The sequence below is a fragment of the Pseudomonas abieticivorans genome, assembly GCF_023509015.1.
Lineage (GTDB): Bacteria > Pseudomonadota > Gammaproteobacteria > Pseudomonadales > Pseudomonadaceae > Aquipseudomonas > Aquipseudomonas abieticivorans.
This window is the reverse complement of sequence record NZ_CP094975.1, coordinates 6,663,088-6,715,763: the sequence shown is the minus strand read 5'-3', so window position 1 is coordinate 6,715,763 and position 52,676 is coordinate 6,663,088. Positions and strand designations below refer to the sequence as shown.

43 protein-coding genes and 3 pseudogenes (1 of these 46 running past the window's edge) are annotated in these 52,676 nt (G+C 62.7%); 29 read left to right on the top strand and 17 right to left on the bottom strand.

Annotated features, from left to right (window positions below; all coding sequences use genetic code 11):
* Positions 1-138 precede the first annotated feature (138 nt).
* The gene (queD, locus tag L9B60_RS30435) at positions 139-495 is read right to left on the bottom strand and encodes a 6-carboxytetrahydropterin synthase QueD (protein WP_249674910.1); all 357 of its coding nucleotides are present in this window, start codon (positions 493-495) and stop codon (positions 139-141) included.
* A gap of 48 nt (positions 496-543) precedes the next feature.
* Entirely contained in the window at positions 544-1,626 is a 1,083-nt protein-coding gene (locus L9B60_RS30430; RefSeq protein WP_249674908.1) for a patatin-like phospholipase family protein, read from the bottom strand.
* Positions 1,627-1,823: 197 nt separating this feature from the next.
* Here L9B60_RS30430 and L9B60_RS30425 point away from each other — a divergent pair, with 197 nt between their 5' ends.
* The 4 genes from L9B60_RS30425 to L9B60_RS30410 are packed head-to-tail and all read left to right on the top strand — an operon-like array spanning position 1,824 to position 4,430.
* Complete coding sequence (locus L9B60_RS30425; RefSeq protein WP_249674906.1) at positions 1,824-2,132, top strand: PepSY domain-containing protein; 309 nt, start codon at positions 1,824-1,826, stop codon at positions 2,130-2,132.
* Positions 2,132-2,443 (top strand): PepSY domain-containing protein, encoded by a 312-nt coding sequence (locus L9B60_RS30420; protein WP_249674904.1) that lies wholly within the window; start codon positions 2,132-2,134, stop codon positions 2,441-2,443. Before L9B60_RS30425 ends, L9B60_RS30420 begins: the two co-directional genes overlap by 1 nt.
* A complete protein-coding gene (locus L9B60_RS30415; RefSeq protein WP_249674902.1) occupies positions 2,443-3,111 on the top strand; it encodes a response regulator transcription factor in 669 nt (222 codons plus the stop codon). The genes L9B60_RS30420 and L9B60_RS30415 overlap by 1 nt, the downstream gene beginning before the upstream one ends.
* Positions 3,108-4,430, top strand: coding sequence for a sensor histidine kinase (locus tag L9B60_RS30410; RefSeq protein WP_249674900.1), 1,323 nt, complete (start codon positions 3,108-3,110; stop codon positions 4,428-4,430). Before L9B60_RS30415 ends, L9B60_RS30410 begins: the two co-directional genes overlap by 4 nt.
* Here L9B60_RS30410 and L9B60_RS30775 read toward each other — a convergent pair.
* Both L9B60_RS30775 and L9B60_RS30770 read right to left on the bottom strand, forming a co-directional pair.
* Positions 4,415-5,011: pseudogene (locus L9B60_RS30775) on the bottom strand (methyl-accepting chemotaxis protein); the annotation flags it as partial. The gene L9B60_RS30410 and the pseudogene L9B60_RS30775 overlap by 16 nt on opposite strands.
* 261 nt (positions 5,012-5,272) lie before the next feature.
* Positions 5,273-6,055: pseudogene (locus tag L9B60_RS30770) on the bottom strand (methyl-accepting chemotaxis protein); the annotation flags it as partial.
* 646 nt (positions 6,056-6,701) lie between these two features.
* On the opposite strand from L9B60_RS30770, the gene L9B60_RS30400 reads away from it, so the two are divergent.
* Positions 6,702-7,787 (top strand): AI-2E family transporter, encoded by a 1,086-nt coding sequence (locus tag L9B60_RS30400; protein ID WP_249674898.1) that lies wholly within the window; start codon positions 6,702-6,704, stop codon positions 7,785-7,787.
* A gap of 220 nt (positions 7,788-8,007) precedes the next feature.
* Complete coding sequence (gene mrdA, locus L9B60_RS30395) at positions 8,008-9,900, top strand: penicillin-binding protein 2 (RefSeq protein ID WP_249674897.1); 1,893 nt, start codon at positions 8,008-8,010, stop codon at positions 9,898-9,900.
* 155 nt (positions 9,901-10,055) lie between these two features.
* On the opposite strand, the gene L9B60_RS30390 is transcribed toward mrdA, so the two are convergent.
* Entirely contained in the window at positions 10,056-11,204 is a 1,149-nt protein-coding gene (locus tag L9B60_RS30390) for an aldose epimerase family protein (protein WP_249674896.1), read from the bottom strand.
* 276 nt (positions 11,205-11,480) lie between these two features.
* Between L9B60_RS30390 and L9B60_RS30385 the strand changes: the two genes are divergently transcribed.
* The 6 genes from L9B60_RS30385 (at position 11,481) to L9B60_RS30360 (ending at position 21,501) form a co-directional block, all read left to right on the top strand.
* A complete protein-coding gene (locus L9B60_RS30385; protein WP_249674895.1) occupies positions 11,481-12,176 on the top strand; it encodes a FadR/GntR family transcriptional regulator in 696 nt (231 codons plus the stop codon).
* Positions 12,177-12,206: 30 nt separating this feature from the next.
* Entirely contained in the window at positions 12,207-13,079 is an 873-nt protein-coding gene (locus L9B60_RS30380; protein ID WP_249674894.1) for an SMP-30/gluconolactonase/LRE family protein, read from the top strand.
* Between the two features lie 92 nt (positions 13,080-13,171).
* A complete protein-coding gene (locus L9B60_RS30375; RefSeq protein WP_249674892.1) occupies positions 13,172-14,173 on the top strand; it encodes a substrate-binding domain-containing protein in 1,002 nt (333 codons plus the stop codon).
* A 78-nt stretch (positions 14,174-14,251) separates the two neighbouring features.
* Positions 14,252-15,766 carry an L-arabinose ABC transporter ATP-binding protein AraG gene (araG, locus tag L9B60_RS30370; protein ID WP_249674891.1) on the top strand — a complete coding sequence of 505 codons (1,515 nt, stop codon included), beginning with the start codon at positions 14,252-14,254 and terminating at the stop codon, positions 15,764-15,766.
* Between the two features lie 18 nt (positions 15,767-15,784).
* Positions 15,785-16,750, top strand: coding sequence for an L-arabinose ABC transporter permease AraH (gene araH / locus L9B60_RS30365; RefSeq protein ID WP_249674890.1), 966 nt, complete (start codon positions 15,785-15,787; stop codon positions 16,748-16,750).
* A 92-nt stretch (positions 16,751-16,842) separates the two neighbouring features.
* Entirely contained in the window at positions 16,843-21,501 is a 4,659-nt protein-coding gene (locus L9B60_RS30360) for a hypothetical protein (RefSeq protein WP_249674889.1), read from the top strand.
* A 44-nt stretch (positions 21,502-21,545) separates the two neighbouring features.
* Here the strand turns inward: L9B60_RS30360 and L9B60_RS30355 are convergent, their stop codons facing one another.
* Positions 21,546-21,719: a DUF6026 family protein gene (locus L9B60_RS30355; RefSeq protein ID WP_249674888.1), complete on the bottom strand. Its 174-nt coding sequence runs from the start codon at positions 21,717-21,719 to the stop codon at positions 21,546-21,548.
* Positions 21,720-22,064: 345 nt separating this feature from the next.
* On the opposite strand from L9B60_RS30355, the gene gnd reads away from it, so the two are divergent.
* The 6 genes from gnd to nudC all read left to right on the top strand — a co-directional run bounded on the left by gnd (position 22,065) and on the right by nudC (position 29,036).
* The gene (gene gnd, locus L9B60_RS30350) at positions 22,065-23,042 is read left to right on the top strand and encodes a phosphogluconate dehydrogenase (NAD(+)-dependent, decarboxylating) (RefSeq protein WP_249674887.1); all 978 of its coding nucleotides are present in this window, start codon (positions 22,065-22,067) and stop codon (positions 23,040-23,042) included.
* The gene (zwf, locus tag L9B60_RS30345; RefSeq protein WP_249674886.1) at positions 23,039-24,547 is read left to right on the top strand and encodes a glucose-6-phosphate dehydrogenase; all 1,509 of its coding nucleotides are present in this window, start codon (positions 23,039-23,041) and stop codon (positions 24,545-24,547) included. Before gnd ends, zwf begins: the two co-directional genes overlap by 4 nt.
* A complete protein-coding gene (locus L9B60_RS30340) occupies positions 24,544-25,362 on the top strand; it encodes a Cof-type HAD-IIB family hydrolase (protein ID WP_249674885.1) in 819 nt (272 codons plus the stop codon). Before zwf ends, L9B60_RS30340 begins: the two co-directional genes overlap by 4 nt.
* A gap of 28 nt (positions 25,363-25,390) precedes the next feature.
* Complete coding sequence (locus tag L9B60_RS30335; protein WP_249674883.1) at positions 25,391-27,190, top strand: glycoside hydrolase family 15 protein; 1,800 nt, start codon at positions 25,391-25,393, stop codon at positions 27,188-27,190.
* 175 nt (positions 27,191-27,365) lie between these two features.
* Positions 27,366-28,178: a crotonase/enoyl-CoA hydratase family protein gene (locus tag L9B60_RS30330; protein WP_249674882.1), complete on the top strand. Its 813-nt coding sequence runs from the start codon at positions 27,366-27,368 to the stop codon at positions 28,176-28,178.
* Between the two features lie 27 nt (positions 28,179-28,205).
* The gene (gene nudC / locus L9B60_RS30325; RefSeq protein ID WP_249674881.1) at positions 28,206-29,036 is read left to right on the top strand and encodes an NAD(+) diphosphatase; all 831 of its coding nucleotides are present in this window, start codon (positions 28,206-28,208) and stop codon (positions 29,034-29,036) included.
* On the opposite strand, the gene L9B60_RS30320 is transcribed toward nudC, so the two are convergent.
* Positions 29,004-29,783 carry a sulfite exporter TauE/SafE family protein gene (locus L9B60_RS30320; RefSeq protein WP_249680231.1) on the bottom strand — a complete coding sequence of 260 codons (780 nt, stop codon included), beginning with the start codon at positions 29,781-29,783 and terminating at the stop codon, positions 29,004-29,006. The two genes, nudC and L9B60_RS30320, sit on opposite strands and share 33 nt — an antisense overlap.
* A 311-nt stretch (positions 29,784-30,094) precedes the next feature.
* Here L9B60_RS30320 and hppD point away from each other — a divergent pair, with 311 nt between their 5' ends.
* Positions 30,095-31,171 carry a 4-hydroxyphenylpyruvate dioxygenase gene (hppD, locus tag L9B60_RS30315; RefSeq protein ID WP_249674880.1) on the top strand — a complete coding sequence of 359 codons (1,077 nt, stop codon included), beginning with the start codon at positions 30,095-30,097 and terminating at the stop codon, positions 31,169-31,171.
* On the opposite strand, the gene L9B60_RS30310 is transcribed toward hppD, so the two are convergent.
* Both L9B60_RS30310 and L9B60_RS30305 read right to left on the bottom strand, forming a co-directional pair.
* Positions 31,168-31,872, bottom strand: coding sequence for a CSS-motif domain-containing protein (locus tag L9B60_RS30310; protein ID WP_249674879.1), 705 nt, complete (start codon positions 31,870-31,872; stop codon positions 31,168-31,170). The two genes, hppD and L9B60_RS30310, sit on opposite strands and share 4 nt — an antisense overlap.
* 222 nt (positions 31,873-32,094) lie before the next feature.
* Positions 32,095-32,985, bottom strand: a complete 891-nt coding sequence (locus tag L9B60_RS30305; RefSeq protein WP_249674878.1) for an AraC family transcriptional regulator — start codon at positions 32,983-32,985, stop codon at positions 32,095-32,097.
* A gap of 181 nt (positions 32,986-33,166) precedes the next feature.
* Here L9B60_RS30305 and L9B60_RS30300 point away from each other — a divergent pair, with 181 nt between their 5' ends.
* Positions 33,167-34,219 (top strand): NAD(P)-dependent alcohol dehydrogenase, encoded by a 1,053-nt coding sequence (locus L9B60_RS30300; RefSeq protein ID WP_249674877.1) that lies wholly within the window; start codon positions 33,167-33,169, stop codon positions 34,217-34,219.
* Between the two features lie 1,144 nt (positions 34,220-35,363).
* On the opposite strand, the gene L9B60_RS30295 is transcribed toward L9B60_RS30300, so the two are convergent.
* From L9B60_RS30295 to proP, 5 genes are all read right to left on the bottom strand, one after another.
* Positions 35,364-36,320, bottom strand: a complete 957-nt coding sequence (locus tag L9B60_RS30295) for a lysylphosphatidylglycerol synthase domain-containing protein (protein WP_249674876.1) — start codon at positions 36,318-36,320, stop codon at positions 35,364-35,366.
* Positions 36,317-37,543 (bottom strand): cardiolipin synthase ClsB, encoded by a 1,227-nt coding sequence (gene clsB / locus L9B60_RS30290; protein WP_249674874.1) that lies wholly within the window; start codon positions 37,541-37,543, stop codon positions 36,317-36,319. Before clsB ends, L9B60_RS30295 begins: the two co-directional genes overlap by 4 nt.
* Positions 37,540-38,316, bottom strand: a complete 777-nt coding sequence (locus L9B60_RS30285) for an endonuclease/exonuclease/phosphatase family protein (protein WP_249674873.1) — start codon at positions 38,314-38,316, stop codon at positions 37,540-37,542. The genes clsB and L9B60_RS30285 overlap by 4 nt, the downstream gene beginning before the upstream one ends.
* 140 nt (positions 38,317-38,456) lie before the next feature.
* Complete coding sequence (locus L9B60_RS30280) at positions 38,457-38,612, bottom strand: DUF2986 domain-containing protein (RefSeq protein ID WP_249674870.1); 156 nt, start codon at positions 38,610-38,612, stop codon at positions 38,457-38,459.
* Between the two features lie 97 nt (positions 38,613-38,709).
* Entirely contained in the window at positions 38,710-40,212 is a 1,503-nt protein-coding gene (gene proP / locus L9B60_RS30275; protein ID WP_249674869.1) for a glycine betaine/L-proline transporter ProP, read from the bottom strand.
* A 334-nt stretch (positions 40,213-40,546) separates the two neighbouring features.
* On the opposite strand from proP, the gene L9B60_RS30270 reads away from it, so the two are divergent.
* A complete protein-coding gene (locus L9B60_RS30270; RefSeq protein WP_249674866.1) occupies positions 40,547-41,242 on the top strand; it encodes a tRNA (adenine(22)-N(1))-methyltransferase in 696 nt (231 codons plus the stop codon).
* Between the two features lies 1 nt (position 41,243).
* Here the strand turns inward: L9B60_RS30270 and L9B60_RS30265 are convergent, their stop codons facing one another.
* Both L9B60_RS30265 and L9B60_RS30260 read right to left on the bottom strand, forming a co-directional pair.
* Positions 41,244-43,307: an FUSC family protein gene (locus L9B60_RS30265; RefSeq protein ID WP_438866042.1), complete on the bottom strand. Its 2,064-nt coding sequence runs from the start codon at positions 43,305-43,307 to the stop codon at positions 41,244-41,246.
* A 51-nt stretch (positions 43,308-43,358) separates the two neighbouring features.
* Positions 43,359-43,961, bottom strand: coding sequence for a TetR family transcriptional regulator (locus L9B60_RS30260; RefSeq protein ID WP_249674861.1), 603 nt, complete (start codon positions 43,959-43,961; stop codon positions 43,359-43,361).
* Positions 43,962-44,081: 120 nt separating this feature from the next.
* Between L9B60_RS30260 and L9B60_RS30255 the strand changes: the two genes are divergently transcribed.
* The 4 genes from L9B60_RS30255 to L9B60_RS30240 all read left to right on the top strand — a co-directional run bounded on the left by L9B60_RS30255 (position 44,082) and on the right by L9B60_RS30240 (position 48,268).
* Positions 44,082-45,068, top strand: coding sequence for an aldo/keto reductase (locus L9B60_RS30255; protein WP_349631959.1), 987 nt, complete (start codon positions 44,082-44,084; stop codon positions 45,066-45,068).
* Entirely contained in the window at positions 45,053-45,565 is a 513-nt protein-coding gene (locus tag L9B60_RS30250; RefSeq protein WP_249674858.1) for a hypothetical protein, read from the top strand. The genes L9B60_RS30255 and L9B60_RS30250 overlap by 16 nt, the downstream gene beginning before the upstream one ends.
* Before the next feature lie 305 nt (positions 45,566-45,870).
* A complete protein-coding gene (locus L9B60_RS30245) occupies positions 45,871-46,893 on the top strand; it encodes a class I fructose-bisphosphate aldolase (protein ID WP_249674856.1) in 1,023 nt (340 codons plus the stop codon).
* Between the two features lie 160 nt (positions 46,894-47,053).
* Complete coding sequence (locus L9B60_RS30240; RefSeq protein WP_249674854.1) at positions 47,054-48,268, top strand: MFS transporter; 1,215 nt, start codon at positions 47,054-47,056, stop codon at positions 48,266-48,268.
* Positions 48,269-48,279: 11 nt separating this feature from the next.
* On the opposite strand, the gene L9B60_RS30235 is transcribed toward L9B60_RS30240, so the two are convergent.
* A complete protein-coding gene (locus tag L9B60_RS30235; RefSeq protein WP_249674853.1) occupies positions 48,280-48,753 on the bottom strand; it encodes an Lrp/AsnC family transcriptional regulator in 474 nt (157 codons plus the stop codon).
* 132 nt (positions 48,754-48,885) lie between these two features.
* Here L9B60_RS30235 and kynB point away from each other — a divergent pair, with 132 nt between their 5' ends.
* From kynB to L9B60_RS30215, 4 genes and pseudogenes are all read left to right on the top strand, one after another.
* Complete coding sequence (gene kynB / locus L9B60_RS30230) at positions 48,886-49,554, top strand: arylformamidase (RefSeq protein ID WP_249674851.1); 669 nt, start codon at positions 48,886-48,888, stop codon at positions 49,552-49,554.
* Positions 49,551-50,802 (top strand): annotated as a pseudogene (gene kynU / locus L9B60_RS30225) (kynureninase). The gene kynB and the pseudogene kynU overlap by 4 nt, the downstream one beginning before the upstream one ends.
* Before the next feature lie 93 nt (positions 50,803-50,895).
* On the top strand, positions 50,896-52,218 hold the full coding sequence (locus L9B60_RS30220) for an OprD family porin (RefSeq protein ID WP_249674850.1): 1,323 nt from the start codon (positions 50,896-50,898) through the stop codon (positions 52,216-52,218).
* 53 nt (positions 52,219-52,271) lie between these two features.
* Positions 52,272-52,676, top strand: the beginning of a protein-coding gene (locus L9B60_RS30215; protein ID WP_249674848.1) for an amino acid permease. It continues 1,002 nt past the right edge of the window; the window shows 405 of its 1,407 coding nt (coding positions 1-405); it begins with the start codon at positions 52,272-52,274; its stop codon lies beyond the right edge, outside the window.

Sequence of the window (52,676 nt, the reverse complement as noted above, 5' to 3'; positions counted from 1 at the left end):
AGGCCTGATGGATATGTGGTGGCTTTTTCGCGGATGAATCCGCTCCTACAAGAGCGGATTGATCCGCGAACCACACGCCAGTAAACCCAAGGCACAAAAAAACCACCGCAAGGGTGGTTTCTTGAGTACCTCGATACCTCAGTCGCCGTAATACTCACAGCCGCTGGTGCACGTCTCATGGATGCGGATCTTCGACAACTCCGGCAGTAGCGGCTTGAGCTGCTCCCAGATCCACTTGGCCAGCACTTCGCTGGTGGGGTTTTCAAGCCCCGGGATGTCGTTCAGGTAGTTGTGGTCCAGGCGCTCGTAGAGCGGCTTGAAAATCGCCTTGATCTCGGAGAAATCGCGGATCCAGCCGGTGTGCGGGTCAACCGGGCCGCTCAAGTGGATGGCCACCTTGAACGAGTGCCCGTGCAGGCGGCCGCATTTATGGCCTTCGGGCACGTGGGGCAGGCGGTGGGCGGATTCGAACGTAAACTCTTTGAAAATTTCCACAGTACTGAGCTCTAAAAACCGATGCAGTTGCGAAGTTTATCAGCAACCCTACAGCAAGGGTTGCAGATGTTCGCCCAGGCGATTTTTTTCCGTAAGCTCCAGAAAATCATCCCCCAGGCGCTGGCTTTCACTCATTGCGGTTTGCCAGTAGCGTTGGCGAGCGGTGTCATTGCCCATGAAGCGCTTGAAGTCGCTGCGGTCAGGCAGCTTGCCGTGCGGCAGGCGGGCCAGGTATTCACGCGAGGGGGCCAGCAGCAGCACGTTCTGCAAGCGTTGGCTGTTGCCCCGTCGCCAGGGCAGGGCCTTGTCGAACCAGCCGGGGATGACTTTGTCGGTGAAGTGCGGGTACAGCACGATGTCGTCGCCGCAGTAAGGCAGGTCCAGATGGTAGTCCAGCAAGCCGCCATCGCGGAAGGTGCCACTGCCGGCCCCAGGCAGGTCGCGTACGCCCTGCATCACCATGGGGATGGAGCCGGAGGCCAGCAGGGCCTGGCGCAGGTTGCCCGTGTTAAGTGCGAGCAGGCGCGAGGGAAAGTCGGTCAGTGGGTGCAAGGGCGGCGCCAGGCGCTCGTCGTGTACGATCAGCCGCTCGAAATGCCGCGACAGGCGCGGCCGGCCGATCAAGTTGTTGGCGATTACCGAAGACAGGCCTAGGCCCAGGCGGCCGCGGTGGTCGTCGGCCAACAGGCCTCGGCTTTTCACCACCATAATGTTCAAGCGGTAATGCGCATTGCTCAGCACCTGGGCGTCGCGGCCCGCCAAAAGCTCATCAAGCATGCGATGGCAGCTCTGGCTGACTTCGGCCATGGTCACGCCCTTGGCAAAACATTGTTCGTTGTACAGGCGGCCGAGCAGGCGCAGGCCTTCGACCGGGTCGGGCAGGCAGGCACTGGCGAACCGCCAGGAGCCGATCGATGCGCCGATCAATGAGCGCTCGCGGGGTGCGCGTGCCAGCCAGTCACCAAACAGCGCCAGGTCCAGCCCTTGGATGCCCAAGGCTTTTGGCCCCCCGGCAGCGCCTGGCAAGGTGCCGACGTCGGCGGGGCTCAAGCCGTCCTTGCGGATCAGTGCCATTGCCCGCGGGCCTGCCTTGAGGCTCAGGGCGGGGTACTTGATCTGGATCGCACTCATCAATCGTCCTCTTCTGACCGCTAGATTATAAAGTGCGTACGTATTGGGTACAAAGGTCCCACACGATTCACAGCACGCCCCTGCAAGCCAGGCCGGGCCGGGATCGGCTATCATCGTCGTCCGTTTATTTCAGTTTCAATTAAGTTGGGTTCGCTACAGTGGGCTCCGTAAGCACTTATCAATAACGGAGAAACACCATGAAAACTTTGACTGCCTTGTTTACCGTCGCCGCCCTTGGCCTGTCGGCTGGTATTGCCCAAGCCCGTGACCTGGGCCCGGACGAAGCGCTCAGGCTGCGTGATGCCGGTACCATCCAGTCGTTCGAGAAACTCAACGCGGCAGCGCTGGCCAAACACCCAGGCGCGAAAATCCATGAAACCGAGCTTGAAGAACAATTTGGCAAGTACATCTACCAGGTCGAGTTGCGCGACGCCAACAACGTGGAGTGGGACATCGAGCTGGATGCCGTCAGCGGCGCCATTCTCAAGGACCATCAGGACACCTGATGCGCACTGAGGCGCGGTCCCTGGTACTGCTGCTGGCCTTGCTCGCTGCCTGCCCTGTCGCGGTAGCCCGCGACCTGGACCAGGACGAAGCCTTGCGCCTGCGCCAGCAGGGGGTGATCCTGCCTCTGGAACAATTGCTCAAGCAGGCCCTGGATCGTTACCCGGGGTCCAAGCTGCTGGAGGCGGAACTGGAAGTCAAACACGGTTCGTACCATTACGAGGTGGAGCTGATCACCGCGCAAGGGGTTGTGCGTGAGATCAAGTTCGAAGCCAGTACCGGCCAACTGCTCAAGGACGAGGAAGACGACTGATGCGCCTGTTGCTGGTGGAAGACAACGTGCCCCTGGCCGATGAGTTGCTGCGTGACCTCAAGGGGCAGGGGTATGCAGTGGACTGGCTGGCCGATGGTCGCGACGCGGTGTACCAGGGCTGTACCGAGCCGTACGACCTGATCATCCTGGACGTGGGCCTGCCGGGCCTGTCCGGGCTTGAAGTGCTGCAGCAATGGCGCTCCGGGGGGCTGGCCACGCCGGTCCTCATGCTCACTGCGCGAAGCTCCTGGGCCGAGCGAATCGAGGGCCTCAAGGCCGGCGCCGACGATTACCTGGCCAAACCTTTCCACCCTGAAGAGCTGCAGTTGCGTATCCAGTCGTTGCTGCGCCGGGCGCGGGGGCTGGCGAACCAGCCGCAGTTGCAGGCCGCTGGCTTGCAGTTGGACGAAGGGCGCCAGTGCGTGACGCTGGGCGACAATGACATCCAGCTCACGGCGGCCGAGTTTCGCCTGCTGCGTTATTTCATGCACCACCCCGGGCAAATCCTTTCCAAAAGCCACTTGGCCGAACACTTGTATGACGGCGAAACCGAGCGCGATTCCAACGTGCTGGAAGTGCACGTCAACCACCTGCGCCGCAAGCTGGGCCGAAGCGTGATCGAGACCCGCCGTGGCCAGGGCTATCGGTTTGGCGGGGCAGGGGCATGAAATCGATCCAGGCCAAGCTCAGCCTCGGGCTGATCAGCGTCCTGGTCGTGGTCGGCCTGGTGGCCGCGCAACTGAGCCTGTGGCTATTCGAGGTGGGCCTGCAGCGCTACCTGGAGGCCGGCCTGCGCAACGAGAGCGAGAACATCCTGGTCGCCCTGGTGCGGGGCCCCAACGGGCTGCAGTTGGATGAGCGCAGGTTGTCCCCGGCCTATGAGCGGCCTTTTTCCGGTCACTATTTCCGCGTCGATTTTCCCGATGGCCACTGGCGCTCGCGCTCGCTGTGGGACCAGGAGTTGCCACAGCCGACCACCGCTGGCCTGCACGCAGGCTTGAGCCTGGGCCCCGAGGGCCAGTTGCTGCTGGTGTTGCGTGGCGACTATCGGCGCCTGGGCCAACCCCTGTCGATCAGCGTGGCGCAAGACTACACCCCGGTGCGCGAGAGCTTTCAGCGCTTGCGCCAGATCGGCATCGGCATCGGCCTGGCCGCGCTGGCACTGATCCTTATACTGCAACGGCTCACCGTGAAGCGCTCGCTGCGCCCCCTGGAAAAAGCCCGCGAGCAGATCGCCCAGTTGCAACAAGGGCAGCGCAGCCAGCTGGACGGTGACGTGCCGCTTGAGCTTGAGCCACTGGTGGCCCAGATCAACCACCTGCTGGCCCACACCGAGGACAGCCTGGCGCGCTCGCGCAATGCCTTGGGTAACCTGGGCCACGCCCTGAAAACGCCCTTGGCGGTGCTGGTCAGCCTGGCGGCCAGCGAACGCTTGGCGCAGCAACCCCAGGTACGCCAATTGATCGAAGAGCAACTGGCGCAGATCCAACAACGCCTGGGCCGCGAGCTCAACCGAGCGCGGCTGGCTGGCGATGCGTTGCCGGGCGCGCAGTTCGACTGTGACCTGGAATTGCCGGGCCTGTTCGCGACCTTGAGCATGATCCACGGCAGTGAGCTGGCCATGACCCGGCAGGTGCCTGACGGGCTGAAGATCCCCTGGGATCGTGAAGACCTGCTCGAAGTGCTCGGCAACCTGCTGGACAACGCCTGCAAGTGGGCCGACAGCGAAGTGCGCCTGTGCATACTGGGCGGCGAGGCGACGGTGCAGATCTGGGTAGAGGACGACGGCCCGGGTATCCCCCAAGCCCGTCATGCGCAAGTGCTCGACCGCGGTTCACGCCTGGACGAGCAAGTCATCGGCCATGGCCTGGGCCTGGGTATCGTGCGCGATATCGTCGAGGCCAGGGGCGCAAGCCTGGCCTTGTCCGCAAGCCCACTGGGTGGGCTGCGGGTAACGATTGCGTTGGCGCTTCACACGCGAAACTGATCCATCAGGCCCTGTTGCTGGTTGGCCAGGCTGTTGAGGCTCTGGCTGACCCGTGCCGATTCGTTGGCCTGGCCCGACAACGACTCGGTGACGTCGCGAATGGTCGAGACGTTGCTGGTGATTTCCTCGGCCACCGCGCTCTGCTCTTCGGCGGCGCTGGCGATTTGCAGGTTCATGTCGTTGATCACCGTCACCGCATCGCCGATCTGGCGCAGGGCATTGACGGCCTGGCCCACTTGCTCGACGCTGCCCTGTGCCTGGCGATGGCTGTTGTTCATGGCGCCAACCACGTCTTGGGTACCACTTTGCAGGTGTTCGATCACCTGGCGGGTTTCCTCCACCGACTCCTGAGTGCGCCGTGCCAGGTTGCGCACTTCGTCGGCCACCACCGCGAAACCGCGCCCGGCTTCACCGGCGCGCGCCGCTTCGATAGCGGCGTTCAACGCCAGCAGGTTGGTCTGCTCGGCGATGGAGCGGATCACCTCCAGCACCGTGCCGATCTTCTCGCTGCTGGCCGCCAGGCCTTCCACCTGGCCCATGGCCGAACTCATGTCGCTGGCCAGTTGATCAATGCTGCGGGTGGTCTGGTCGATTACCTTCAAGCCTTGCTGGGTCGCCTGGTCGGCGTCGCGGGCGGCCTGCGCGGCCAGGGCTGCGCTGCGGGCCACGTCTTGGGCGGTGGCGGTCATTTCGTGCGAGGCGGTGGCCACCTGGTCTACCTGGCGGTATTGCTGCTCCATGCCGGCGCTGGTCTGGCTGGCGATGGCCGCCGACTGATCGGCGGTGGCGCGCGCATCCTGCACCGATCGCTTCACCTGAGCGATGATCGGCTGCAATTTATCCAGGAAACGGTTGAACCAACCGGCCAGTTCGCCAAGCTCGTCGCGCTTGTCGTAGGCCAGGCGCCGGGTCAGGTCGCCTTCACCGCTGGCAATGTCCTTGAGCATCGCGGCCACCCCCAGGATCGGCCGGGTCACGCTGCGGGCCATCAGCCACACCAGCAACAGGCCAATGACCGCTGCCAGCAGGCCCAGGCTCAGTTCAATCAGGCTGCCTTGGCGATTTTCGCTGTCCAGTTGGGTCCTCAAGGCTTCGGCAGGGGCGACCAGCACCTGGCTCGGCACGTCCAGCAGTACCCCCCAGGGTTTTGCGCCGGGGATGGGGGCGAAAGGGGCGATGATCTTCAGCCGATCGCCTTGGCGCACGCTCATGGCATGCTGGCTGGCGGCAAGCAGGCGGATCAGTTCGCTGCCGTTTTTCGGATCGACCTGGTCCAGGCGTTTGGCTAATTGGCTGGCGTCCGGGCTGTAGCCGGCCAGCAGGCCCGCGGGGCTGAGGATGCTGACCAGGGTCTGGCCTTGGTAGAGTTTTTGGCTGGCTTGTTGGCTGACGGCCTGCAAGCTTTCCAGGTTGATGTCCACCGACAGCGAGGCGATCACTTTGCCATCGAGTATCAGCGGGAAGGCGATGCTGGTCATCAGCACGTCCTTGCCATCGATCTTGTAGAAATAGGGCTCCATCACGCAGGTGTCGAGCTTGGCGCGCGGGCAGCTGAACCAGGTGTTGTTGGCCTCGCCGCTGGGGCCTGCGCTGGTGTCGGCGATGTCGGCCTCAGGGATGGTCATGGAAGTTAGCTGGCCGGCCACCGGCTGCGACCAGTACAGCGAGAACCGGCCCTTGTCGTTGCTGCCCAGGTCTTTCTGGTCGGCGAACAGCTCATCCTTGCCGTCCAGGCCGTTCAATTCAAACACCAGCGAAATGCCCAACAGGCTCGGGTTGGCCTGCAGCGCCGATTTGACCTGGCGGGTCAGGTCTTCGCGCAGGTCATAGGCATCCAGAAAGCGCTTCTGCGCCTGGTCGCGCAAGAACAGCACCTGGCGCGAGAAACCCTTGCCATATTGGAAGCTGTCCATGAATTGCTGGCGGATGGCCAGTGCCTGCACTTCGCCTTGGGATTCGATACGCGCTTGGGCAGCCTCGTTGAGCATGTCCATGCTACGGCCCTGCACCAGTTCCGAGCTGCGCTCCATGCGGTACAGCGACAGGCCCACCAGCAGGGTGACGATGCCGATCAGGCACAGCCCGGCGAGGGAGGTGATTTTCCACTGGATGGAGAGTTGTTTGAGCGACATCGTGGGCCCCTTGGGCGGTTACGGCAAAGTCCGCCTTTTATATCGGCCACCCAGGCAATTTATTGAGCAGTAAAACTTGGCGCGCCAGGTGATGACTAATGAACAGGACCGCTGTGCGTCTTGCTGACATGGATCGAACATGAACCAAACCAACCTGCAACATAAGTCATTGCTGTGCCTGTTGATTCTGATAACCCTGGCGTTCCTGTGGATCCTGTTGCCGTTTTATGGTGCCGTGTTCTGGGCGGTGATCCTGGGCATTGTGTTTGCCCCGCTGCAGCGCCGCCTGGCGCTCAAGTTTGGCCGCCGGCGCAACCTGGCGTCGATCTCCACGCTGTTGATTTGCCTGGTGATCGCCATTTTGCCGGTGATCGTGGTCAGTGCGTTGCTGGTGCAAGAGGGCGCGGCGCTGTACGCCAATGTCGAAAGCGGCAAGTTGGACATCGCCGGCTATATCGCCCAGTTCAAACACGCCTTGCCGCCGTACTTCCAGCATTTGCTGGACCGCATGGGCATGGGCAACCTGGAGGGGTTGCGCGACAAAATCGCCAAGGGCGCCATGCAGGGCAGCCAATACTTTGCCAGCCAAGCGTTCAGCTTTGGCCAAGGCACGTTCGACTTCATCATCAGTTTCGGCATCATGCTCTACCTGTTGTTCTTCTTTTTGCGTGACGGGCCGGAGCTGGTGCGCAAGATCCGCACTGCCGTGCCCTTGGCTGAACACCAGAAGCGTCGCCTGCAACTGAAGTTCAACCGCGTGGTACGGGCCACCGTCAAAGGCAACCTGGTCATGGCCGTGACCCAGGGCGCGCTCGGCGGCTTTATCTTCTGGGTGCTCGACATCCCCAGTGCGTTGCTCTGGGCCGTGGTCATGGCTTTCCTGTCGTTGCTGCCAGCGGTGGGCGCCGGGGTGGTCTGGGCGCCGGTGGCGGCTTATTTCCTGTTGAGCGGCGAAACCTGGCAGGGCGTGGTGCTGACGGCCTATGGTATTTGCGTGATCGGCCTGGTCGACAACGTGCTGCGCCCCATCCTGGTGGGCAAGGACACGCGCATGCCCGATTACCTCGTGCTGCTCTCCACGGTCGGCGGCCTGGCGGTGTTCGGCCTCAACGGTTTCGTGATCGGGCCGTTGATCGCCGCATTATTCATGTCGGCCTGGGGAATCTTCACCAGCGAGAAAAAACAGGTCCGGCTCCCGCAGGACCGGGCTCCAAGCGACCAATAACCTGCCTCAGACACAGGTCGCTACGTCGGCGTAGCGACCTTCAGCCTTGAGGCCGATGGCCTGCATTCGTTACCATCGCGCACGCCGTGCTTTTCACCTACGGCTGTTACCTCATTTTCCTACGCCAGGATGGCGTTTTTGCCCTGAACCCCGTGCCCGGAGCCTTGGCCCCGGCGTGGCTGCGTTCATTTCATCGTTATGTATTTTTTGAGCGGTACCGATGCCTCAACCCATTCCACTGAAAGATCACGAAATCGAGAAACGCCTGGTCAATCGGCGCCTGATTGCCTGCGCCGTATTCGTGCTCGCCTTGAGTTTTGCCCTGGTCGGGCGCTTGTACTTCCTGCAAGTGATCGAGTTTGCCTACCATTCGACGATTTCCGAGAACAACCGCGTCCACGTGCTGCCCATTGCGCCGGAGCGCGGGCTGATCTACGACCGCAACGGCGTGTTGCTGGCCACCAACCGGCCCAGCTTCAACATGACCCTGACCCGCGAGCGCGCCGGTGACTACAACAAGGTGCTCGATGAAGTGACCCAGGTACTGGGCCTGAGCGAGGACGACCGCAAGCAGTTCGACAAGGACCTCAAGCGCGTACGCCATCCGTTCGAGCCGGTTACGCTGATGTACGAGCTCAGCGAGGAGCAGATCGCCAAGATCGCGGTCAACCAGTACCTGTTGCCCGGCATCGACGTAGAAGCGCAGTTCGTGCGCGAATACCCCCAGGGTGAGCATTTTGCCCACTCGGTGGGTTTTGTCGGGCGCATCAACGAGAAAGAGTCCAAGCAGCTCGACAACACCGAATACCGTGGCACCCAGTCGATCGGCAAGACCGGCATCGAACGCTTTTACGAAAACGAGCTGCACGGCCACGTGGGCTACGAAGAGGTCGAGACCAACGCCCAAGGCCGCGTGATGCGGGTGCTGAACCACACCGACCCGGTGCCGGGCAAAAACATCGTGCTGAGCCTGGACATCAAGCTGCAGGAGGCGGCCGAGCACGCCTTGGGCGACCGTCGTGGCTCGGTGGTGTGCATCGACCCGGACACCGGCGAAGTCTTGGCCATGGTCAGCAAGCCCAGCTTCGACCCCAACCTGTTCGTCACCGGTATCAGCTTCAAGCAATACGCGGCGCTACGCGATTCCATCGACCGACCGCTGTTCAACCGTACCCTGCGCGGCCTGTACGCGCCGGGGTCGACCATCAAGCCGGAAGTGGCCATCGCAGGCCTGGATAGTGGCGTGACCACGCCCCAGGCGCGGGTGTTTGACCCTGGTTACTACCAACTGCCCAACTACGACCATAAATACCGCAACTGGAACCGCTCCGGTGATGGCTGGGTGGACATGGACGCGGCGATCATGCGCTCCAACGACGTGTATTTCTATGACCTGGCGCACAAGCTGGGCATCGATCGCCTGCACGACTACATGACCAAGTTCGGCCTGGGCCAGAAGGTCTCGCTGGACATGTTCGAAGAGGCGCCGGGCCTGATGCCGTCCCAGCAATGGAAGCGCGCCACGCGCCGCCAGGCGTGGTTCCCGGGTGAAACGCTGATCTTGGGCATTGGCCAGGGCTACATGCAGGTCACGCCGCTGCAACTGGCGCAGGCCACCTCGTTGATTGCCGCCAAGGGCGTGTGGCACCGCCCGCACCTGGCCGAGACGGTGGGTGGGGTCGCGCCGGTGGACGAGAACCCGATGCCGAACATCGTGCTGCGTGACCCGCGCTACTGGGATCAGGTGAACCACGGCATGCAGTTGGTGATGCACGACCCGCGCGGTATCGCACGGGCGGCGGCGCAAGGCGCCCAGTACCGCATTGCCGGCAAGAGTGGTACCGCGCAGGTGGTGGCGATTAAGCAGGGCGAGCGCTATAACCGCCTCAAGACCCTGGAGCGCAACCGCGACAACGCCTTGTTCGTCGGCTTCGCGCCAGCCGATCACCCCAAGATCGTGGTGGCCGTGATGATCGAGAACGGCGAGGCGGGTGGCCGTGTGGCAGGCCCGGTGGTGCGCGAGATCATGGACGCCTGGTTGCTGGACCAGGATGGCAAGCTCAAGCCGCAATACGCCGCACCGGCCAAGCCACCGGGTGATCCGCACGTCTGACCGCTGCGGCCGCGAAAAGGCCGCCATGGTGTATCAGGTTATACAAGGCGCTCTTTTCGCGGATAAATCCGCTCCTACAAGGGGTCGCGCTCATCTGTAGGAGCGAAGCCAGCGCCGCGGTGTATCCAACACCCCGGCGCCAGCGTGTGCGAATGTCAGTGCGTGCTAAACCTGAAAATCGTCGTTTGGGTGTACGCCTTGCCCGGGTCCAACCGCGTGCTCGGGAAGTTCGGCTGGTTGGGGGCATCCGGGTAGTGCTGGGTTTCCAAGGTAAAGGCGCCCCAGTGCGGGTAAGTCTTGCCCCCCTTGCCGTGAATGCTGCCATCCAGGAAGTTGCTGGTGTACAGCTGCACCCCAGGCTCGGTGGTGTAGAGCTGCAACAGGCGGCCTGAAGCCGGGTCGTGCACCTGGGCTGCCAGTTTGCCGACATCCCCTTTGGTGTCCAGCACCCAGTTGAAGTCAAAGCCGCCTTGCTTGGGTTCGGCGTATTTCAATTGCGGGTGGTCGGCCTTGATGTCCTTGCCCAGCGCCTTGGGCGTGAGGAAGTCCATGGGCGTACCCGCCACCTTCGGCAACTCGCCGGTGGGGATCAGTTTCTCGGTGACCGGGGTGTACTCGGAGGCGTGCAGCGTGGCCACCTGCTTGAGGATATCGCCATTGCCAGCGCCGGCCAGGTTGAAATAGCTGTGGTTGGTCAGGTTCAGCACGGTCGGCTTGTCGGTGGTGGCGTGGTACTGGATCTTCAGCTCGTTTTTCTCATTCAGGCTGTAGGTGACCACGGTGGTCAGCGTACCCGGGAAGCCCATCTCGCCATCTGGCGACACATACGTAAGCTTCACGCCCACCGAGTCCTTGCCATTGCTGGGCTCGGCTTTCCACACGTGTTTGTCGAACCCTTGGGTACCGCCGTGCAGGGCGTTGGTCTTGTCGTTGGTGGGCACCTGGTACTGCTTGCCGTCCAGGCTGAACTGGCCACCGGCCAGGCGGTTGCCGAAGCGCCCGATGGTCGCGCCGAAGTACACGGTGGGGTTGGCCTGGTAGCCCTTGATGTCATCGAAGCCCAGTACCACGTCTTCGCCCTTGCCATGCTTGTCGGGTACTACCAGCGATTGCAGCACGCCGCCATAGGTGATGACGCTGGCGTGCATGCCGTGGCTGTTGCTCAGGGTGTATTTTTCCAGCGCGGTGCCGTCGGGCAATTGGCCAAAGCTTGAGCGTTCATTGGTCAGGCCGGCGGCCTGGGCAGACAGCGTGGCGATCATCAGGGACAGTCCCAAGGTGGTGAGTTTGAAAGCGGCGTTCATCGTATCGACCTTCCTTTGTTGTTGTTTTTGAAAGCGCAACCGTCAATTGGTAATACTATTTACGGCTTAAATTTACCGTGACAGCCTTTATAGTTCATAAAACACCACTTGAAAAACAAATGGTAATACTATTTAGTGGTGTCAGGTGTCGCGAGCCGTTGATGGGGTAGACCGGATCCATTGGCAGAGGTTCGCCGGCGTGCGATGTGATTTGACGGCCAATCATATGATGATTAGCCTCCAGGCAGGCAGTCCAGACCTGGGGAGGCAAAGGCCATGAGCAGTAACTATCACGCGTCGACGGTCGATCGGCTGGGTTCGATGATCGCGGCCAGGCAGGTCGAGCCCGGCCAGACGCTCAAGGTCGAAGCGGGTTTGTGCCAAGAGCTGGGCGTGAGCCGTACCGTGGTGCGCGAGGCGATCAAGACGCTGGTGGCCAAGGGCATGCTGGAAGTCGGGCCCAAGGTGGGCACGCGGGTATTGCCGGTACGCAGCTGGAATTTGTTTGACCCGCAGGTAGTGGGGTGGCTGGCCGAAAAGGGCTTGCCGGAGAATTTTGTGATGGACCTGCTGGACCTGCGCCGCACCATCGAGCCGATGGCGGTGCGCTGGGCCTGTGAGCGCGCAAGTGCTGCCCAGCTTGAAGAAATCCGCCAGGCCTACGCGCAGTTGGCGGCCTCGCTGGGTGACCGGCAGGCCTACAACCAGGCGGATCAGCGGTTTCACGAGGCGGTGCTGGCGGCCAGCCATAACCAGTTCATCGAGCAGATGCTGCCGGCGCTGGGCACCTTGCTGGCAGTGTCGTTCGACATGTCCTCGGCGGTGCCCCACGAATTGGGCAAGACCTTGCCGTTGCACAAGGAGTTGGCCGAGGCCATTTGTGCGCGGGATGTGGCGCGCGGGGTGTGGGCCTGCATGAGCCTGATCGAGGGCTCGGCGGCCACGATTTCAGGTTATTACGCACAGCAATGAAGGCTCGACAATAATAAAGAAGGGCGTTTGATGAACTGGCAAGCGATCACCCCACACCGATTCAAATTGGCGGAAGGGCCTTTCTGGGACCCGCCCACCGGCGCCTTGTACTGGGTCGACATCGCCGGTTTCAAGGCCTGTCGCCTGCAGGGCGACACGTTTGAGCACTGGCAACTCAGTGAACCGGTGTCTGCCTTCATTCCTGCCGAGCGGGGCGATGCCTTGGTGACCCTGGCCAGTGGCGTGTATCGCCTGGACCTGCAATCACCCAGCGACGCGCCCGGGCTCAGCCTACTCTGCGTCGCCGACCCGCACGCCGGGAACCGCGCCAACGAGGCGCGCTGCGATGCCAAGGGCCACCTGTGGCTGGGCAGCATGCAAAACAACCTGGACGAGGAGGGCGCTGACCTGCCGCTCACGCGTCGCAGCGGCGGCCTGTTTCATGTCGACCACCAGGCGTGGGTCACGCCGTTGCTGGCCGGCCAAGGCATCGTCAACACTTTGTTGTGGAGCCCTCAGGGCGATGCTCTGTACAGCGCCGACACCCTGGACGGGGTGATCTACCGGTACCCGATCAACCCCGGGCCTGTGCTGGGTGAACGCCAGGTACATGCCGGCCGGCACCCGCGGGGCGCGCCCGACGGCTCTGCCATGGATGCCGAGGGGTTTATCTGGAATGCCCGCTGGGACGGTGGCTGCCTACTGCGTTTTGCCCCCGATGGGAGGGTCGACCGAGTCATCGAACTGCCCTTGTGCCACCCCACCAGTTGCGTGTTCGGCGGGCCGGACCTGCGCACCTTGTTTGTCACCAGCAGCGCGCAGGTGCCGGGCCCCTTCGAGGGTGCGGTGATGGCGGCCCAGGTGGATGTGCAGGGGGCGCCGTGCCACCGCTACAGTGGGTGACACTACGTTACATTCGTTTCAATCGTAATATGATAAGACTGTAAAACCACTGCTGGACGCTGTAGCTATTCAATAAAAATAAGGAGTTAGCTATGTTGAGTCGTCACGGGATTCGCTCCCTGTGCTGCGCCGCCGTTGCCACCGCCATCCTGGGCTTTGGCGCGGCTGCATCCGCCGAAGAAATCAAGATCGGCTTCCTGGTCAAGCAACCTGAAGAACCCTGGTTCCAGACCGAATGGGCCTTTGCCGAAAAAGCCGGCAAGGACAAGGGCTTCACGGTGCTCAAGATCGCCGTGCCAGACGGCGAGAAAACCCTTTCTGCCATCGACAGCCTGGCCGCCAACGGCGCCAAGGGCTTTGTCATCTGTGCGCCGGACGTGTCCCTGGGCCCGGCCATCGTCGCCAAGGCCAAGGCCAACGGCTTGAAGGTGATGGCCGTGGACGACCGCTTCGTCGACGCCAGCGGCAAATTCATGGAAGACGTGCCGTACCTGGGCATGGCCGCCTTCGAGGTCGGCCAGAAGCAGGGCCAGGCCATGGCCGATGAAGCCAAGAACCGCAAATGGGATTGGAAAGACACCTATGCGGTGATCAACACCTACAACGAACTGGACACCGGCAAGAAGCGCACCGACGGCTCGGTCGACTCCCTGAAGAAGGCCGGCCTGCCAGACGACCACATCCTCTACACCGCGCAAAAAACCCTCGACGTGCCGGGCAGCATGGACGCCACCAACTCGGCGCTGGTCAAGCTGCCGGGCGCGGCGAAAAACCTGATCATCGGCGGCATGAACGACAACACCGTGCTGGGTGGCGTGCGCGCCACCGAGAGCGCGGGGTTTGCGCCAGCCAACGTGATCGGCGTGGGCATCAACGGCACCGACGCCATTGGCGAGCTGAAAAAGACCGACAGTGGCTTCTTCGGCTCGATGCTGCCCAGCCCCGACAAAGAGGGCTACAACACCGCCGCCCAGATGTACGAGTGGGTCACCACCGGCAAGGAACCCCCCAAGTACACCGCCATGGATGACGTGACCCTGATCACGCGCAAGAACTTCCAGGAAGTGCTGACCAAAATCGGCCTGTGGAACTGAAACGCGCGGCCTGATCCGTCAGGCTGACATCGGCAAGGCCGCGCTTCGCCTCCCGGAGCGCGGCCAGGGAGTGGTTTGATGCTCGAACACAACTTGCCAGGCGAGAGCCTGCGTTTTACCGGTATCGGCAAGAATTTCCCAGGCGTGCGGGCGCTCTCGGACATCAGTTTCGAGGCGCGCCCCCACAGCGTGCACGCGCTGATGGGCGAGAACGGCGCAGGCAAGTCGACCCTGCTGAAGATCCTGGGTGGGGCCTATCAACCCAGCGCAGGCCACCTGCAAATCGGCGAGCGCACCATGGCCTTCAAGTCGGCGGCCGACAGCATCAACAGTGGCGTGGCGGTGATCCACCAAGAGCTGCATTTGGTGCCGGAAATGACCGTTGCCGAAAACCTGCTGCTCGGCCACATGCCGTCGCGTTTTGGCCTGGTCAACCGCGGGGCGATGGTGCGCCGCGCCCGTGAACTGCTCAAGGGGCTGGCCGACGAGATCGATCCGAACATGCGCCTGGGCAGTTTGTCCCTGGGCCAGCGGCAGTTGGTGGAAATCGCCAAGGCCATGTCGCGCAACGCCCACGTCATCGCCTTCGATGAGCCCACCAGTAGTTTGTCGGCCCGCGAGATCGAGCGGCTGATGACCATCATCGCCAAGCTGCGCGATGAGGGCAGGGTGGTGATCTACGTGTCGCACCGCATGGAAGAGATCTTCCGGATCTGCGATGCCGTCACGGTGTTCAAGGACGGCCGCTACGTGCGCACCTTCGAACAAATGAGCGAGCTGAGCCACGATCAACTGGTCACCTGCATGGTTGGCCGGGACATCCAGGACATCTACAACTACCGCGCCCGGCCCCATCAGGGCACGGCGCTGCAGGTGCGAGACCTCAAGGGCCCGGGGCTGCATGAACCGGTCAGTTTCGAGGTGCAAAAGGGTGAGGTGCTGGGTTTCTTCGGGCTGGTGGGGGCGGGGCGTACCGAACTGCTGCGCCTGCTGTCGGGCCTGGTGCGTAGCCAAGGCGGCAGCGTCACGCTGCAAGGCCAGGCGCTGGCCCTCAAGACCCCGCGCGATGCCATTGCCGCCGGCATTCTGCTGTGCCCCGAAGACCGCAAGAAGGAAGGCATCGTACCGCTGTCCAGCGTCGCCGAAAACATCAACATCGGCGCCCGCAGCCAGCACGCGACCTTTGGCTGCCTGCTGCAGGGCAAGTGGGAAAGCGAAAACGCCAAGCGCCAGATCAAGGCGCTGAACGTGAAAACCCCGTCGCCTGCCCAGCAGATCATGTACCTGTCGGGCGGCAACCAGCAGAAGGCCATCTTGGGCCGCTGGCTGTCGATGCCCATGAAAGTGCTGTTGCTGGACGAGCCTACCCGTGGCATCGACATCGGCGCCAAGGCCGAGATCTACCAGATCATCCACAACCTGGCGGCCGACGGCATCGCGGTGATCGTGGTGTCCAGCGACCTGATGGAGGTGATCGGCATCAGCGATCGCATCCTGGTGCTGAGCGAAGGCGCGCTCACCGGTGAAGTGCTGCGCCAGGATTTTGATGAATCAAGACTGCTGCAACTGGCGCTACCGCGTACGCGCGGCTAATAACAATACGAGGTGCTTATGTCTACTCCCACCACCCTGACCGCTCCACGGCAAGGACTCAACATGCGCCGCTTCCTCGATGACTGGGTCATGCTGCTGGCGGCCCTGGCGATCTTCGTGCTGTGCACGGTGTTCATCGACAATTTCCTTTCACCCCTGAACATGCGCGGCCTGGGCCTGGCGATTTCCACCACCGGCATCGCCGCCTGCACCATGCTCTACTGCCTGGCCTCGGGGCATTTCGACCTATCGGTCGGTTCGGTGATCGCCTGCGCCGGGGTCATCGCGGCCATCGTCATGCGTGCCACCGACAGCGTGTTCCTGGGCGTATCGGCTGCCTTGTTGATGGGCTTGGTGGTGGGCCTGATCAACGGCATCGTCATCGCCAAGCTGCGCATCAACGCCTTGATCGCAACGCTTGCGACCATGCAGATCGTGCGGGGCCTGGCCTACATCTTTTCCAACGGCAAAGCCGTGGGCGTGATGAACGAAGGCTTTTTCGTGTTCGGTAACGGCCAGATCGGCGGGGTGCCGGTGCCGATCGTGATCACCATCGTGTGCTTTGTGTTCTTCGGCTGGTTGCTCAACTACACCACCTACGGGCGCAACACCATGGCCATCGGCGGCAACCAGGAAGCCGCGCGCCTGGCTGGCGTGCACGTGGACCGCACCAAGATCATCATCTTTGCCGTGCACGGCCTGATCGGTGCGCTGGCCGGTGTGGTGCTGGCCTCGCGCATGACCTCGGGCCAGCCAATGATCGGCCAGGGCTTCGAGCTCACGGTAATCTCCGCCTGCGTGCTGGGCGGGGTGTCGCTCAGTGGCGGCATCGGCATGATCCGCCACGTAATCGCCGGGGTGCTGATATTGGCGATCATCGAGAATGCGATGAACCTGAAGAACATCGACACCTTCTACCAGTACGTGATTCGCGGCACCATCTTGCTGATCGCGGTGATCATCGACCGCCTCAAGCAGCGTTGAGGTAGCCGGCTACCGCCCTTGTCGTGTTGCCCCAGGCTTGAATGCCCGGGGCCCTGGCCTTCGCCGGGGCAACACGCAAGGATACGCGGTTCATGGACACAGACCTGTCACTGGGGTCGCAGATTGCGGCCCACTCCACCCTTGCCAGCGCCGTGGCCAGGCAGTTTGCCTCCCGCCCATCGCTGTACGGCAGCGCAGCCCGCCTGCTTGGCGCACAGATGCGCGAATACTATGGCAACCTCGATTTCAAACCCGAACAGACCTGGCTGGCCGTGCCGGATCAAGACCCGGTCAGTGGAAAAACCCTGGGCTATTCGCTGAGCCCGGTAGTGCCGCTGTTGATCGACCTGTACCTGAGCGATCGCACGCTGAACCTGGAGCAGGGCTTTCATTTCCTCACCAGTGATCAGCAAGCCCCCGTGGCGGCGACGTTGAACGTGCGCATGTTCACTTTCGAGCTGTTGGTCAACGAAGCAGCCGGGTTGCTCCTGACCGCGTTCATGGATGACCTCAAGGATTACTGGAACGTGGTATTCATCGACGGTGGTAGCCGCTGGGCCTGGCTGTCGCGTTTCCTGCACCTGGAGTTCGAGCGGCAGGTCACTATAGCGGCGGTCACGGTTACGCTGGATGCCGAGCCGTTGGCCACGGGTTTGGCGCTGGATGCGTCCCCGCAGTGGGCTGATCGCCAGGATGCCGACCCTGATCACCCGGTCAAGGCCTGGCTACTGAACGTCGACAGCATGGCGGGGGACGCGGCGCTGACCTCGATGTTGACGCCGATGCTGGTCATCAGCCGTCATTTCGCCGAATCCAACAGCGATGTGTATCTCTGCTACCTGCCGTTCAGCCCCTTGCAGGCCTACGCGGGCCTGCAAGCCATGGCCGAGGGCCTGGGCGCACAACTGGGGCGCGAGCTGACCGGTGAGCGCCTGGAGCTGTCATTGCTGCCCTTGGCCGCCCATGCGTTCGATGCCCAGGCCCAGGCGTTCCTGGAGCAGCAGTTGCACCTGGTGGCGGCCCTGGGCCCGGCCTGCCGGCTGCTGGGCGGTGATGCCTCGATGCTGGCTGGGGCCATCAACGACGTTACGGCGTTCAAGGGCTTCGAGGCGCCACGCCAGCAAGCCGGGCTGTCGCGCCTGGAGGCAGCCCTGCCGCCGTGGCTGGCCAAGGCGACGGGGCCTGATCGCCAGGCGTATGCCGAGCACATCGGCAAGTTGGCCGTGGCGACCCGGCGCGCAGGCGGGCGCACGTTCCTGAACGGGGTCCCGAGCCTCGAGGCGTTCGCTGCCAAGGCTCTTATCGAGCGCATGGCCAGTGATCACCCCGGTGAGGCGGTGCCGGCCTTGGCGGACATCGAGGTGCACGTGGTCACGGTGCCCAATGCGCTGCTCACTATCGTCAACGCCGGGGATGCGGTGATGCAGGACGTGCAGGTGTCGCTGGTCGATTTCGCCCTGTTCCAGCAGGCGGGGCGCCCGCGTGGGCACCTGGTGGTGCACCCGCGGGCCGGTGCGCATTTGCCAGCGTGGGTGGATGCTGCCAGCGTGGTGCAATTGATCGAGCACGTTGACGCCGGCCAGCAGTACATGCAGTTGCTCAAGGCCACGTTGGTCAATGGCCCTGACGTCGCCGACCGCCAACAGCTGTTTGCCGCGCAGCTTGTGCAGCAACTGCCGCTGCTGGCGTTGGAGAACGTGCTCAAGGGTGAACACGGCTTCACCCGTGCCGGCTACCTGCTGGTGGCGGACCTGATGGAAACCGCCCGGTTGGCCAGCGTGGCACGCTCGCGCATTCGTCGCCTGGCGATCAAGGCGCGTGACGGTGATACAGCAGATGGCGTGAGCAACATGTACGTGATCGACCACCCGGGGCTGGCAAGCGGGCCGTGCGTGCTGTACCGGCCGTTGTTTCGCCAGCCGTTGCGTGAATTTGCCAATGCCGCCGCATTGTTCAATGCCATCTGCGATGCCGGCGAACTGCAAACCGCCGTGCTGGCCTGGATGAGCCCGCAGGCGCGTGCGCGTTTTGGCCAGGGTGGTTTTACCGAGCCGCACGTGCTGCGCTTTGGCGCCGGCTCCGACAGCGCGCCACTGAGCCGCCCGCTGCCGGCTCGGCTCGACTGCCAGGCCTTCGACGATCCACTGCTGCCAGCGCTTTACCAGGCCAACGTACAGGCCCTGATCGAGATCGCCGATCGGCAGTCCATCAGCGCCGAACACAGCCGATGGCTGGCCTATGGCGAATTGGCCTGGGTACTGTTCAACGCGCTGCTGCCGTTGGCCAGTGGCGCACTGGCGTCGGCAGGCTGGCTGGTGCAAACCCTGGCGACACTGGACCAGCAATTGGCCGCCAACCCGCAGGGCGATGTGCAAAAAAGCCATGAGGCGCTGGCCGAGTTGATGTTCAACATCGCGTTGTTCTTGCTCGGTGAAGGCTTGGGGCTGGTGACTGGGGCCGATACGGCGCTGGGCCGTCGCGAGGCCCTGGTGTCCGTGAATGAGGCCTTGCCACGCCTGCAAGCCAAGGCGTTGCTGCACCCGGCGCCAACGTTGGGGGCGGTTGCCTCGGCGCTGCCCACGCAACTGGACTTCAGGTTCGCCAATGCCAACCGCCAGTTCACCGCCGCCCAGCGTACCTTTATCGCGACGCTGCGGGTAAAGCCTGCCGAGCCTCTCGGGGGTGCGGTGCCGCGCGGCCCCGAGCAAGGCCTGCACTGGCAGGGCGGGCAACTGCTGGCCCGAGTTGCCGACGACTTCTACAGCGTGGTGGCCGATGACGGCGCAGCTCAGGTGCTCGACCCGCTGACGGGTGCGCGCAGCGGCCCGTGGCTACGTCGCGACGAACTGGGCCGCTGGCAATGGGACAGCCGCTTGCGCCTGGCCGGTGGCGGCCCGGCCAAGCGGCGGCTGCAGGCGCGAGCGGAAAACGAGGCGGCCGAAAGTGCAGCGCGCCTGGTGCTGGCCGACTATAGCGTGCGTTATCCGCCTTTGTTCGAGCGCTGCGCCAGCCTGGGCCATCAACTTGACGAAGCAGCCGCAAATAACCCGGCGCAGTTGCCGGCACTGCGCGAGGAATACCTGGTGCAGGCGCAAAGTTTGATCGAGCTGATGGACCAGGCCCAGGTTGCCCGCGAGCGGGTCAACCGGCGCACGGTCATGCCGCACTTCAATGAACTGGGGGCGGCCGGCTACGCGGCCATGATCGAGTACGCGGCGAATATCGGCAGCGTACTGCTGGCCAAGCTCCGCACGCTGGTAGCGGCCAATCCGCTGTTCCTTACTGTGCCCAAGCTTGCTGAAGTCAAGGCACTGGCCGCTGGCGACACCCTGGTGGTCGGGCAAGTGCTGGCCTTGCTCGAACGCCATCTGGGCTGGCGTGAGCGCATTGATGGCTGGCGCACTGCGCTGCTGGGCATTCCTGGGCATGGCCCACGGGCGCTGGTACGGATGGACGTCATGCTGCAGCGGCACAAAAGCTTCATGGCGGTGGCTTCTGCGCTGCTGCAGATGCACCTGTTCAGAGGGCTGACGGCATTCGTGCATGATCCGCTGACCTACAAGCGCCTGGTAGCAATCATGAAGCCTGCGCACCTGGCGGTGATCAGCCATGCGCAGTTGCACGAGCCTGCGCAGGCGCTGAGCCTTGAATCGCAACTGGAAGTGCTGAACAGCGCCCTGGACAGCTATGCCCAGGCCCAGGACGGCGCGCAGATGCTGCGTGACGAGGTGCTTGACGATGCCTGGGAAGCGTTTGAGCCATTCCTCGCCTTGTTGCAGCGGGTTGCTGACAGGGCCGCCCTGGAGATGGCCGAGGGCGTGCGCGAACAGGCCAGCCAGGCCGAGGCGGATCGCCCGCCCGTGGCCAGTACCAGTAATCGGGTGGTAATGCGCCTGCGTAACCGACGAGTCTTGATTGGCAGGCGCAAAGCGGGCCAGGTTGCCGGCGAGCGCGAAGTGGTGGAGGTTGCCAACGCCCTGGATGACAAGGTGGTGGCAGCCTTCGAGCAAGCACCGGACGGGCAGTGGGGTGAGGTGCCCACGCCGGCGGTCGCGCCACCGCCGGTGCCGGTATTATGGCCGGCCTTGAACACGGTCCTGGGTAAGGCGGACACGCTGCTGGCGCTGGCCGCGCCGGCCATCGCCCGTAGCCGTGACCATGCGCGACGTGCCTTGCGCCCGGTCGAGGTGCAAGAAGACCTACAGCGCCAAGCCAGCCAACTGGCTGCTGCCGGGGACGGGATCCAGGCGCTGCTGGAGGCTGAAAATGCCGTGCCACTGCCCAATCGCCGGCGCCTGGCACAGGCCCGGCTGGCCAAGGTGCGCGAAACGGTCGCGCAAATGTTGGAGCAGGGTCGCCTGATGCGTGTGGCGCGCACCCAGGAACTGGCCCCGCAAGTTTTTCACGTGCACTACCTGCTGGAGCAGCAAGCTGTCACCATCGAGCCACTGAATGACCGGGTATTTCTGGAAGGGCCTCGCGGGCGCAAAGACTACGTCGATGAGTACGCCATCAAGGATACCCAAGGCAAGGTACTGTGGTACGCCCACTTCCACTACCCGGGCAAACAGACGCCCGCAGCCAATTTTACCGCGGCCCATCTCAAGTGGGCGGCGCAGCGCAAGGTTGGGTTACAGAAGCAGATTGCCCAGGCGCGTGACAACCAGGAGGTGACGGCGATCTGGCGGGCCGCCATTGGTGCCCAGGATGCACGGGAGCTATTTTTGTCGCGGCGTAAAGGCCGTCAGTAATGAAAGCATGTTGCGCAGGCCTTGGCCTGCGCAACACCGGCACGTCAGGCGATGCGTGCCTGGCTGTGGACGGGGGGTTGCACCTGCATCAGCAGGGCGGTCATCTGTGTGAGTTTTTCCTGCAGGGCGTCGCGTTCGGCCTTGAGGTCTCGCAGCTCGTCGCGGCGGATGGTCACGTACAGGGTTTGGGATGGAGTTGCTGGCAGTAAAGTACCCATTGCACACCTCGCAAATGGTCAGACACAACATGAGAGTAGACGATCCTGGCGGTTGTCCAGCCAGGCTTGAACTCTCTATCGGCGCCGATTCTGATTTCTTTTGAGTGGCAATGGAACTTTTTTATTTTTCATGGTCCCTGTGTCGTTTTTACCCAGTTGGGCAAGTGCCCGTGATTGTTGGGCAGCCGGTTGTGACAGGCGCTTTATCGTTTTTTCTTGCACGACGAACGGTTATTCCTTCAGCTTGTGCGAAACTATGTGCGCTACCCCTGTACTAAGCTGGGGTAGGAAATTGAATTTGTAAGGTGTGACGCACCTTTTTTTGTAGCGAGTGGAGCACCTGGCATGCAACTGGGAATCGTGGGACTGGGCCGCATGGGCGGCAACATTGCGAGAAGACTGATGCGTGGCGGCCATACGACGGTGGTCTTTGACCGCAATCAGGCGTCCGTTGAAACCTTGAGCAATGAAGGCGCCGTGGGCGCTGCCGACCTGGCCGCACTGGTCGCACAGATGGACACGCCGCGCGCTGTCTGGGTCATGCTGCCTGCGGGCGCACCGACCGAAGAAACCATCCAGCAGTTGGCACAGCTGCTGGAGCCGGACGATGTGATCATCGACGGCGGCAACACCTTCTACAAGGACGACATTCGTCGCGGCAAGGAACTGGCCGAGCGCAACCTGCACTACGTCGACGTCGGTACGTCTGGCGGTGTCTGGGGCCTGGATCGCGGTTTCTGCATGATGATCGGCGGTGAGTCGGCCATCCTCGAGCGCCTCGATCCGCTGTTCGATTGCCTGGCACCGGGCATCGGCGACATCCCGCGCACCCGTGACCGCAAGTCCGACGACTCGCGCGCCGAACGTGGCTACATCCACGCAGGCCCTGCAGGTTCGGGCCACTTCGTGAAGATGATCCACAACGGCATCGAGTACGGCATGATGCAAGCCTTCGCCGAAGGCTTCGACATCCTGAAAACCAAGAACGCCGACAGCCTGCCTGTAGACCAGCGTTTTGACCTGAACCTGGCCGACATCGCCGAAGTCTGGCGCCGTGGCAGCGTGGTCTCGTCCTGGCTGCTGGACTTGACTGCCGACGCCCTGGCGGTCGATCCAAAGCTTGATGCCTATTCCGGCTCGGTGTCCGACAGCGGCGAAGGCCGCTGGACCATCGACGCCGCCGTTGAACAAGCCGTACCGGTGCCCGTGTTGGCCGGCGCGCTGTTCGCCCGTTTCCGCTCCCGTCAGGAAGCCACCTATGGCGACAAGATGTTGTCGGCCATGCGGTTTGGTTTCGGCGGCCACGTAGAGGTTCCTAAATGAGTCGGGCCAAGTCCAAGATCGATGCGGCTCCACCCACTACGTTGTTTCTCTTTGGCGCCCATGGCGACCTGGTCAAACGCCTGCTGATGCCGGCGTTGTACAACTTGAGCCGTGACGGTCTTCTGGACAATGGCCTGAATATCGTTGGCGTCGATCACAATCAGGTGAGCGACGCCGATTTTGCCGCCAAGCTGCACGATTTCATCATCGAGCAGGCGCGCAGCAAAAGCCCGGAGGGCGCCGACAAGGCGCTCGACCCGGCGCTGTGGAGCAAGCTGGCCAAGCGCATCAGCTACATCTCCGGGGATTTTCTCGATGACGCCACCTACCAGGCGATCAGCGAGCGCATCACGGCCAACCGCACCGGCAACGCGGTCTTCTATCTTGCCACCTCGCCGCGTTTTTTCAGCGAAGTGGCCCAGCGTCTGGGCGCAGCCGGCCTGCTCGCCGAGCAGCCCGACGGCTTTCGCCGGGTGGTCATCGAAAAGCCCTTCGGGCACGACCTGGCCTCGGCCGAAGCCCTGAACGCCTGTCTGCTCAGCGTCATGAGCGAAAAGCAGATCTACCGGATCGACCATTACCTGGGCAAGGAAACCGTCCAGAACATTCTGGTCAGCCGGTTTTCCAATGGCCTCTTCGAAGCCTTCTGGAACAATCACTACATTGACCACGTGCAGATCACCGCCGCCGAAACGGTAGGGGTCGAAACCCGTGGCAATTTCTACGACAGCACCGGCGCGCTACGCGACATGGTGCCCAACCACCTGTTCCAGTTGCTGGCGATGGTGGCGATGGAACCGCCGGCCGCCTTTGGCGCCGACGCGGTACGTGGCGAGAAGGCCAAGGTGGTGGGGGCGATCCGCCCCTGGTCCAAGGCCGAAGCGCTGAAAAACTCGGTGCGCGGCCAGTACACGGCGGGCGAGGGCGACAAGCCCGGCTACCGCCAGGAACCCAAGGTAGACCCGCAAAGCCGCACCGAGACCTTTGTCGCGCTCAAGGTGATGATCGACAATTGGCGCTGGGTGGGCGTGCCGTTCTACCTGCGTACCGGCAAGCGCATGAGCGTGCGCGACACCGAGATCGCCATTTGCTTCAAGCCGGCGCCCTACGCACAGTTTCGCGATACGGAAGTCGAGCGTTTGCAGCCCAACTACCTGCGCATCCAGATCCAGCCCAACGAAGGCATGTGGTTCGACCTGCAAGCCAAGCGGCCAGGCCCTGCGCTGGAAATGGAAAACGTGGAGTTGGGCTTTGCCTACAAAGACTTTTTCCAGATGCAACCGTCCACCGGCTACGAAACCTTGATCTACGACTGCCTGACCGGTGACCAGACGCTGTTCCAGCGCGCCGACAACATCGAGAACGGCTGGCGCGCCGTGCAGCCGTTCCTCGATGCCTGGCGCGAGGGCGGCAAGGTGGACAGTTATGCAGCCGGCGAGGACGGGCCGGAGGCGGCCGACGAGTTGCTCGGCCGTGACGGTCGCGTCTGGCATCCGCTGGGATGAGTGAACCGATCAAACTGGTCCTGAGCGACATGGACGGCACGTTGTTGATGCCCGACCACAGCATTGGCCCGCGGGTGCGTGATGCCTTGGCGCAATTGCGTGCCGCCGGCGTGCAGTTCAGCCTGGCCAGCGCCCGCCCGCCCAGGGCCATGCGCGCGCAGGTGCTGGAGCTTGGGGTCGACCTGCCCACTGCCGCGTTCAATGGCGGCACCTTGGTCAACCCGGACGGCAGTTACCTGGTAACCCACCCGATCCCGGTCGATGCGGTGCGGGCCAGCCTCCAACTGTTCGCCCGCCACCCGGTGGCGGTCTGGGTATTCGCCGATGACCTGTGGCTGCTCAAGGACACGCATGGCGATTACACCAGCGTCGAGCAACATGCCTTGGGCTACGGCCCCACGTTGGTCGATGACTTTACCCCCTACCTTGACCGCGTCGACAAGATCGTCGCGAGCAGCAAAGACTTCGACCTGCTGATTGAACTTGAACGTACCCTGGCGCCGCTGATCAAAGGCCATGCGTTAGGCGTTCGTTCCCAGGATTACTACCTGGATGTGACGGCCTTGCTGGCCAACAAGGGCGACGCCCTGGCTGCACTGGCCGAACACGTGGGCGTGCCCTTGGCGCAAACGGCGGTGATTGGCGATGGTGCCAACGACGTGGCCATGTTCAAGCGCGCCGGGTTCTCCATCGCCATGGGCCAAGCGAGTGCCAGCGTGCGCGAGCAGGCCTGCGCCGTGACCGACAGCAACTCGCAACAGGGTGTGGCGCGGGCCATTGTCGAGATGATCTTGCCCAGGGCCGCCCGCGACTGAATTCATCTTGCACAAGGGTTTGATCACCATGGCAGCATTGATTGAAGACTACGCATTGCTCGGCAACTGCAGGACCGCCGCGCTGGTCGACAAGCAGGGGTCGCTGGACTGGTTGTGTTTCCCGCGCTTCGATTCGCCGGCCTGTTTCGCGGCGCTGTTGGGCGACGAAGAAAACGGCCGCTGGAAGCTCAGCCCGCGCGAGCCCGTCCAGCACGTCAGCCGCCGCTACCGCGAAGGTACGCTGATCCTGGAAACCACCTTTCACACCGCCAGCGGCAAAGCCGTGCTGATCGACTGCATGCCGTTGGCCGAGCACAGCAGCGTGGTTCGCATTGTGGTGGGCCTGGAAGGCTCGGTGGATTTCGACATGGACCTGGCCATGCGCTTCGACTACGGCAGCAGCGTGCCGTGGGTCGAAAAAGTCGACCCGCTGACGCTCACTGCCGTGGCCGGTCCCGAAATGCTGGTGCTGCGCAGTGCCGCCGCCTTGCATGCCATGGATCACCATACCGGCAGCCGGTTCAGCGTTACGCCCGGCAAGCGCTGCGTGTTCACACTGTCCCACCAGCCGTCCAATCTGCCCCTGCGCGAAGGCTTCGACGGTGAGGGCGCGGTGGCCGAAACCGAACGTTTCTGGCTGGAGTTCTCGGACCGCTGCCCCGACGTCGGCCCCTGGAGCGAGCAGGTCAAGCGCTCGCTGATCACCCTCAAGGCCATGACCTACCACCCCACCGGCGGCATCGTCGCGGCAGTGACCACCTCCTTGCCCGAACGCCTGGGCGGTGAACGCAACTGGGACTACCGCTACTGTTGGCTGCGCGACGCCACCATGACCCTGCTGGCCTTCATGAACCTGGGCTATTACGAAGAGGCCGCCGCCTGGCGCGAGTGGCTGATGCGCTCGGTGGCCGGTAACCCCGAGCAAATGCAGATCATGTACGGCCTGGCGGGCGAGCGGCGCCTGCCGGAATATTCGCTGCCGTGGCTGGCCGGCTATGAGCACTCGCAACCGGTGCGCATCGGCAACGCCGCGGCCAACCAGTTGCAGCTGGATGTGTATGGCGAAGTCGCCGACGCCTTGAACCTGGCCTACAAGGGCGGCCTGCCGCGCCACCCGCGCAGCGCGGCGATCTCGCGCGTGATCATGCCGTACCTGGAAAAAATCTGGCACCAGCCCGACGAAGGCCTGTGGGAGATACGCGGTGAGCCGCAGCACTTCACCCACTCCAAGGTCATGGCCTGGGTGGCCTTTGATCGCGCCGCCAAGCTGGCCGAAGACAACGACGAGGGCCGGGCGCTGGCCGCGCATTTTCGCCAGGTGGCTGCGCAGATCCACCAGCAGGTGTGCGAGCAGGGCGTGGACCCCACGCTTAACTGTTTCGTCCAGGCCTATGGTTCGCCGCACATGGACGCCAGCTTGCTGCAAATCGCCCTGACCGGCTTTTTGCCGGCCGATGATCCGCGCTTTCTGGCCACCCTTGAGCAAATCGAAAAGCGCCTGCTCAAGGGTGGCCTGTTGCTGCGCTACGACACCGAAAGCCTGGACGACGGCCTGACCCCAGGGGAGGGGACCTTCCTGGTGTGTTCATTCTGGCTGGCGGACGTTTACGTGTTGCTCGGCCGACAGGGCGATGCCCAGCGCCTGTTCGAACACCTGAGCGGCCTGTGCAACGATGTTGGCCTTTTGGCCGAACAGTACGAACCGGCCAACGGCCGCATGCTCGGCAACTTCCCCCAGGCCTTCAGCCACCTGGGCATCATCAACACGGCGCTCAACCTGCACCGTGCCCAGTGCCCGGTGCAGGATAGGGCCTCGCGGTCAGCCTGACAGCGCGAGTTGCCTGTTTCGCGGATGAATCCGCTCCTACCGACCCTGTAGGAGCGGATTCATCCGCGAAACAGGCGCCACCTATCACAGGCCTTGTCCGGTTTGCCCTTCGCGCGTCAAAACTTCGCGGGCTATAGTGGTGCGATTCACTTCGCCACAACAAGGACCGCTCTCCATGCCCGACTACCAGGCCTTTCGCGTCGAACTCAAAGACAAGATCGCCCACGTGCAGATCAATCGCCCGGAAAAGATCAACGCCATGAACGCGGCGTTCTGGTCGGAAATCGTCGAGATCTTCCAGTGGATCGATGACACCGACGAGGCGCGAGTGGTGGTGCTCAGTGGTGCCGGCAAGCACTTTTCATCCGGCATCGACCTGATGATGCTGGCCTCGGTGGCCAATGAACTGGGCAAGGACGTGGGCCGCAATGCGCGTTTGCTGAGGCGCAAGATCCTGACCATGCAGGCCTCGTTCAATGCCGTGGACAACTGCCGCAAGCCGGTGTTGGCCGCCATCCAGGGTTACTGCATTGGCGGCGCCATCGACCTGATCGCGGCCTGCGACATGCGCTATGCCGCCGGCGACGCGCAGTTTTCGATCAAGGAAGTGGACATGGGCATGGCCGCCGATGTCGGCACCTTGCAGCGTTTGCCGCGTATCATCGGTGACGGCATGCTGCGTGAGCTGGCCTATACCGGGCGCATGGTCGATGCCCAGGAGGCCCAGCGGATCGGCCTGGTCAACCGCACGTTTGCTGATCAGGCGGCGTTGCTCGACGGGGTCTTTGCCATTGCAGCGCAAATTGCGGCAAAATCACCGATCGCAGTCACCGGCACCAAAGAGATGATCAGCTACATGCGTGATCACCGCATTGATGACGGCCTGGAATACATCGCCACCTGGAACGCCGCCATGCTGCAAAGCACGGACTTGCGCGTGGCGGTCGCGGCCAGCATGAGCAAGCAGGCGCCGCAGTTCGACGACTGATCCAAAGGCCCAAGGAGTAGAAACCCGATGTCGCCACGCTGGACCACCGCAGTACTGGACCCCGCACAGCCCGGTGGATGGGCCGTGGCCCGTTGCGCCCAAGGTTTTTTGTTCGATGCCAATGGCGTGCTATTCCCCCGTGACTGGCTCAAACGCCAGGACCTGGCCGTGTTGGCCGAGCATGGCATCGGCCATTTCGACGGGGAGCCGGTGTTCCTGCTGGAGCTTCGCGGCCATGAAGAGGTGCCGGGCTGCCAATGGCAGGGCCTGCGCGCATTCATGATGGAAGGCGACTTCGACACCTACAAGCTGCTGGCGTACGCCGCGCAAATCGGTACCTGGGCTCGCGAGCACCGCTTTTGCGGCAGTTGCGGCCAGGCCATGACGCAAATCCACTGGGAGCGGGCCATGTACTGCGAAGGCTGCGACCTGCGCAGCTACCCGCGTATCTCGCCCAGCATGATCGTGTTGATCACCCGCGGCGACCAGATCTTGCTGGCGCGTTCGCCGCGCTTCGTCACCGGTGTCTACAGCACCCTGGCCGGGTTTGCCGAGCCGGGTGAGTCGGCCGAGGATTGCGTGCAGCGCGAAGTGATGGAAGAGGTGCAGCTACGGGTCAGGAATATTCGCTACCTGGGCAGCCAGTGCTGGCCGTTCCCGCACTCGATGATGCTGGGCTTCCATGCCGAATACGAAAGCGGCGACATCGTGCCCCAGGCCGACGAGATCGAGGATGCCCAGTGGTTCAGTATCCATGATTTGCCGCCGTTGCCAGCGTCGCGGTCGATCGCGCGGTACCTGATCGACCACTACGTGGCCGAGCAGCTAGGCCTGCCCGAACCAGTGCTGCCAGGCTAGGCGCACGGTCAGCCCCAGCACCACGGTGATGAACACCGGGCGAATGAACTTGGCGCCGCCGCTGATGGCGGTGCGTGCGCCAAAGAAGGCCCCGACCATCAGGCACGAGCCCATGGACAGGCCAATCAGCCAGTCCACCTGCCCATTGATGATAAACACCACCAAGGCCGCGGCGTTGCTGACGAAATTCATGCTGCGGGCCACGCCGCTGGCGCGGACCAGGTCGATGGGGTACATCAGCAGGCTGCTCACGGTCCAGAACGCACCGGTGCCAGGGCCGGCCACGCCGTCATAAAAACCCAGCAGCAGGCCTTGCGGTGCCTGCCATTTCTTCTTGATGGGGGCATCGACCTCCAGCGTCGCCTTGGGCGTGCCGCCGAACAGCAGGTAGATACCGCAGCCTAAGACGATCACCGGCAGCATCTTGTTCAGCCATTCCGAAGGCAGGTAATGCGCCACCACCGCGCCGATCAGCGCGCCCACCAGGGTGCCGACCAGGGCGTGGGTCCACTGGCGCGGGTGGAACAATTTGCGCCGGTAGAACGTGAAGCCGGCGGTGGCCGAACCGAAGGTGGAACTCAGCTTGTTGGTGCCCAGCACCAAGTGCGGCGGCAAGCCGGCAGTCAACAGGGCAGGGGTGGTGAGCAGGCCGCCGCCGCCAGCAATGGCGTCGATGAAGCCGGCGACGAACGCCACGGCCGCGAGGATGAGCAGGGTGGTGGGGTCGGTGCTGAGTTCAAAAGGCATGGCTTGGGGCTTAATCGGCAGGGTTGCGAAGGTGCGCATTTAACCACAACCGGCGCGCGGCGTAAGGCTTGGCGTGGGCTGCTGCCAACAACCCGAGACAAACGCCGTTACGCCCTGTAGAATCAATTTACGCATACAATAATAAGCCCGCAGGGCAAGGGTCGACCTTGAAAAGACTCGGTAGCAAACTCATCTTCGGCGACTTTCTCGCACGCAGCGTGCGCGGTATTCCCTGCGCGCCTCCCGCCCCACTCGACAGACCCGTTGCTTAACTTTTAGGTTAATTACTGGACTTGCCGAGGAGCCACATCATGGCTGACATCTTCGAAAACCCGATGGGCCTCATGGGCTTCGAATTCATTGAATTCGCATCGCCCACCCCTAACACGCTCGAACCAATCTTCCAGATCATGGGCTTCACCAAGGTCGCCGAGCACCGCTCCAAGAACGTGCACCTGTACCGCCAGGGCAGCATCAACCTGATCCTCAACAACGAACCCAACAGCGTGGCCTCCTATTTTGCCGCCGAGCACGGGCCGTCGGTGTGCGGCATGGCGTTTCGCTGCACTAACGCGCACAAGGCCTACGCCCGGGCGCTGGAGTTGGGCGCGCAACCGATCGAGATCCCGACCGGGCCGATGGAGCTGCGCCTGCCGGCCATCAAAGGCATTGGCGGCGCACCTTTGTACTTGATCGACCGCTACGGCGAGGGCAGTTCGATCTACGACATCGACTTCAATTTCCTCGAGGGAGTAGACCGCCACCCCGTGGGCGCGGGCTTGAAGATCATCGACCATTTGACCCATAACGTGTACCGCGGGCGCATGGCCTATTGGGCTGGGTTCTACGAGAAGCTGTTCAACCTCCGCGAGATCCGTTACTTCGACATCAAGGGCGAATACACCGGCCTGACCTCCAAGGCCATGACCGCGCCGGATGGCATGATCCGCATCCCCTTGAACGAAGAGTCGTCCAAGGGCGCGGGCCAGATCGAAGAGTTTTTGATGCAGTTCAACGGTGAAGGCATCCAGCACGTGGCGTTCCTTACCGATGACCTGATCAAGACCTGGGATGCGTTGAAGGGCATCGGCATGCGCTTCATGACCGCACCCCCGCAGACCTATTACGAAATGCTGGAAGGCCGGCTGCCGGGCCACGGCGAGCCGGTGGGTGAACTGCAGGCCCGTGGCATCCTGCTCGACGGCTCGTCGGACGCCGGCGATCAGCGCCTGTTGCTACAGATATTCTCGGAAACCCTGATGGGGCCGGTGTTCTTCGAGTTCATCCAGCGCAAGGGCGACGACGGGTTCGGCGAGGGCAATTTCAAGGCCCTGTTCGAATCCATCGAGCGCGACCAGGTACGCCGCGGTGTGTTGAGCACCGACTAAGCCTGCCGGGCGGGGCGGCTGTCACGGTTGAATAGCCAGTGGCAGACGCCGCCGGTCAACACGCCCAGCAACAACAAGCTGCCCAGCATGGCAACGGCTTCGCGCTTGAACAGGGTGCGGGCCATGCCGGCCGGGTAACCGCCGTGGATCAAGTAGCCATGCACCGCCGACTGCTTGAGCACGTGATGATCCTGGTGATCCGGGATCTCGCCATTTTCGATGCTGCCGCCACTCCACAGGAAAGCGTCGCCCACCTGCAAGATCAGCGTTGCTTCATCACCGATCAAACGCAAGGTTTCGGCCAGCATGCGGCCGTCGATCACTGCCCGCACGGCCTTGTCGTCCTGGCTCAACCGGTACACCAGTGATCCCGCGTGCGGCGTCACCACGTTGCCGGCACGCAGCCACAGCCGGCCATTGAGGTAGTCGGCCGGCATCACCGGCATGCTGTAGTGGCCGTAGAGCGAGCTGCAATAGGCCTGCCCGTCGCTCACCAAATTGGCCGAGCGTATATGCGGCTCACGGGTGACTTCCTGGCGCAATGTCTGGACCACGTCGTCGCAGGCCTGGCCGGCCAATGGTAGCAGGCGCTCGGCCGAATGGGCGGCCAACGAGAGTATCCGATCCAGTTCATGCACACTGCGTGCGGTGTCGTGCTCCACGGCCGCGCGCAGGGAGCGATCGACTTGCCAGTGCAGCATGCCAATCCCCGTGCCAACGGGTATCAACGCCACGAGCACGGCTAAAACCAGGGCTTTGGGGTTGCGAGGTAAAAATTTCCTAGGGGGCATGATGAACAGTTCCTTCTGTCGTCTGGGTCACATCCTTCGACCAGCATACGATTGCCACGCCAGTGCGGCGAGGGAAGGGCGGTAAGGCGTGGCGGCGCACGCTGTCAGTTTTTACACCGCTGTGCGCAGGCTTTATGCCAGGCGTTCTTGCACCGGGCTGCGCTCGAAGTAGCGCTTGTACTCGCGGCTGAATTGCGAACAGCTCTGGTAGCCCACGCGGTTGGCCACCTGGCTCACGTTCAACGGCTCGCTGCTCAAAAGCGCCTGGGCCTTGAGCAGGCGCAGGCGTTTGACGTACTGCAGGGGCGAGGCCAGGGTGCTGCGCTTGAAGTGTTCGTGGAAGGTCGACAGGCTCATGTTCGCCCGTCGCGCCAAGGCCTCCACCTGCAACGGCTCGGTGTAGTGCTGGTGCAGCCAGGTCAGTGCGTCGGCCAGGCGGGCAAATTGCCCTTGTTGCTCCACCAGGGCACGCAGCGCCCCACCTTGGGGGCCCAGCAAGGCGCAGAACACCACCTCGCGAATGCGTGCCTGGGCCATTACCGCCCGTTGCAGCGGATCGTGCAGGCACACCAACAGGCGCTCCACCGCCTCGCGCATGCGTGGGTCCAGTTCTGCGGCGGCCATCGAGGAGGTGGTTTGCGGGCCAGGCAGTGGCTCGGCACTGGGGCCCAGCGCTTGCACCAGTTCAGCCAGCACACCGCGCTCGATCTGGATGGACACGCCCAGCAAGGGTTGCTTGGGGGTGGCGAAGGTTTCGTACTCGAACGGCACCGGCAGGGCCTGGACCAGATAGTGCCCGGCGCCGTACTCCAGGGTGCGTTCGCCCAGGTACGCCAGTTTACTGCCTTGGGCGATCACCACCAGGCTGGGTTCGTAGATCTGCGGCGAGCGCGCGACATTGCCGTGGGCGCTGATCAGGTTGATCCCCTTGATGGCGGTGGGCAGGAAACAATCACCCAGCGCCAGGGGTTCCAGAAGGGCGACCAGGCGGGCGTTGGCTTCAAGGTGCAGGGTCAGCGACATCGGGTTTCCGGCAGGCAAAAAGATCGAGACTGGCATGATCGCAAATTTTTGCCACGGGCGAACGTTTGCCGGAGGAATGGGCAAGCATCCCGGAGGATCGGCCATGGCCGGGGGTGGTAACCGTGCGGACAATGCATCGCCTCCAAGGGCCTAGGCCCGTTGTTCGTTTCAAGAGGTCTGCATGTCCAAAGCACTGGGTTACGCCGCGCTGTCGTCCACATCCCCCCTGGCGCCCCTGGCATTTGAGCGTCGCGCGTTGCGCGCCGACGACGTCGCCATCGATATTCTCTACTGTGGCGTGTGCCACTCCGACCTGCACCAGGCCCGCAATGAATGGGGTATCGCCGTGTACCCGCTGATGCCGGGCCACGAGATCGTCGGGCGGGTGACTGCGGTCGGCCCGGCGGTCACCCGCTACCAGGTCGGTGACCAGGTGGGCGTGGGCTGCATGGTCGATTCGTGCCGCCACTGCGACGCCTGCCACGCGGATCTGGAGCAGTATTGCCTGCAGGGCCCGACCATGACCTACGCCACGCCTGACCGGGTGGACGGCAGCAACACCATGGGCGGTTATTCGGACAAGATCGTGGTGGCCGAGCACTTCGTGGTGCGTATCCCCGAGGCGCTGGCCCTGGCATCGGCGGCGCCGATCCTCTGCGCGGGCATCACCACCTACTCGCCGCTCAAGCATTACGGCGTCAAGGCCGGGCACAAGGTCGGCATCCTCGGCATGGGCGGCCTGGGCCACATGGGCATCAAGTTCGCCAAGGCCATGGGCGCCGAAGTCACGGTGTTCACCCGCTCGCAAAGCAAGGTGCCGGAAGCCCATAAGCAAGGCGCCGACCACGTGATCGTGTCTACCGACGCGGCGCAGATGGCCGCCGCGGCCGAGCACTTCGATTACCTGCTGGACACCATCCCGGTGCAGCACGACCTGAACCCCTACCTGCAAACCCTGAAGTTCGACGGCGTGCACATTCTGGTCGGGCTGATCGAGCCGATCGAACCTGCCGTGCACGCCGGGCATTTGGTGATCAAGCGTCGCGTGCTGGCAGGCTCCTTGATCGGTGGCATCGCCGAAACCCAGGAAGTGCTGGATTTCTGCGCCGAACACCGCATCACCTGTGACATCGAGATGCTCGACATCCAGCAGATCAACGAAGCGTTCGAGCGCATGCACGCAGGCGACGTGAAGTACCGCTTCGTGATCGACATGGCGACGCTAAAGGGCTAATCGTCCCGCTCTGTAGGCGCGGATTTAACCGCGAAGGCCATACCTCGGTGTATCAGGCATACCGCGTCGGCCTTTTCGCGGATAAATCCGCTCCTACGGGGGGAACGCAATCAATCTGTAGGAGCGGATTAACCGCGAAGGGCATACCTCGGTGTATCAGGCATACCGCGTCGGCCTTTTCGCGGATAAATCCGCACCTACAGGGGGAACGCAATCAATCTGTAGGAGCGGATTTATCCGCGAAGGGCATAACTCGGTGTATCAGGCATACCCCGTCGGCCTTTTCGCGGATAAATCCGCTCCCACAGGGGGAACGCAATCAATCTGTAGGAGCGGATTAATCCGCGAAGGCCATAACTCGGTGTATCAGGCATACCGCGTCGGCCTTTTCGCGGATAAATCCGCTCCTACAGGGGGAACGCAATCAATCTGTGGGAGCGGATTAATCCGCGAAGGCCATACCTCGGTGTATCAGGCATACCGCGTCGGCCTTTTCGCGGATAAATCCGCTCCCACAGGGGGAGCGCAATCAATCTGTGCCGCGAAGGGCATACCTCGGTGTATCAGGCATACCGCGTCGGCTTTTTCGCGGATAAATCCGCTTCTACAGGGGGAACGCAATCAATCTGTAGGAGCGGATTAATCCGCGAAGGCCATACCTCGGTTTATCAGGCATACCGCGTCGGCCTTTTCGCGGATAAATCCGCTCCTACGGGGGGCACGCACTCGATCTGTAGGAGCGGATTTATCCGCGAAGGGCATACCTCGGTGTATCAGGCATACCGCGTCGGCCTTTTCGCGGATAAATCCGCTCCCACAGGGGGAACGCAATCAATCTGTGGGAGCGGATTTATCCGCGAAGGCCATACCTCGGTGTATCAGGCATACCGCGTCGGCCTTTTCGCGGATAAATCCGCTCCTACAGGGGGAACGCAATCAATCTGTGGGAGCGGATTAATCCGCGAAGGGCATACCTCGGTGTATCAGGCATACCGCGTCGGCCTTTTCGCGGATAAATCCGCTCCCACAGGGGGAACGCAATCAATCTGTAGGAGCGGATTTATCCGCGAAGGGCATACTTCGGTGTATCAGGCATACGGCGTCGGCCTTTTTGCGATAAGCCTGCCCACCCCAGCGGTGCGCTCTATCGCGGATAAACCGGTTGCGCCAAGGCTTTGCGCTTGGCCAACCGCTCCAGCACCAGGTACATCACGCAGGCCACCAGCAACGGCAGCAGGAAGTACAAGGCGCGGTAGCCGATCAACGCCGCCAGCAGGGTGCCCTTCGAATAGCTGCCCTGCAGCAGGGTGATGAAGATTGTCTCCAACACCCCAAGCCCCGCCGGGATATGGGTGATTACCCCGGCGATGCTGCTGATCAGCAGCACCGCCAGTATCGTCGGGTAACCGACCTTGTCCGGCAGCAAGGTATATATCACCAGGGCCATCAATGACCAGTTGAGCGCTGCCAGGCCTGCCTGCAACAGGGCAAAGCGCGCGCGCGGCAGGGTGATTTCATGGCCACGCAGCTGCCAGCTGCGTTTTTTCGCGAAGGCGCAGGCCAGCACATAGGCCAGCGCCACCAGCACCATCGCCACCCCGATCAGGCGCAACCCCAGCGCGCCGATCTTCACGCTGTCGGGCAAGGCCGGCAAGCCCATGGCAAAGACTGCGCCGCCAACAAACAAATACCCCAGCCAGTTGGTCACCAGGCCCAGGCTCATGATTCGGGTGATGGTGGCCACGCTCAGGCCCAGTTTGCCGTAGAGCCTGTAACGCAAGGCAATACCCCCCACCCAGGAGCTCAGGTTGAGGTTGAAGGCGTAGCACACGAACGCCAGCGGCAGCACTTGGCGCGTGGGCAGAGAGTGCCCGGTATAGCGTCGGCCCAGCAGGTCATAGCTGCTGAACACCAGGTAACTGGCCAAGGCGATGAGCCCGGCCAGCAACAGGGTGGTGGTCTTGTAGCCTTGCAGCGCACGGCCTACCTCTTGCCAGTCCAGGTTGCGGATCAGCAAAAACAGCATCACCGGGACCAGTACGAAGAACACCGCCGTGAGTGCGCGCTTGGCCCACTTCCAGCCTTTGCGTGGCGTGTTCATGGGGCGTTGCCGCTGGCCGATTCCACCGGCTCCTTGATCACCGGGCCCAACGGTGCCAGCTTGGGCGAGTGCGCGGGGAACATGCCGACAATGGCCGGAAAATGCCGCAGCAGGTGAAAGCTCAGAAAGATCAGCGGGGCGCGCCACCAATAGCCGCGCAGTACCCGCTGCAGGGTGATCGACTTGCAACTCTGCTGCGCCAGCGCTTCCAGGTGGTCATGCAGGCGCTGGTTGAACGCCTGGTCACGGATGAACAGGTTGGCCTCAAGGTTCAGCGACAGGCTCAGTGGGTCCAGGTTGCTGGAGCCCACGGTCGACCATTGGCGGTCGATCACCGCCACCTTGCCGTGCAGCGGCCGGTCGCAGTATTCACGGATCACCACGCCTTCGCGCAGCAAGTAGTTATAGAGCAGGCGCGAACACAGGCGCACCAACGGCATGTCGGGCATGCCTTGCAAAATCAACGTCACGCGCACGCCCCGGCGCGCGGCATCGCGCAAGGCACGCAGCACCCGGTAGCCGGGGAAAAAGTAAGCATTGGCCACGATCAGCCGTTCCTGGGCGCTGCCAATGGCTTGCATGTATTGGCTTTCGATGTCGTCGCGGTGGGCCTGGTTGTCGCGAATGCACAGCAGCATCGCCGCCTGGGCACTGTCGGCCTCGATCGGCAAGCCCCGGGTGCGCCACGGCCTGGGATGGCGGCGCACGCGGCTGGTTTCGTCGAGCAGGGTCAGGGTGGCCTGGTGCAGGTCGGCGACGATCGGGCCGCGCACCTGCACCGCATAGTCCTGCTTGGCCATGGGGCCAAAGGTCAGCAGGTGGTCGGCGCTGTAGTTGATGCCGCCGACAAAGCCGGTTTCGCCATCGATTACCACGATTTTGCGGTGCAGCCGGCGGAACAGGTTGGTGCGCATGCCCATGATTTTGGGTTGCGGGTCGAAGGCCTGCAGGCGCACACCAGCCTCCACCAATTCGCGCAAGAAATGCGTGCTCAGGTCGGCCGTGCCATAGCCGTCCACCAACACTTCGACGCGCACCCCGCGCCCGGCCGCTTCGATCAGCGCCGCCTGCAACTCGCGGCCCACCTGGTCTTCGAAGAGGATGAAGGTTTCAATCAGCACTTCTTCGCGGGCGGCCCGAATCGCGGCAAACACTGCCGGGAAGAACTCCTCGCCATTAATCAGCAGCTGCACCTGATTGTTGTCGCGCCAAGGTTGCTTCACAGGTGCACCTCCACGGCCAACGGTACATGGTCGGACAGGTGCGACCAGGGTTTGCGCGACAACACCCTGGGCTCCACGGCCCGGGCGTTGCGCAGGTAGATGCGGTCCAGGCACAGCAGCGGCCAGCGCGCCGGGAAGGTGCGCGCCGGCGCGCCATAGGTACGGGCGAACACCTCGAGCATGTCGCAGCGGGCGAGCAGGGCGTCGGCGCGTTTGCGCCAGTCATTGAAGTCACCGGCGACGATCACCGGCGCGTCGATGGGCAGGCTGTCCAGCAGCCGGCACAGCAACTGCAATTGCTGCTCGCGCTGGCGTTCACCCAGCCCCAGGTGCACGCACACGGTGTGCACTTCCCGGTGGCCGGGCACGGCCAGCACCGAATGCAGCAAGCCACGCTGCTCGGTGCCGCTCACGCTTACGTCAAGGTTGTCATGGCGCAGGATCGGGAATTTGGAGAGCAACGCGTTGCCGTGTTCGCCATCGGGGTACACCGCGTTGCGGCCATAGGCAAACACCGGCCACATGCTGTCGGCGAGAAATTCGTACTGCGGCACGTCCGACCAATTGTCGAAGCGCTGGCCGTGCAGGCGGTGCATGCCCAGCACTTCCTGCAAAAACACCACGTCGGCCGACAGCGTACGTACGGCCTCGCGCAGCTCAGGCAGCACGAAGCGGCGGTTCAGCGGGCTGAAGCCCTTGTGGGTGTTGACCGTGAGGATACGCAAGCGGTTGACTGCAGGCACCTGCTCGGGCAACGGCTGAGGATTGGGCATGGGGCGATCTTCCTGGCGGGTTGCTCTAAGTCTGGGACTCGGGGCTGTTCAGGAAGTTTCTTTTTTGGGGGCGAGGAAGGGGGGCGATGGGAAGACTTAGCCGGTCCCCCCACAAAGACATCAGGCAATAAGCAGGGCCTTCACTCGGCGTCGATCGCCCCGTCGACCGCTTGCTCCGCCAGCTTTGCCCGGTCAGCCTTGCTGATGTATTTGTCCTTGTTTTGCGGTGCCAGCTTGGCACTGGCCTTTTGGCGATTGGCCTTTAATAACTGGTTGATCTTCTTGCGACGGTTCATCGGTTCTACTCAGCTTTAAAATTCTTCTGTGATGTTAGCATTATGGCATTCAGCCGGCGCCTCAGGGAGAGGATGAGGTGAAGGCGCCGGCCATCATTTAGTTGATGCGCGGATGCTGCTGCACCAATTCCTCGCGCTTGGCCTGCAACTCGGCGATCTGTGTGTCGATGTCTTCGATCTTCTGTTCGATGTTGTCGTGATGTTCCTGCAGCAGCTCTCGCGCTTCGGCGATATCAGACGCAGCGGGCGCCGCGCCACGCAGCGGTTTGTTGGCGGTTTCCTTCATGGTCAGGCCGGTGGCCAGGCCGATCAGGGCCACCACCATCAGGTAGTAGGCCGGCATGTACAGGTTGTTGGTGGTTTCCACCAGCCAGGCGGCGGCGGTGGGGGTCAGCCCTGCGACCAGCACCGACACGTTGAAGGCGCTGGCCAGGGCGCTGTAGCGGATGTGGGTGGGGAACATCGCCGGCAGCGTCGAGGCCATCACCCCGATGAAGAAGTTCAGCAGCACGGCCAGTATCAGCAGGCCTGCGAAGATCAGGCCCAGCTTGCCGCTGGTGATCAGCATGAAGGCCGGTATGGCCAGCACGAACAGGCCGACGCTGCCGATGATGATGAAGGGGCGGCGGCCCACCTTGTCACTCACAAAGCCGAAAAACGGCTGCACGAACAGCATCCCCACCATGATCGCGATGATGATCAGCACGCCGCGGTTTTCGCTGTAGTGCAGGTTGTGCGACAGGTAGCTGGGCATGTAGGTGAGCAGCATGTAGTAGGTGACGTTGGTGGCCACCACCACGCCGATGCAGGTGATCAGGCTGCGCCAGTGCTGGGTAGCCACCTCTTTGAACGACACCCGGGGGCCGCCGGCCAGGCCTTCGCGGTCACCTTGCTCCAGTTTTTCGACATGCTGCTGGAAGGCCGGGGTTTCCTCCAGCGCGTTACGCAGGTAAAGCCCTAGCAGGCCCAGGGGCAGGGCGAGGAAGAACGGCAGGCGCCAGCCCCATTCCTGGAACTGGTCTTCGCCAATCACGGCGGAAATCATCACCACCACGCCTGCGCCCAGCACGAAGCCTGCGATCGAGCCGAAGTCCAACCAACTGCCCAGGAAGCCGCGCTTGCGGTCGGGCGCGTATTCGGCGACGAAGATCGAGGCGCCGGTGTATTCGCCGCCCACCGAAAAGCCTTGGGCCATTTTGGCCAGCAACAACAGGATCGGGGCCCAGATGCCGATGGTGGCGTAAGACGGAATCAGCCCGATGGCAAAGGTGCTCAGTGACATGATCACAATGGTGGCCGCCAGCACTTTTTGCCGCCCGTAACGGTCCCCCAGGGCGCCGAAGAACAGCCCGCCCAGCGGGCGGATCAGGAAGGGCACCGAAAAGGTTGCCAAGGCCGCGATCATTTGCACGCTGGGGTTGGCGCCGGGGAAGAACACCTTGCCCAGCACGTAGGCGACAAAGCCGTACACCCCAAAGTCGAACCACTCCAGCGCGTTGCCCAGCGCTGCAGCGGTGATCGCCTTGCGCATCTTGACGTCGTCGACAATGGTGATGTCTTTCAGGCCGATGGGGTTGATGCGTTTTTTACGTAATTTCATGCGCGTTACTCTGTCCCTGACGTGTCGTTTCAGCCCGCAGGCAAACGAATGATGCGCTTGGTGTGCCCGCCAACGTTGCGCGGGCCCAAGCTCTATGGCATCAGATACAAAGGGACACTAAATAATTCCCCGTAGGAGCGGATTCATCCGCGAAAGCCGCGACGCGGCATGCCTGATGCAACGCGGCGGCCTTTTCGCGGATCAATCCGCTCCTACAGACGCCGAGTCGGCGCTGTCAAAGCGCCATTGGTATTGTGACTGCTGCCACTGCAAGCACTTGAAAATCACGGCGCTGCTCGACACAATCGCGCCCTGAGTGAAAAGGGGCCTGCAGTTGAACGAACAGACATTGTCCATGCGCCTTGCGCGCGTGGCGGCGCATGTGCCTGCCGGGGCGCGCCTGGCCGACATTGGCTCGGATCACGGTTACCTGCCGGTAGCGGTGCTGCGCCGTGGCGCTATTGTGGCGGCAGTGGCGGGCGAGGTGGCGTTGACGCCGTTTCAAGCGGCCGAACGCACCGTGCGCGAGCATGGCTTTAACGCGCAGATCAGCGTGCGCCTGGCCAATGGCCTGGCAGCGATCGAGCCGCAGGACCGGATCACGGCCGTCAGCCTGTGCGGCATGGGCGGCGAAACCATCCGCGACATCCTCGACAGCGGCCAGTCGCGCCTGCGCGGCCAGGAGCGCTTGATCCTGCAGCCCAACGGCGGTGAGCAGCCCTTGCGCCAATGGCTGATGGACAACGGCTACCGCATCCTCTGTGAAGAGGTGCTGCGCGAAAACCGCTTTGACTACGAAATCATCGTCGCCGAGCGCACCGGGCCTGTGACGTATACCGCCCAAGAGCTGTACTTCGGGCCGTTGCAGATGCAGGCCCGCAGCGCGGCGTTCCTGCTCAAGTGGCAGCGCAGGCTGCGCGAGAAACAGCAGACCCTGGCCCAGTTCGCCCAAGCGCGCCATGCCGTGCCCGAGCACAAGGTGCAAGCGGTCGTTCGGCAGGCGCAGTGGATCACCCAGTTGCTGGCCTGAATCACGCTGAGCCAGGCCGGGCCGCCGGCGGTGAAGGCGCGCTGGCGCACCAACCCTGCCAAATGGACTGCACCTGCAGCGCCGCTGCCCGCGCCAGTTCCTGGCGGCGCGCCGTCAGTTGTGTATCGGCGTCCAGGACCTTAAGCAGTCGTTCACTCGGCGCATCCAGCAGGGCCTCTTGGCCAGGCGCCGGTGCGCCCTGTTTCAGCAGGCGGGCGAGGTCGCGCAAATACCGTTCACGCTCACCTGCCAACGCTGGGGCAGCTTCTACCAGGCACCCGCGCAGGTGCAGTAACTCGCCGCCCAGGTCCAGGCCATTCAGGCCGTTTTGCCAGTGCAGGTCGGGTTCGTCCGGGTGCTGGAGGCGATAGCGTGCCAAGCGCATCAGGCGATCGGCCATGCGCCCGCCAAACCAGCCCTCGGCCTGATCCAGCGGCCGCCGGGCCAGCTGGGAAAGGTCGGCCAGGGATGCGTGTATCAGCCGACGATAGTGGCGCAAACCCGGCGTCAAGGTCACCAGCTTAAACACCACCACCGAGATCCCGACGCCGAACAAGGTGGCCAGCGCCTTGTTAAGGAACTGTTCCAGGTCATAGCTCATGACGTTGCTGGGCGCGACGTTGTTGACGAAGAAGATGCAGAACGAGGCGGCGATGGGGGCGATGCTCGGCTGGCTCAGGCACAGCGAAGCCATGAACAGCGGTACACCCAACCCCAGGCAGAGCATGGGAAAGCCTTCCCAGCTGGGCAGCAGGGCGAAGGCGACGACCGCGGCCACGGGCACCGACAGGGCGATGCCCTTGAGAAAATTCATGGCCGCGGCACCCGGTGCCTCGCGCCCGGCGTACAGGCTCAGCACCACCCCGCAGATCGACACGGCCCCGAGCCCGGCTGGCCAGGCGGTAAACACCCACAGCGCAGCCACGGCCAAAAATGCCAAGGCACTGCGCAGGCCGGCCAGGGCACCTTGCTCAAGGTCGCGGTGCCAGGCCAGTGGCCCCGGGGCTTGGCTGATGGCCTGGCCTTGCTCCAGCGCCTGCAGGGTTTGCACGGCCACGGCGGCCAGGCGCACCACCACCGTCAGGCGCATCAGGCAGGTATGCACCTGCGGGGCCATGGGTGTGTCCAACAGGTATTCATCCAGCAGCACAGCCTGCTGGTTGAGGGCGGTTTCGCTGCCGTCCGCCAAGGCTTGGGCCACACCATCAATCAGTGGGTCAAGGTAGGTTCTGGCGGCGTCATCCAGCATCGAGCGCAGGCGTGCCACGCCACGGGCAACGCGCAACAGGCTGAGCAAGTCGCGGCTCATCACCCGCAAGGCCTGGCCGCGCAGCCGGCCCAGAGGCCCCTCGAAGGCGGCGTGATCGCGCTGGGCATCCACCGATACGATCCGCCCCAGGGCTTGAAGCAGGCCTTTGCGCTGATCGACACCTAGCAGTTCCGAGGCCGCCGCGGCCATGCCGGTTTTCCAGGCGTCGCGGGCTTGCACCGCCAGTTGCCGTTCGATGCGCTGCGGCCACAGCACGGTGCTGATCAGCGAAGCGCAAATGATGCCCAAGGTGATTTCGAACAGCCGCGCCTGGGCCTGATCGAATACGTTCAATGGCGCGGTGGTGGCCGGCAAGGCAATGATCGCCGTGGTGTAGCCGGCCAGCACAAAACCGTAGGAGGCATTGTTGCGATACAGCGACGCGCCGGCCGTGCAGAAGCCCAGCCACAACGCCATGCATGACAGGAACAACACGGGGGCCTGGCCAAACAGCGCGATCATGCCTAAGGACACCACGGCGCCAACCAATGTCCCCAGCAACCGGTACGCGCCCTTGGACAGCACCATGCCGCTCAACGGCTGGCTGACGACGAACACCGTGGTCAACGCCCATTGCGGTTGCTGCATGTCCAGTATGAAGGCCAAGTACAGTGCCAGGCCGCCAGCCATCATGTTTTTCAGGGCAAATTGCAACGCCGGTGTCGTGGGGCTGAAGACCGCCTTGAAAAAATCGTTCACTGCGCGCGGCAAGGTAGGCGCCCCTTGAGTGATACATAGCAAGCTAAAGATTAGCATGATATCTATATCGGTAGCCTACCCGACGTGTCGCCCAAGCCCTGTAGCGCTTCAACCAACCTGCGCTGGGCTGCTTTGCATGCCCAGCAGCGTCAGCGTGATGATTTGGCGCAGCATCGGCTCCTGGTCCGTGTGCGCTGTCTGGGCGATCAGGGTTGGGTGGTGGAAGGCGGCAGTTGCCGTGTAGATCAACCGGGCATTCAGTGCCGAGTCACTCCCAAACCTTGCCTGGGCTTCACTGAACAGGCCGGCAAGCTGGTCGAGCAGGCTGCTCAGGTGGGCGATGACAAAGGGTTTGTCCAGGGCCGACGCAATGTCAAAGGCCCGGTGCGGTTCCGGATCGGTCAGCGCGCGTTGGCGCTTGGTCTGGTAAAGCGTCACCAGCCAATCGACCATGCGCTGCGCAGGATCGCCCGCCGCAGAGGCCACCGCCGCAAGCTTTTGCTGCACCTCATGCATCCACCGTTCGATGACGGCATCGAGTAGCGCAGTCTTGTCCGCAAAGTGCGCATACAGCGCCGCGTGGCTGACACCCAGCTCCTTGGCAACATCCGTGAGGCGCACTTTGTCTGCGCCCAACAGACGCATGCGAGTGAGGGCGAGGTCAGTCGCCCGTGCTTTTATTTCCTCGGCAGATAGCCCCGTACGCGGCATTTTCGTTGACTCCTGTTGACACTCGTAAAACTTACATATTACATTAAATGTAAGTTGTAACAATTAGCGATAGCGATGTGTAAATGAGCGCGCGAGTGTATTTGAAAAAGGGCGGCGGCGATGACTGAAATGACAATGAGAAGGCTGGGCAAGAACGGGCCAGCGGTGTCAGCGCTCGGGATGGGCTGCATGGCGTTTCGCATGGGTGACGATCAAACCGAGCAGCAATCGGTACGAACCCTCCAGGCGGCGCTCGATGCCGGGATTTCGTTCCTGGACACGGGCGATTTTTATGGCAGCGGGCAAAGCGAAATGTTGGTCGGGCGAGCCTTGCGGGGGCGTCGCGACAGTGCCTTCCTGAGCGTCAAGTTTGGCGCCCAGGTTGACCCCAACGGTCGCATCATCGGCCTGGATGGGCGGCCCAATTCGGTCAAGAACTTTGCCGCCTATTCACTCAAGCGCCTGGGCGTGGACGTGATCGATCTGTACCAGCCGGGGCGGGCCGATCCGGACGTGCCGTTTGAAGAGACGATAGGCGCCATTGCCGATTTGATCAAAGAGGGCAAGGTCCGCTACCTGGGGGTTTCCGAGGTTGGGGCCGACCTGCTGCGCCGCGCGCACGCCGTGCATCCGGTCACGGCACTGGAAATCGAATACTCACTGGCCAGCCGCTTCATTGAGCAGGACATTCTGCCCACGGCACGTGAACTTGGCATCGGCGTGGTGGCTTATCGCATTCTGGCCGAAGGGATGTTGAGCGGTGTACTGCCCCAGGGCCAGCCGCCCGAAGGCGCGCAGTTTCTGGCGCCACGCATGCAGGGTGAAAACTACGCCCCCAACATGGCCACCGCCCAGGTGCTGGAAGCAATGGCGCAGGCCAAAGGCTTCACGGCGGCGCAACTGGCCGTGGCGTGGGTGCTGTCGCGCGGCGACGACATCGTCCCGGTGGCCGGCATCAATCGCCCCTCGCGCATCCGCGATAACCTGCGGGCACTGGAGGTGAAGTTCACGGCCCAGGAGGCCGGCGAATTGGAACGGGTATTTGCACAAGGCGCGATCCTAGGCTTGCGTTACCCCGAGTTCGTCATGAAATGGGCCGCGCAATAGTGGCCTCCCTGCCTTCGGCCCGCGTCTGCGCCAGCGCCGCGATCCTCATGTTCGCGCCGGTAGTGGCGTCCTATTTCCTGATGCCTAAGGGGTGGTGGCTGGACTACCCCGGGATACTCTTTCACCTGGCCATCTTTTTGCTGGTGCCAAGGCTGCCTGCGCCTGAGTGGGCAAGGGCGGCTGGCTATGGTTGGTTGGTGCTGGACGTCACGGTCGGGGTCATGACGTTGAATCATGTGCCGATGGAGATCGCCATGCCGATCCGGCTGGGCGGGCATATTTTTGCCGGTATCTGGATCATCAACGTGTCGTTGCTGGCGGTAAGGCCGATCAAGCTCACCGGCCTGGTCACCGGCCTATGGTTGGCTGGGTACAGCTTTGTCTCGCCCTTCGTGCCAAAGACCGCGCTGGCGCCGACGGCGTTGCTGATGCTGGTGTGGCTAGGCTTGATCGCTTGGCGCAATGGCAGCGGCGCGCGAAAGGCTGCGGCAGCCTGAAGGTTGGATCGAGCAGGCTTGGCGCTATACAGTTGTATTTATAGCGTCTATGTTCTGTAACCGTCAGGATGACCCAGCGCGCCATTCATTATCAGGCAGGCCCAGGCCAACCCGACCGCGCCATGTGCGGATAGGTGCCTGGCGCGCAGTGCTCGATAGCCGATGGGGGGCAGCATCACAGGGCTCCTGAGGCAGCTCGACCGGCCCTGGCAACCGTGCAACGGCACAAATCATGCTAGCGTTCCCTGGGTACCGTCATCGGCTTTTTTCGAGCGAATCGGCTGTTTTTATATCAGGGGGCAAGCATGAACGCGCAAGCACTGATTGATACCGCACAGGCGCTGGTAGCCGGCCACAAAGGGTTGCTGGCCATGGACGAAAGCACGCCCACCTGCCACCGGCGCTTTGCCCCCTTGGGCATTGCCCAAACCGAGGAGGCGCGGCGCGCCTATCGGGAGTTGATCGTGACCACGCCGGGGCTGGGCGATTACCTCAATGGGGCGATTCTGTTCGATGAAACCCTGCACCAGAAAACCCGCGATGGCCGGCCCATGGCCCAAGCCCTGAGCGAGGCGGGCGTGATGCCGGGCATCAAAGTGGACGGCGGTGCCACTGGCCTGGCCGGCTATCCACCCGAGAAAATAACCGAAGGTTTGGACGGGCTACGCGGTCGGTTGCAGGCCTACGCCCAGATGGGCGCCCGGTTTGCCAAATGGCGTGCAGTGATCACCGTGGGGCCCCACCTACCCAGTCATGCTTGCGTGCAGGCGAACGCCCATGCGCTGGCCCGCTATGCCGCGTTGTGCCAGGAAGCCGGCATAGTGCCGGTGGTGGAGCCCGAAGTGCTGATGGAGGGTGAACATACCTTGCAGCGCTGCGCTGCCGTTACCGAGGATGTGCTGCGCGTGGTGTTCCAAGCGCTTCACGACCAGGGCGTGCTGCTGGAAGGCATGCTGTTGAAACCCAACATGGTGCTGGCAGGGTTGGATTGCACCACACCCACCACGGTGGCCGAGGTGGCCGATGCCACCGTACGTTGCTTGCTGCGAACCGTACCGGCCGCCGTGCCAGGCGTGGTGTTCCTGTCGGGAGGGCAGGCGGCCCAATTGGCCAGCGAACGGTTGAATGCCATGAACCTGCGGTTCAAGTCACGGCTGCCCTGGGCACTGGCGTTTTCGTTTTCACGTGCCGTGCAGCAACCGGCTTTGGAGATTTGGCAGGGGCAGGAGACTAACGTAAAGGCCGCCCAGCAAGCGTTGTTGCATCGCTTGAAATGTAACCATGCGGCGTCCCGGGGGGAGTATGACGCGGCGCTGGAGAAAAGCTGAGTGCAGCGTGCTTATCAATAATGGCTGTAGAGGGGATGGCGTTGAAGCCGGTCATTTTGTAGCGTCCTGACACTGCACGCGGCGTGATTGCGCACTTCAGGCAAGGCAAAGGTATTGCCATTTGAGTATATTTCGAAAAAATCTTTGCCTTGAGATATTGATGTGGGTCTATCTCGGCTGCTGGAATGCAACAGTGCCGCTTATTATCGTACAGCGCGCAAGCCTACTTGAATTGGCGACCTATGAAACCACGCTGGCACTCTGTGCAGTGATGTCCATGCTCCTCTTCGCCTCGCGCGTCGAAGCAATGCGCCGCAGTACGGCGCTGAAGGCAGGTTGCATGGCCATTGTGGTGACGGGTGCGCTGAGGTACGTCATCGTTTCTGTTTGGTTTTCAATCGACGCCTTGATATTCATTGACGTCCTGGCCGTATTGGCCTTTGGCGTCGTTCAACCGCTTTTCGGTGTTTACCCAGCGGAAACAGTTGAAAAATATCGCATAGCGTCTGCGTTTCGAATCCGTCGCATTTGCACAACGATCGGGCGGGTTGTGGGCCCGCTGCTGGCGGGCGCTGTGATCGCAGCTTTTTCGGTACAGGCTTCGTTGCTTTTTACCGCTCTCGTGGGTGTGGCCGCTTTAGCGGTCGCACTGGCACTGCCCACCAGCACCTGCGTCAATACCGTACGAGGGGCATCACCGAGCGAGCGGGTCCAGAGCATGTTGTTGGGGATTAAACTGAAACTCGTTTTGCCACCCGAGCGCTTTTTGACCGTGTCTGGCTTTATGCTCAATCTGGCCGCCACCGCGATGGTGCCTATGCTGGTGCCAAACTTTATTCATACACACCAGCTTGCAGAAAGCAGCGCAGGTTTATTCAATGCATTGTTCGCGATTGGCTCGGTCGCAGGCTTGTTTGTTTTAAGTCCGCTGGTGGCAAAACGGGCCCATCAGCGTAATAAGTATATTGGGCTCTGGGCGTTACTCATCGCAGCTCTCTGCGCGTGTGCCCAGGCGAGCGAGACCTGGCAATTGGCCGTTTGGCTGTTTTTCGCAGGGGCTGCCAGCGCGTGTCTCTCGCTGGTGGGCGCAGATAAAAGGCTGACGTCCGTACCCTCCGGCGTGCGCATTCGATTGATGGCAGCAACGCTGGTTGTCAGTCAGGGTGCCAACTCGGCCTCTTACATGGTGGCAGGGGGGATTACCTCACAGTTTGGCACTCCCGCTCTGCTCTGGCTCTATCTGGCGATCTTCATGGTGGTGGTTGTCTATGCGCTATCGACGAGAAGGGTGTGGCGCTTCTTGGAGGATGACGCGGATGCTGAACTGTATTACCCGAACAATCATCCGGCGCTGGCGGCGAGTATGCGGACATGAACACCAGGCCGCTATTTTTTTGCCACCAACTCCAACACTGCGTCCCGGTCCTTGATCTTTTGCAGCACGATCTCTGAACGAATATCGGTCACCCCGGCCGTGCGGTTCAAGGTGTTGACGATGAAATTGGAGAAGTGCTTCAGGTCGCGGGCCTGCACACGCAGGGCGTAGTTGCTGGCCCCGGTGATCACGTAGGCGGCCACCACCTCCGGCCACAGTTGTACCTTTGTGATAAAGGTCTCGTGCCAATCCTCGACGTCCTGGCGCAACGACACGTGCACGATGGCCTCGAACTCCACCCCCAGCCGCTCGGCATTCAATACCGCGCGGTAACCACTGATCACACCATCTTCTTCCAGCAGGCGCAGGCGGCGCAAACAGGCGGAGGGCGAGAGGGCGACTTTCTCGGCCAGGTCCTGGTTGCTGATACGGCCGTCCTGTTGCAGCGCGTGAAGAATTCGCAGGTCTGTCGCGTCTAGATTCATTGTTGAAATAATCCTGCGTGTTAGGGAGGGATCGTCGAATTTACTGCGACAGTTTCAGTGATTTGCCCTGCGCTTTGCACGAATATTTTCCTCGTTTTCGGTCACTATTTTGCCGACAAGAGGAGCCTACCCATGACCCAGCCCCTGCGCTATTGGGACATCAGTCCCGTACTCGACCCGGCCATTCCCGTGTGGCCCGGCGACACCCCTTTCCAGGAAGTACGCGGCGCCATGATCAGTGCCGAGTGCCCGGTAAACGTGGCGCGCATTACCCTGTCGCCGCACACCGGTGCCCACGTCGACGCGCCGTTTCATTTCATGGCCGATGGCGCCGCCATCGGCCAGGTCGACCTGAACCTTTACATGGGCCCGTGCCGGGTTATCCATTGCATCGGTGCCGGGCCACTGGTCACGCCCGAACACCTGGCCGGCCAGCTCGACCACTTGCCAGCGCGTGTACTGCTGCGCACATACGCCCAGGCCCCACAGCAGCAATGGGATGAGCACTTTTGCGCGGTGGCGGCGCAGACCATCGAACTGCTGGGCGGCCTGGGTGTGCGGCTGATCGGTATCGACAGCGCCTCGATGGACCCCCAGCACTCCAAGACCCTGGACGCCCATCACGCCACCGCCCGCCATCGCATGGCGATACTGGAAGGCGTGGTGCTTGATGACGTCAACCCCGGCGACTACGAACTGATCGCCTTGCCGCTGCGCTTCGCCAACCTGGACGCAAGCCCCGTGCGGGCGATCTTGCGCGCGCTTCCCAAACCAGCACTGCCCAACAAGGACCTCCCATGACCCACCGCGATACCTGCCTGGCGCTTGACCAGGATGATGCACTTGCGCCCCTGCGCGAGCAGTTTGCCTTGCCCGAAGGGGTGATCTACCTGGACGGTAACTCCTTGGGCGCACGCCCGGTGGCCGCGGCTGCGCGGGCCCAGCAATTGATTACCGAGGAATGGGGCAACGGCCTGATCCGCAGTTGGAACAGTGCCGGTTGGCGCGACCTGCCCGAGCGCCTGGGCAACCAGTTGGCCGGGCTGATCGGTGCTGGCCCCGGCGAGGTGGTGGTCACCGACACCACCTCCATCAACCTGTTCAAGGTGCTCGGCGCCGCGCTGCGAGTGCAGGCGGGCAGGGCGCCGCAGCGCAAGGTTATCGTCAGTGAGGCCAGCAACTTCCCCACCGACCTGTACATCGCCCAAGGCCTGGCCGAGTTGCTGCAGCAGGGCTACCACCTGCGCCTGGTGGACAGCCCCCAAGCACTGGGCGAAGCCATCGACGCCGACACGGCGGTGGTCATGCTCACCCATGTCAATTACAAGACCGGCTACCTGCACGACATGGCGCAACTGACGGCGTTGATTCATGCCCGTGGCGCCCTGAGGCATCTGGGACCTGGCGCATTCTGCCGGCGCCGTGCCGATCGACCTGCATCAGGCCAACGCTGACTACGCCATCGGCTGCACCTACAAGTACCTCAACGGTGGCCCCGGCGCGCAGGCCTTTGTGTGGGTCAAGCCGGCGCTGTGCGACGTGGTCAACCAGCCATTGTCCGGTTGGTTCGGCCACGCCCGCCAGTTTGAAATGGCCGCAGGCTACGAGCCGCGCCAAGGCATTGCCCGCTACCTGTGCGGCACGCAACCGCTGGCCTCGCTGGCCATGGTGGAATGTGGCCTGGACGTGTTCGCCCAAACCAATATGGTCGCGGTGCGCAAGAAATCCCTGGCCCTGACCGACCTGTTCATCGAGCTGGTGGAGGCACGCTGCGCAGGTCATGGCCTGGTGTTGGTGACGCCCCGCGAGCATGCACGGCGCGGCAGCCACGTGAGCTTCGAACACCCCGAAGGCTACGCGGTGATCCAGGCGCTGATCGAGCGCGGCGTGATTGGTGATTACCGTGAGCCGCGGATCATGCGCTTCGGCTTCACCCCGCTGTACACCCGCTTCAGCGAAGTGTGGGACGCGGTCAACATCCTCGGCGACATCCTCGACAACAAGACCTGGGCGCAGGCCCGCTTCCAGGTGCGCCACAGCGTGACCTGATTGACCACCCACACCACCCCCGAAGGCGAGGGGTGGACGGGAGTGCTTGAACTTGAACATCTGCCAATAATAATCACACCGGAACATTCAAGAATGAAGTCGACGCTCCCCCCTTTGCGGCCGGCGCTAGCCCTGGCCCTTGCGAGTTGTATCAGCCCGGTTTTACAGGCTGACGAAAATACAGGGTTCATGGAGGACAGCCACCTGACCCTCAATACCATCAACTTTTTGTTCTACCGCAACAACCTCAACAACAGCGGTGCCCAGAACTACCGCAAGGAATGGGCGCAAGGCCTGAGCCTTAACTTCAGTTCCGGCTACACCCAAGGCCTGGTCGGCTTCGGTTTGGACGCCTATGCCCAACTGGGGCTCAGGCTCGACAGTGGCAAGGGCACGGCGGGCACCGGCTTGCTGCCCATCGGTGACGATGGTCGCGCCCAGGCTGATTACTCCGAGGCGGGCGGGGCGCTGAAAATGCGCATTTCCAACACACAACTCAAGTACGGCAACCTGACGCCACTCAACCCCGTGTTCGGGACCGGCTCGGCACGGCTGTTCACCATGCAGGCCAACGGTTTTCAATTGACCAGTGAGGAGTGGGCCAGCCTGCACCTGGACATGGGCCACTTCACCTCGGGCAACGACGGTGCCTCCACCAACGACAGCGGCGCCCTCAAGGCTTTGTACGCAGGGGTCGAAACTCGCAGCGTTGACTACCTGGGCGGGCGTTACGACGTCAGCGATCGCTTGAGCCTAAGCCTGTACGGCGCCGAATTCGCCGATATCTGGCGCCAGTACTACACCAACGTCGACTACACCTGGCCGCTGGCCAACAACCAGAGCCTGAACCTGGATTTCAACCTGTACCGCACCACGGACGAGGGGCGCGCCCTGGCCGGTAACATCGACAACACCACCTGGTCGTTGTCGTCCAGCTATCGCGTGGGCCCGCAACGTTTTACCCTCGCCTACCAGCAGGTGGACGGCAACGAGCCGTTCGACTACTTGGGTTTCGATCGGCAGAGCGGCACCTCGATCTTTCTTGCCAACTCCGTGCAAATCGTCGACTTCAACGCCCCCAACGAGCGCTCGTGGCAGCTGCGTTATGACTTGGACATGGCCGCATTCGGCGTGCCGGGCCTGACCTTCATGTCCCGCTACGTCAGCGGCGACCACATCGATGACAGCCACTACCAAGGCGGTGAAAACGCCGCCTACGGCCGCTATGGCAGCGACGGCAAGCGATGGGAGCGCGACATAGAGGCGCGCTACGTGGTGCAGTCCGGCAAGGCCAAGGACTTGTCGCTGCGCGTGCGCCAGGCCTCGTTGCGTTCCACCGCGCAAGTGGCCCAGGCCGACACCACCGACAACAACGAAATACGGCTGATCATCGAATATCCGTTGAGCTTTTTCTGACGGGCCACGGCCCCTATCAAAACGCGCAGACAACTTTCACAAGAGATAGAACCATGACGCAAGAACGTGGCTTCGACACCATATCCAACCGTGAGCAAGGCCTGCACCGCCAGCTCACTGCCGGGCAGATGAGCATGATCGCCATTGGCGGCGCCATCGGTACCGGCCTGTTCATGGGCAGCGCCTTCGCCATCGGCTATGCCGGGCCCAGCGTGCTGCTCAGCTACGGCATCGGTGCCTTCATTACGCTGCTGCTGATGGGCTGCCTGGCGGAGATGACGGTGGCCCATTCCACTTCAGGCTCGTTCGGCGCATACGCCGAGTTCTACATCAGCCCCTTGGCTGGATTTTTGGTGCGCTACGCCTATTGGGCGGCCATCGTGTTGGCGGTGGGCACCGAGGTCACGGCCATAGCCCTGTACATGAAGTACTGGTTCGCCAATGTGCCGGAGTGGGTA

Bases quoted from the DNA above. Each gene is read 5' to 3' on its own strand.
- L9B60_RS30430 (WP_249674908.1), bottom strand. From the start codon at position 1,626: ATGAGTGCGATCCAGATCAAGTACCCCGCCCTGAGCCTCAAGGCAGGC.
- L9B60_RS30425 (WP_249674906.1), top strand. From the start codon at position 1,824: ATGAAAACTTTGACTGCCTTGTTTACCGTCGCCGCCCTTGGCCTGTCG.
- L9B60_RS30420 (WP_249674904.1), top strand. From the start codon at position 2,132: ATGCGCACTGAGGCGCGGTCCCTGGTACTGCTGCTGGCCTTGCTCGCT.
- L9B60_RS30415 (WP_249674902.1), top strand. From the start codon at position 2,443: ATGCGCCTGTTGCTGGTGGAAGACAACGTGCCCCTGGCCGATGAGTTG.
- L9B60_RS30410 (WP_249674900.1), top strand. From the start codon at position 3,108: ATGAAATCGATCCAGGCCAAGCTCAGCCTCGGGCTGATCAGCGTCCTG.
- L9B60_RS30400 (WP_249674898.1), top strand. From the start codon at position 6,702: ATGAACCAAACCAACCTGCAACATAAGTCATTGCTGTGCCTGTTGATT.
- mrdA (WP_249674897.1), top strand. From the start codon at position 8,008: ATGCCTCAACCCATTCCACTGAAAGATCACGAAATCGAGAAACGCCTG.
- L9B60_RS30390 (WP_249674896.1), bottom strand. From the start codon at position 11,204: ATGAACGCCGCTTTCAAACTCACCACCTTGGGACTGTCCCTGATGATC.
- L9B60_RS30385 (WP_249674895.1), top strand. From the start codon at position 11,481: ATGAGCAGTAACTATCACGCGTCGACGGTCGATCGGCTGGGTTCGATG.
- L9B60_RS30380 (WP_249674894.1), top strand. From the start codon at position 12,207: ATGAACTGGCAAGCGATCACCCCACACCGATTCAAATTGGCGGAAGGG.
- L9B60_RS30375 (WP_249674892.1), top strand. From the start codon at position 13,172: ATGTTGAGTCGTCACGGGATTCGCTCCCTGTGCTGCGCCGCCGTTGCC.
- araG (WP_249674891.1), top strand. From the start codon at position 14,252: ATGCTCGAACACAACTTGCCAGGCGAGAGCCTGCGTTTTACCGGTATC.
- araH (WP_249674890.1), top strand. From the start codon at position 15,785: ATGTCTACTCCCACCACCCTGACCGCTCCACGGCAAGGACTCAACATG.
- L9B60_RS30360 (WP_249674889.1), top strand. From the start codon at position 16,843: ATGGACACAGACCTGTCACTGGGGTCGCAGATTGCGGCCCACTCCACC.
- L9B60_RS30355 (WP_249674888.1), bottom strand. From the start codon at position 21,719: ATGGGTACTTTACTGCCAGCAACTCCATCCCAAACCCTGTACGTGACC.
- gnd (WP_249674887.1), top strand. From the start codon at position 22,065: ATGCAACTGGGAATCGTGGGACTGGGCCGCATGGGCGGCAACATTGCG.
- zwf (WP_249674886.1), top strand. From the start codon at position 23,039: ATGAGTCGGGCCAAGTCCAAGATCGATGCGGCTCCACCCACTACGTTG.
- L9B60_RS30340 (WP_249674885.1), top strand. From the start codon at position 24,544: ATGAGTGAACCGATCAAACTGGTCCTGAGCGACATGGACGGCACGTTG.
- L9B60_RS30335 (WP_249674883.1), top strand. From the start codon at position 25,391: ATGGCAGCATTGATTGAAGACTACGCATTGCTCGGCAACTGCAGGACC.
- L9B60_RS30330 (WP_249674882.1), top strand. From the start codon at position 27,366: ATGCCCGACTACCAGGCCTTTCGCGTCGAACTCAAAGACAAGATCGCC.
- nudC (WP_249674881.1), top strand. From the start codon at position 28,206: ATGTCGCCACGCTGGACCACCGCAGTACTGGACCCCGCACAGCCCGGT.
- L9B60_RS30320 (WP_249680231.1), bottom strand. From the start codon at position 29,783: ATGCCTTTTGAACTCAGCACCGACCCCACCACCCTGCTCATCCTCGCG.
- hppD (WP_249674880.1), top strand. From the start codon at position 30,095: ATGGCTGACATCTTCGAAAACCCGATGGGCCTCATGGGCTTCGAATTC.
- L9B60_RS30310 (WP_249674879.1), bottom strand. From the start codon at position 31,872: ATGCTGCACTGGCAAGTCGATCGCTCCCTGCGCGCGGCCGTGGAGCAC.
- L9B60_RS30305 (WP_249674878.1), bottom strand. From the start codon at position 32,985: ATGTCGCTGACCCTGCACCTTGAAGCCAACGCCCGCCTGGTCGCCCTT.
- L9B60_RS30300 (WP_249674877.1), top strand. From the start codon at position 33,167: ATGTCCAAAGCACTGGGTTACGCCGCGCTGTCGTCCACATCCCCCCTG.
- L9B60_RS30295 (WP_249674876.1), bottom strand. From the start codon at position 36,320: ATGAACACGCCACGCAAAGGCTGGAAGTGGGCCAAGCGCGCACTCACG.
- L9B60_RS30285 (WP_249674873.1), bottom strand. From the start codon at position 38,316: ATGCCCAATCCTCAGCCGTTGCCCGAGCAGGTGCCTGCAGTCAACCGC.
- L9B60_RS30280 (WP_249674870.1), bottom strand. From the start codon at position 38,612: ATGAACCGTCGCAAGAAGATCAACCAGTTATTAAAGGCCAATCGCCAA.
- proP (WP_249674869.1), bottom strand. From the start codon at position 40,212: ATGAAATTACGTAAAAAACGCATCAACCCCATCGGCCTGAAAGACATC.
- L9B60_RS30265 (WP_438866042.1), bottom strand. From the start codon at position 43,307: ATGCTAATCTTTAGCTTGCTATGTATCACTCAAGGGGCGCCTACCTTG.
- L9B60_RS30260 (WP_249674861.1), bottom strand. From the start codon at position 43,961: ATGCCGCGTACGGGGCTATCTGCCGAGGAAATAAAAGCACGGGCGACT.
- L9B60_RS30255 (WP_349631959.1), top strand. From the start codon at position 44,082: ATGACTGAAATGACAATGAGAAGGCTGGGCAAGAACGGGCCAGCGGTG.
- L9B60_RS30250 (WP_249674858.1), top strand. From the start codon at position 45,053: ATGGGCCGCGCAATAGTGGCCTCCCTGCCTTCGGCCCGCGTCTGCGCC.
- L9B60_RS30245 (WP_249674856.1), top strand. From the start codon at position 45,871: ATGAACGCGCAAGCACTGATTGATACCGCACAGGCGCTGGTAGCCGGC.
- L9B60_RS30240 (WP_249674854.1), top strand. From the start codon at position 47,054: ATGTGGGTCTATCTCGGCTGCTGGAATGCAACAGTGCCGCTTATTATC.
- L9B60_RS30235 (WP_249674853.1), bottom strand. From the start codon at position 48,753: ATGAATCTAGACGCGACAGACCTGCGAATTCTTCACGCGCTGCAACAG.
- kynB (WP_249674851.1), top strand. From the start codon at position 48,886: ATGACCCAGCCCCTGCGCTATTGGGACATCAGTCCCGTACTCGACCCG.
- L9B60_RS30220 (WP_249674850.1), top strand. From the start codon at position 50,896: ATGAAGTCGACGCTCCCCCCTTTGCGGCCGGCGCTAGCCCTGGCCCTT.